The 57671-nt window shown below is 65.2% G+C and carries 57 protein-coding genes and 1 pseudogene (2 of these 58 cut by a window edge); 40 read left to right on the plus strand and 18 right to left on the minus strand.

The features are described 5' to 3' along the window. The 6 genes in view from CJ179_RS11830 to CJ179_RS11855 are tightly spaced (each overlapping or abutting the next) and all read left to right on the plus strand, a layout consistent with a single transcriptional unit that may run on beyond the window. Positions 1-587: the 3' portion of an acetyl/propionyl/methylcrotonyl-CoA carboxylase subunit alpha gene (locus tag CJ179_RS11830; protein ID WP_095861608.1), read on the plus strand. 823 nt of this gene lie to the left of the window's left edge; 587 of the gene's 1410 nt are visible here — the last part of the coding sequence; its start codon lies beyond the left edge, outside the window; it ends in the stop codon at positions 585-587. Further along, complete coding sequence (locus tag CJ179_RS11835) at positions 584-2086, plus strand: carboxyltransferase (protein WP_072946722.1); 1503 nt, start codon at positions 584-586, stop codon at positions 2084-2086. Before CJ179_RS11830 ends, CJ179_RS11835 begins: the two co-directional genes overlap by 4 nt. After that, positions 2083-2496 carry a Zn-ribbon domain-containing OB-fold protein gene (locus CJ179_RS11840; RefSeq protein WP_095861609.1) on the plus strand — a complete coding sequence of 138 codons (414 nt, stop codon included), beginning with the start codon at positions 2083-2085 and terminating at the stop codon, positions 2494-2496. Before CJ179_RS11835 ends, CJ179_RS11840 begins: the two co-directional genes overlap by 4 nt. Then, a complete protein-coding gene (locus CJ179_RS11845) occupies positions 2493-3632 on the plus strand; it encodes a thiolase family protein (RefSeq protein ID WP_095861610.1) in 1140 nt (379 codons plus the stop codon). The genes CJ179_RS11840 and CJ179_RS11845 overlap by 4 nt, the downstream gene beginning before the upstream one ends. Continuing rightward, complete coding sequence (locus tag CJ179_RS11850; RefSeq protein WP_095861611.1) at positions 3629-4405, plus strand: tyrosine-protein phosphatase; 777 nt, start codon at positions 3629-3631, stop codon at positions 4403-4405. The genes CJ179_RS11845 and CJ179_RS11850 overlap by 4 nt, the downstream gene beginning before the upstream one ends. Beyond that, entirely contained in the window at positions 4396-4827 is a 432-nt protein-coding gene (locus tag CJ179_RS11855; protein ID WP_095861612.1) for an SRPBCC family protein, read from the plus strand. Before CJ179_RS11850 ends, CJ179_RS11855 begins: the two co-directional genes overlap by 10 nt. A 76-nt stretch (positions 4828-4903) precedes the next feature. Here the strand turns inward: CJ179_RS11855 and CJ179_RS11860 are convergent, their stop codons facing one another. The 3 genes from CJ179_RS11860 to CJ179_RS11870 all read right to left on the minus strand — a co-directional run bounded on the left by CJ179_RS11860 (position 4904) and on the right by CJ179_RS11870 (position 7215). Then, positions 4904-5467 carry a pyridoxamine 5'-phosphate oxidase family protein gene (locus CJ179_RS11860; protein ID WP_095861613.1) on the minus strand — a complete coding sequence of 188 codons (564 nt, stop codon included), beginning with the start codon at positions 5465-5467 and terminating at the stop codon, positions 4904-4906. Between the two features lie 66 nt (positions 5468-5533). After that, the gene (locus CJ179_RS11865; RefSeq protein ID WP_095861614.1) at positions 5534-6535 is read right to left on the minus strand and encodes a MerR family transcriptional regulator; all 1002 of its coding nucleotides are present in this window, start codon (positions 6533-6535) and stop codon (positions 5534-5536) included. A 14-nt stretch (positions 6536-6549) separates the two neighbouring features. After that, positions 6550-7215 carry a HEAT repeat domain-containing protein gene (locus CJ179_RS11870; protein WP_095861615.1) on the minus strand — a complete coding sequence of 222 codons (666 nt, stop codon included), beginning with the start codon at positions 7213-7215 and terminating at the stop codon, positions 6550-6552. Between the two features lie 99 nt (positions 7216-7314). Here CJ179_RS11870 and CJ179_RS11875 point away from each other — a divergent pair, with 99 nt between their 5' ends. Then, entirely contained in the window at positions 7315-7830 is a 516-nt protein-coding gene (locus CJ179_RS11875) for a putative immunity protein (protein ID WP_072946729.1), read from the plus strand. A gap of 9 nt (positions 7831-7839) precedes the next feature. Here the strand turns inward: CJ179_RS11875 and CJ179_RS11880 are convergent, their stop codons facing one another. Both CJ179_RS11880 and CJ179_RS11885 read right to left on the minus strand, forming a co-directional pair. Continuing rightward, the gene (locus tag CJ179_RS11880) at positions 7840-8430 is read right to left on the minus strand and encodes a hypothetical protein (RefSeq protein ID WP_218834807.1); all 591 of its coding nucleotides are present in this window, start codon (positions 8428-8430) and stop codon (positions 7840-7842) included. A 16-nt stretch (positions 8431-8446) separates the two neighbouring features. After that, a complete protein-coding gene (locus CJ179_RS11885; protein WP_095861704.1) occupies positions 8447-9382 on the minus strand; it encodes an alpha/beta hydrolase in 936 nt (311 codons plus the stop codon). A 76-nt stretch (positions 9383-9458) separates the two neighbouring features. On the opposite strand from CJ179_RS11885, the gene pip reads away from it, so the two are divergent. Together pip and CJ179_RS11895 are read left to right on the plus strand one after the other, a co-directional pair. Next, positions 9459-10415: a prolyl aminopeptidase gene (gene pip, locus CJ179_RS11890; protein ID WP_095861705.1), complete on the plus strand. Its 957-nt coding sequence runs from the start codon at positions 9459-9461 to the stop codon at positions 10413-10415. A gap of 38 nt (positions 10416-10453) precedes the next feature. Then, a complete protein-coding gene (locus tag CJ179_RS11895) occupies positions 10454-11359 on the plus strand; it encodes an amidohydrolase (protein WP_095861617.1) in 906 nt (301 codons plus the stop codon). A gap of 26 nt (positions 11360-11385) precedes the next feature. On the opposite strand, the gene CJ179_RS11900 is transcribed toward CJ179_RS11895, so the two are convergent. Continuing rightward, entirely contained in the window at positions 11386-12555 is a 1170-nt protein-coding gene (locus tag CJ179_RS11900) for a serine hydrolase (RefSeq protein ID WP_095861618.1), read from the minus strand. Positions 12556-12834: 279 nt separating this feature from the next. Further along, on the minus strand, positions 12835-13884 hold the full coding sequence (locus CJ179_RS11905; protein WP_179377566.1) for a nitronate monooxygenase family protein: 1050 nt from the start codon (positions 13882-13884) through the stop codon (positions 12835-12837). 457 nt (positions 13885-14341) lie between these two features. Here CJ179_RS11905 and CJ179_RS11910 point away from each other — a divergent pair, with 457 nt between their 5' ends. Beyond that, positions 14342-14536, plus strand: a complete 195-nt coding sequence (locus CJ179_RS11910; RefSeq protein WP_005565087.1) for a hypothetical protein — start codon at positions 14342-14344, stop codon at positions 14534-14536. Between the two features lie 103 nt (positions 14537-14639). Here the strand turns inward: CJ179_RS11910 and CJ179_RS11915 are convergent, their stop codons facing one another. Then, positions 14640-14837, minus strand: coding sequence for a PAS domain-containing protein (locus CJ179_RS11915; RefSeq protein ID WP_095861619.1), 198 nt, complete (start codon positions 14835-14837; stop codon positions 14640-14642). Between the two features lie 203 nt (positions 14838-15040). Further along, complete coding sequence (locus CJ179_RS11920; protein ID WP_072946732.1) at positions 15041-15241, minus strand: hypothetical protein; 201 nt, start codon at positions 15239-15241, stop codon at positions 15041-15043. 250 nt (positions 15242-15491) lie between these two features. On the opposite strand from CJ179_RS11920, the gene CJ179_RS11925 reads away from it, so the two are divergent. After that, entirely contained in the window at positions 15492-15719 is a 228-nt protein-coding gene (locus tag CJ179_RS11925; protein WP_072946733.1) for a hypothetical protein, read from the plus strand. 192 nt (positions 15720-15911) lie between these two features. Here CJ179_RS11925 and CJ179_RS11930 read toward each other — a convergent pair whose 3' ends face one another. Further along, positions 15912-18269 (minus strand): arylsulfatase, encoded by a 2358-nt coding sequence (locus tag CJ179_RS11930; protein WP_095861620.1) that lies wholly within the window; start codon positions 18267-18269, stop codon positions 15912-15914. Positions 18270-18736: 467 nt separating this feature from the next. Here CJ179_RS11930 and CJ179_RS52150 point away from each other — a divergent pair, with 467 nt between their 5' ends. Next, positions 18737-19102, plus strand: a complete 366-nt coding sequence (locus tag CJ179_RS52150) for a hypothetical protein (RefSeq protein ID WP_072946735.1) — start codon at positions 18737-18739, stop codon at positions 19100-19102. 21 nt (positions 19103-19123) lie between these two features. Next, positions 19124-19585: a hypothetical protein gene (locus CJ179_RS11945; RefSeq protein WP_083395717.1), complete on the plus strand. Its 462-nt coding sequence runs from the start codon at positions 19124-19126 to the stop codon at positions 19583-19585. A 415-nt stretch (positions 19586-20000) separates the two neighbouring features. On the opposite strand, the pseudogene CJ179_RS50570 reads toward CJ179_RS11945, so the two are convergent. Next, positions 20001-20312: pseudogene (locus CJ179_RS50570) on the minus strand (nitronate monooxygenase); the annotation flags it as partial. Between the two features lie 226 nt (positions 20313-20538). On the opposite strand from CJ179_RS50570, the gene CJ179_RS11955 reads away from it, so the two are divergent. Continuing rightward, positions 20539-21105 (plus strand): TetR family transcriptional regulator, encoded by a 567-nt coding sequence (locus CJ179_RS11955; RefSeq protein ID WP_095861622.1) that lies wholly within the window; start codon positions 20539-20541, stop codon positions 21103-21105. Between the two features lie 212 nt (positions 21106-21317). Here CJ179_RS11955 and CJ179_RS11960 read toward each other — a convergent pair whose 3' ends face one another. After that, a complete protein-coding gene (locus tag CJ179_RS11960; protein ID WP_179377567.1) occupies positions 21318-22688 on the minus strand; it encodes an MFS transporter in 1371 nt (456 codons plus the stop codon). 540 nt (positions 22689-23228) lie between these two features. Here CJ179_RS11960 and CJ179_RS11965 point away from each other — a divergent pair. From CJ179_RS11965 to CJ179_RS12035, 15 genes are all read left to right on the plus strand, one after another. Continuing rightward, positions 23229-24092 (plus strand): oxaloacetate decarboxylase, encoded by an 864-nt coding sequence (locus tag CJ179_RS11965; protein WP_095861624.1) that lies wholly within the window; start codon positions 23229-23231, stop codon positions 24090-24092. Positions 24093-24194: 102 nt separating this feature from the next. Continuing rightward, entirely contained in the window at positions 24195-25484 is a 1290-nt protein-coding gene (locus tag CJ179_RS11970; RefSeq protein ID WP_095861625.1) for an aromatic ring-hydroxylating dioxygenase subunit alpha, read from the plus strand. A 68-nt stretch (positions 25485-25552) separates the two neighbouring features. Further along, a complete protein-coding gene (locus CJ179_RS52155; protein ID WP_164062506.1) occupies positions 25553-25717 on the plus strand; it encodes a hypothetical protein in 165 nt (54 codons plus the stop codon). Between the two features lie 79 nt (positions 25718-25796). Next, the gene (locus CJ179_RS11980) at positions 25797-26870 is read left to right on the plus strand and encodes an amidohydrolase family protein (RefSeq protein ID WP_095861627.1); all 1074 of its coding nucleotides are present in this window, start codon (positions 25797-25799) and stop codon (positions 26868-26870) included. Then, entirely contained in the window at positions 26867-28033 is a 1167-nt protein-coding gene (locus CJ179_RS11985; protein ID WP_179377568.1) for an acyl-CoA dehydrogenase family protein, read from the plus strand. The genes CJ179_RS11980 and CJ179_RS11985 overlap by 4 nt, the downstream gene beginning before the upstream one ends. A gap of 2 nt (positions 28034-28035) precedes the next feature. Continuing rightward, on the plus strand, positions 28036-30114 hold the full coding sequence (locus CJ179_RS11990; RefSeq protein ID WP_179377569.1) for an acetate--CoA ligase family protein: 2079 nt from the start codon (positions 28036-28038) through the stop codon (positions 30112-30114). Next, positions 30107-30874, plus strand: a complete 768-nt coding sequence (locus tag CJ179_RS11995) for a class II aldolase/adducin family protein (RefSeq protein WP_095861630.1) — start codon at positions 30107-30109, stop codon at positions 30872-30874. Before CJ179_RS11990 ends, CJ179_RS11995 begins: the two co-directional genes overlap by 8 nt. A gap of 34 nt (positions 30875-30908) precedes the next feature. Then, positions 30909-31880, plus strand: a complete 972-nt coding sequence (locus tag CJ179_RS12000; protein WP_095861631.1) for a hypothetical protein — start codon at positions 30909-30911, stop codon at positions 31878-31880. Then, the gene (locus CJ179_RS12005; RefSeq protein WP_206013880.1) at positions 31862-32536 is read left to right on the plus strand and encodes an RraA family protein; all 675 of its coding nucleotides are present in this window, start codon (positions 31862-31864) and stop codon (positions 32534-32536) included. Before CJ179_RS12000 ends, CJ179_RS12005 begins: the two co-directional genes overlap by 19 nt. Then, complete coding sequence (locus tag CJ179_RS12010; protein ID WP_095861632.1) at positions 32526-33221, plus strand: RraA family protein; 696 nt, start codon at positions 32526-32528, stop codon at positions 33219-33221. The genes CJ179_RS12005 and CJ179_RS12010 overlap by 11 nt, the downstream gene beginning before the upstream one ends. Beyond that, complete coding sequence (locus CJ179_RS12015; RefSeq protein ID WP_095861633.1) at positions 33218-33820, plus strand: RraA family protein; 603 nt, start codon at positions 33218-33220, stop codon at positions 33818-33820. The genes CJ179_RS12010 and CJ179_RS12015 overlap by 4 nt, the downstream gene beginning before the upstream one ends. A gap of 5 nt (positions 33821-33825) precedes the next feature. Beyond that, positions 33826-34830 carry a Gfo/Idh/MocA family protein gene (locus CJ179_RS12020; protein ID WP_095861634.1) on the plus strand — a complete coding sequence of 335 codons (1005 nt, stop codon included), beginning with the start codon at positions 33826-33828 and terminating at the stop codon, positions 34828-34830. Beyond that, the gene (locus tag CJ179_RS12025; protein WP_095861635.1) at positions 34827-35855 is read left to right on the plus strand and encodes an amidohydrolase family protein; all 1029 of its coding nucleotides are present in this window, start codon (positions 34827-34829) and stop codon (positions 35853-35855) included. Before CJ179_RS12020 ends, CJ179_RS12025 begins: the two co-directional genes overlap by 4 nt. 106 nt (positions 35856-35961) lie before the next feature. Beyond that, the gene (locus CJ179_RS12030; protein ID WP_095861636.1) at positions 35962-36240 is read left to right on the plus strand and encodes a hypothetical protein; all 279 of its coding nucleotides are present in this window, start codon (positions 35962-35964) and stop codon (positions 36238-36240) included. 191 nt (positions 36241-36431) lie between these two features. Further along, the gene (locus tag CJ179_RS12035) at positions 36432-37577 is read left to right on the plus strand and encodes a helix-turn-helix domain-containing protein (protein WP_143548892.1); all 1146 of its coding nucleotides are present in this window, start codon (positions 36432-36434) and stop codon (positions 37575-37577) included. Between the two features lie 65 nt (positions 37578-37642). Here CJ179_RS12035 and CJ179_RS12040 read toward each other — a convergent pair whose 3' ends face one another. Then, positions 37643-38938, minus strand: coding sequence for an MFS transporter (locus tag CJ179_RS12040; RefSeq protein ID WP_095861638.1), 1296 nt, complete (start codon positions 38936-38938; stop codon positions 37643-37645). Next, positions 38928-39803: a FadR/GntR family transcriptional regulator gene (locus tag CJ179_RS12045; RefSeq protein WP_143548893.1), complete on the minus strand. Its 876-nt coding sequence runs from the start codon at positions 39801-39803 to the stop codon at positions 38928-38930. Before CJ179_RS12045 ends, CJ179_RS12040 begins: the two co-directional genes overlap by 11 nt. 317 nt (positions 39804-40120) lie before the next feature. On the opposite strand from CJ179_RS12045, the gene CJ179_RS12050 reads away from it, so the two are divergent. From CJ179_RS12050 to CJ179_RS12075, 6 genes are all read left to right on the plus strand, one after another. Continuing rightward, positions 40121-41074, plus strand: a complete 954-nt coding sequence (locus CJ179_RS12050) for a PDR/VanB family oxidoreductase (protein WP_241031379.1) — start codon at positions 40121-40123, stop codon at positions 41072-41074. Positions 41075-41350: 276 nt separating this feature from the next. After that, a complete protein-coding gene (locus CJ179_RS12055) occupies positions 41351-42412 on the plus strand; it encodes an LLM class flavin-dependent oxidoreductase (RefSeq protein WP_179377570.1) in 1062 nt (353 codons plus the stop codon). A gap of 32 nt (positions 42413-42444) precedes the next feature. Further along, entirely contained in the window at positions 42445-42957 is a 513-nt protein-coding gene (locus CJ179_RS12060) for a flavin reductase family protein (RefSeq protein ID WP_095861641.1), read from the plus strand. Beyond that, complete coding sequence (locus tag CJ179_RS12065) at positions 42954-43706, plus strand: 3,4-dihydroxy-2-butanone-4-phosphate synthase (protein ID WP_095861642.1); 753 nt, start codon at positions 42954-42956, stop codon at positions 43704-43706. Before CJ179_RS12060 ends, CJ179_RS12065 begins: the two co-directional genes overlap by 4 nt. Continuing rightward, positions 43706-44755, plus strand: a complete 1050-nt coding sequence (locus tag CJ179_RS12070) for a TIGR03619 family F420-dependent LLM class oxidoreductase (protein WP_095861643.1) — start codon at positions 43706-43708, stop codon at positions 44753-44755. The genes CJ179_RS12065 and CJ179_RS12070 overlap by 1 nt, the downstream gene beginning before the upstream one ends. A 19-nt stretch (positions 44756-44774) precedes the next feature. Continuing rightward, the gene (locus tag CJ179_RS12075) at positions 44775-45701 is read left to right on the plus strand and encodes an SDR family NAD(P)-dependent oxidoreductase (RefSeq protein ID WP_095861709.1); all 927 of its coding nucleotides are present in this window, start codon (positions 44775-44777) and stop codon (positions 45699-45701) included. Between the two features lie 63 nt (positions 45702-45764). On the opposite strand, the gene CJ179_RS12080 is transcribed toward CJ179_RS12075, so the two are convergent. From CJ179_RS12080 to CJ179_RS12090, 3 genes are all read right to left on the minus strand, one after another. After that, positions 45765-47135 (minus strand): MFS transporter, encoded by a 1371-nt coding sequence (locus CJ179_RS12080; protein ID WP_218834809.1) that lies wholly within the window; start codon positions 47133-47135, stop codon positions 45765-45767. 32 nt (positions 47136-47167) lie between these two features. After that, entirely contained in the window at positions 47168-47785 is a 618-nt protein-coding gene (locus CJ179_RS12085) for a MarR family winged helix-turn-helix transcriptional regulator (protein ID WP_306454238.1), read from the minus strand. A 156-nt stretch (positions 47786-47941) separates the two neighbouring features. Next, positions 47942-48553, minus strand: coding sequence for a TetR/AcrR family transcriptional regulator (locus CJ179_RS12090; RefSeq protein WP_095861645.1), 612 nt, complete (start codon positions 48551-48553; stop codon positions 47942-47944). Positions 48554-48661: 108 nt separating this feature from the next. On the opposite strand from CJ179_RS12090, the gene CJ179_RS12095 reads away from it, so the two are divergent. The 5 genes from CJ179_RS12095 (at position 48662) to CJ179_RS12115 (ending at position 57286) form a co-directional block, all read left to right on the plus strand. Continuing rightward, positions 48662-49462: an SDR family NAD(P)-dependent oxidoreductase gene (locus CJ179_RS12095; RefSeq protein WP_095861646.1), complete on the plus strand. Its 801-nt coding sequence runs from the start codon at positions 48662-48664 to the stop codon at positions 49460-49462. A gap of 360 nt (positions 49463-49822) precedes the next feature. Beyond that, positions 49823-50656: an oxidoreductase gene (locus CJ179_RS12100; RefSeq protein WP_095861647.1), complete on the plus strand. Its 834-nt coding sequence runs from the start codon at positions 49823-49825 to the stop codon at positions 50654-50656. Positions 50657-50781: 125 nt separating this feature from the next. Further along, positions 50782-51582 carry an SDR family NAD(P)-dependent oxidoreductase gene (locus CJ179_RS12105; RefSeq protein ID WP_095861648.1) on the plus strand — a complete coding sequence of 267 codons (801 nt, stop codon included), beginning with the start codon at positions 50782-50784 and terminating at the stop codon, positions 51580-51582. Between the two features lie 389 nt (positions 51583-51971). Further along, positions 51972-55481, plus strand: coding sequence for a serine/threonine-protein kinase (locus tag CJ179_RS12110; protein WP_095861649.1), 3510 nt, complete (start codon positions 51972-51974; stop codon positions 55479-55481). A 311-nt stretch (positions 55482-55792) separates the two neighbouring features. Further along, entirely contained in the window at positions 55793-57286 is a 1494-nt protein-coding gene (locus CJ179_RS12115) for an MDR family MFS transporter (RefSeq protein WP_095861650.1), read from the plus strand. A gap of 148 nt (positions 57287-57434) precedes the next feature. Here CJ179_RS12115 and CJ179_RS12120 read toward each other — a convergent pair whose 3' ends face one another. Beyond that, positions 57435-57671, minus strand: partial view of a FadR/GntR family transcriptional regulator gene (locus tag CJ179_RS12120; protein WP_095861651.1) — the final stretch only. It continues 579 nt past the right edge of the window; 237 of the gene's 816 nt are visible here — the last part of the coding sequence; its start codon lies beyond the right edge, outside the window; it ends in the stop codon at positions 57435-57437.

A 57671-nucleotide genomic window follows, 5' to 3' on the forward strand; every position in this document is an offset into this window, starting at 1 on the left:
TGTTCGCCGAGGCGCTCGGGCTCGACAGCGCGGGAACCGTCGAATTCATCTACGACGCAGACTCCCACGAGTTCGCGTTCCTCGAGTTCAACGCCCGAATCCAGGTCGAACACCCGGTGACCGAGATGGTCACCGGCGTGGACCTCGTCGCCGAGCAGCTGCGCTCGGCGGCCGGCGAACCGCTCCGGTTCACCCAGGACGACATCGACCTGACCGGACACGCCATCGAAGTCCGCATCACCACCGAAGACCCGGCCCGCGGCTTCATCCCCAACCCCGGGACGGTGCACACCTGGGAACCGCCGGAGGGCGAGGGCATCCGCGTCGACAGCCACTGCGAACCTGGTTACGTCGTGACCCCCTACTACGACTCCCTGCTCGCCAAGATCGTGGCACACGGCCCCGACCGGGACGTCGCCGCGGACCGGATGGTCGCCGCCCTGGGCCGACTGGGGGTGACCGGAGTTCCCACCACCGCGGATTTCGCGCGGGTGGCTCTGGACCATGCGGACTTTCGCGCCGGCACCGTCACCACCGACTGGATTGCCTCTCGGGGCCTCCCCGACTACTTGGAGAAGATCTCATGAGTTTCCTCGACAGTGCCCCGCGCAACGCCGACGGCAGCAAGCGCAAGATCGACATCGTCGACCAGACCCTGCGCGACGGCCCCCAGAGCTGGTGGGGCATGCGGCTGCGCAAGGACATGGGCCTGCCCATGGCGTCCGAGCTGGACCGCACCGGCTTTCACACCATCGATCTCGCCGGCAGTTCGATCTTCGAGGTGCTCGTGCGGCACTGCAAGGAAGATCCGTGGGAGCAGTTGATCTCGCTGTCGAAGTCGATGCCCGAGACGACGGTCCGAGCAGGAACCCGCAGCAACGGGATCGTCACATTCGGCCTCACTGCCGACAGCGTGATGGACCTGTGGGTGCAGCGGCTCAGCGCTCACGGCGTCGGCAGCTTCTGGATCTACGACGGGCTGTTCAACATCGACAAGATCGGCCGCCTCGTCAAGACCGTGCAGGCCGAGGGTGGTCAGGCGCTGCCGTGCATCCTCTACGCCGACACGCCGTACCACACCGACGAGTACTACGCCGCCCGCACACGGGAGCTGGTCGCGACCGGTGCGGACGGTATCGAACTCGAGGATGCCGCCGGCCTGCTGACCCCCGAGCGCACCCGCTCGCTCATCGCGGCCATCAAAGGTGCGGCCGGAAACCTGCCGGTGGAGGTCCATTTTCACAGCAACAACGCGCTCGCGCCGCTGAACTACCTGGAAGCTGTCCTCGCCGGCGCTGATCGTGTGCACACGGCAAGCCGCCCGCTCGCGGCGGGAGTGTCGCTGCCCTCGACGGAGAACACGGTGGCGAACCTGCGCTACGCCGGCTTCGACGTCGACCTCGACGAATCCCGCTTCGCCGCAGTCGAACAGCACCTCCTGCGCGTCGCGGAGTACGAGGACCTGCCGGTCGGCCAGCCGGCCGAGTACTCCCTGTTCCAGTACCGGCACCAGCTTCCCGGCGGAATGGCGGGCACCTTCAAAGCGCAGCTGCGTGACCGCGGCATGGAAGATCGTTTCGAGGAGGTCCTCGACGAGATGTCCCGGGTGCGGGAAGAACTCGGCTACCCCGTCATGGCCACCCCGTTCTCGCAGCTGGTCGGTACGCAGGCGGTGCTGAACGTGGTGACGGGATCCCGGTATTCCGTGGTTCCGGACGAGGTGATGATCTATTCGCAAGGCTTCTACGGCAAACCCGTCGCCCCGATGGATCCGAACGTGTACGACACCATCATGAGTTCGCCCAAGGCGAAGAGCTACGAGAACTGGGAGCCTCCGCAGCCGAGCCTGGGCGACCTGCGGAAGAAGTTCGGCGAATCGATCAGCGACGACGAATTGCTCCTGCGACTGCTCGTCCCGGAGAACGACATCGACGTCATGCGCGCGACCCCGCAACGCAACCGCGACTTCGCCCCGACCAGCAAGCAGATGAAGTACATCCGTGAACTCGTCGAGACGTCCGTGGGTGCCTACCTGCACATCGAGGCCGAAGACTTCTCGCTGACCCTGGAAGGCGATCACCGATGAGCGAGCTGGGTGTGGGGCGGCCGACCAAGCGCCGTGCCGGCTCCGCCGTCGGGGGACTGCCCGTCGCCGACTCGCGGCCGGTCCTCGACGGCGATGCCGTGCTCGGCTCCCGGTGCACGGTGTGCCGGTACCCGACCGCGCAACAGCATCTGCCGTGGTGCCCGGTGTGCTACGCCTCCACCGAACCGGCCCGCTTCGCCCGCACAGGCAGGACCTGGTCATCCACCGTGGTCGCGATCCCCGTGGGCACCCGCCGGCCACCGTTCGGGCTGGCGTACGTCGACCTCGACGACGGCCCCCGGGTACTCGTTCACCTCGGCGAACCCGCGGTACTCGAGATCGGTACACGGCTCGAGATCGCCGGAGCAGACGACGGCGACCTCGTCGCCATTTCGGAGGTGCAGCGATGAACCAGGCCATGTTGTGGGGCGTCGGAACCTCGTTCTACGGCCGATTCCCCGACCAGCGAGTCGAGTCACTCGCCTGGACCGCAGTCGCCGAAGCGGTCCGGGACGCCGGTATCCGGCCCGACGCGATCGACGCCATCATCGTCGGATCCGTGTTCGGCCCGCCCGGGGTGGCCACCCGCATCCAACGCGGACTCGGCATTCCTTCCGTGCCGATGTGGACCGTCGAGAACGCCTGCGCCAGTGGCACCGCCGCCTATCACGAAGCGGTGGAGGCCGTGCGGCACGGGCGATTCGAGTGCGTGCTGGTTCTCGGGGTCGACCAGATGTCGACCCTGTTCTCCGGTGCCATCGTGCCGGAGGCGACGGACCCGGAAGGCGCTGCGTCGCTGCCGTTGCCGGGGCTCTACGCCCTGCAGGCGCAGCGGTACGTCGGCGAATTCGGTGTCACCCCGGAACAACTCGCGGCCATCGCGGTCAAGAACAAGACCAACGGGATGGACAACCCCCGCGCCCAACTACGCGACACGGTGCCCACGATTCGGGAGGTGCTCGACTCCCGCATGATCGCCGAACCGCTGACGTTCCTGCAGTGCTGCCCGACCAGCGACGGGGCCGGCGCCGCCATCGTCGGCGGCGACCGCGGCAACCGCACCGACCTGCGGATCGAGGCCTCCGCGATGGTCTCCGGTGCCCTGTGGGACCAGCGCAGCGAGGACGTCTGGGGATTTGCCAGCGTCGCCCGCGCCGCCGAGAAGGCCTTCGCGCAGGCCGATCGCACCCCGCAGGAGATCGACGTGCTCGAGGTGCACGACGCCTTTACCATCGGTGAGATCATCACCCTCGAGGCGCTCGGCATCGCACCCCGCGGCAAGGGTGCCGAACTCGCCCCCTCCGGCCACACCACCCGCGACGGTGCGCAACCGGTCAACCCGAGTGGAGGGCTGCTCTCGCGCGGGCACCCCCTCGGCGCAACCGGAATGGCGCAGCTCGCCGAAATCGCATGGCAACTGCGCGGACAGGCCGGACCGCGGCAGGTCGCCCGGCACCGGGTCGGGCTCGTCGAGACGATGGGTGGGGGAGCGGCCGGAATGGACGGCAACGCCTGCGTGGTCACCATCCTGTCCACACAGTCATGACCGCGACCTACGCAGGGCTTCTCGGGTTCCGCGACGTCGGCGGACTGCGAACTCGGGGCGGCGGGCACGTACGGTCTGGAGTGCTCTTCCGCAGCGGGACACCGCAATTCCTGGACGAGCAGTCGGCGCGGGCACTGATCGCAGACACCGGGATCCGGGCGACCATCGATCTGCGGCTGCCCCACGAGGTCGCGGTGGAAGGGCGAGGACCGCTCGACGAGTTGAGGGTTCGCCACTTCCGTCACCCGTTCAGCATCGGCGACCGCGTGGCCGAGGACTCGGCGGTTGCCCCGATGGACGGCGACGATCCGCTGGTCACCCGCTATCTCAAATACCTGGCCGAGGATGCCGCCGGGGTCGTCTCCCTGACCACACGGCTTCTCGAACCCGCCGTTCTCCCGGTCTTGGTGCACTGCACCGTCGGCAAGGACCGGACCGGGGTGGCGGTGGCACTGCTCCTCGACGCCATCGGGGTGCTCCGCGAGGACATCGCCGCCGACTACGCGGCCGCCCCCGACGACGTCGCCGTATCCATGCGGCGTCTGCGGCAGATGACGTCGTACGGCCCCGCCGCCGACCTCTACCCACCGGAGGCATGGACGGCGCCCGCGGATGCGATGGGACGGTTCCTCGGCAACGTCGACCGTCGGTACGGCGGGACCCGCAACCTGCTCCAGGACAACGGTATAGGGCCGGAGAAGATCCGCCGACTGACCGAACTGCTCCTCACCCACGACGACGCAACGAAGAAAGTGAGCGCCGCATGCGAGTAACTGAAACCTACGTCATCCGGGCAACACCCGATGCCGTGTGGAAAATCGGCGGAGACACCGCGAACGTCGCGGACTGGATCCCCGCGCTGGAAAAGTCCCACCAACACGGTGACCTGCGATACGCGACCTTCGCCAACGACGGAGGCGAAGCGACGGAGCGGATCGTCCACCACGACGATCCGCAGCGAAGCTACACCTACGAGTACGTCTCCGGGCCCCTGCCCCTGTCGTTCTATTCCTCGAACTTCACCGTCAACCCCCATCCCGAGGGCGCCGAAGTCGTGTGGAGTGCCGAGTTCGCATCCCCCTCCCCCGAGAGTGAACCCGAACTCGCAGCGGCGATCACAGACATCTACCGGGCCGCGTTGATCGAATTGGCCAACCACACAGAAGCGCAGCGCGGCCCGGTTTCCGTCGAGTAGCTCGTCCAGCCGGCCACGGAGATCGGCGGTCCACCCGTCGCGCTGTGGTTCCGGCGATCCCATGCAGGCATCGTCATCACACCGAGCGGTCGGTGGGATCGATCGAGGGTCGTGAATCCGACTGCGCGACAAGCTTCGCGAAATCCGCGGCGTAGACGGTCATCCAGTGCGGATGCAGCCGGTAGTAGACCACGTCGTTGTCCCAGTCGAAGGAGTCTTCGCCGTAGAAGCCTTTGAAGTAGTCGAGCAGGTCGGGCCAGTCCGCGGCCGGCTCGCCGTCCTGCGGGTTGAGGATCTCCACCGTGCCGTGCGTGAACACGCCCAGGTCTTCACCGCGCATGTGCGCGGCACTGGCGGCGGGCCGGGCGGCGAGGTGGCGGGCCTTGGCCGCGTCGCGCGCCGTGCCGAAGTGCCACTTCCCCCGCAGGAAGTGCCCGTCCACTCCACTGATCCGCGGTTCGCCCGTGGCTGTGACGGTGGACAACGCAAGCGTGCACATGCCGGTGACGACCTGGGTGAGCTGCTCCGCGGTCAGTGTTCTGTCGGTGTCGATGATCGAACGTAGATGTGCGGTCGAGCGGGACAGCGAGGCGTCGAGAAGTCGCTGGAGTTCGCTGAGCTCTTCGGGTGTTTCGCGCATGGAGGTCCTTGTCTGTCGATGGTGGAACCATGCTCGCACTGAGACCCTGACATCGTGTGTCAGGAATTATCCGCGATCCTGCGCCTGCATGATCGCTGCCGCGGTGGACGCGATCGTCCGGTCGCCGTCGTGGGTCAGCCGGGTGAGTGCCGTCCGTGCCGCGGTGCCGGGAATCTCGGCGAGGGCCTGCGTGATCCGCAACCGGGTGGGCGCGTCGTCGACGGTGTCGAGCGTGTCCTGCATGGCCCCGACGATGTCGTCGGCCGTCGGAGAGAGGGTCGTCAGCAGACCCAGCACCTCGGCGGCCTCGACGTCGAGCCGCCCCGTGACGACCATCTGGAGGAGGACGGGTATCGACTCGCTGTTCCCGCGAGAGCCGAGCGCCAGGGCCGCGTACCCGCGGACCGTGGCGTCCGAGTCGTCGAGGGCACGTCTCAGATGTACGGCGGCCTCCTCGGTGTGGATTGCCGCTATCGCGGTGGTGGCGCGACGCCGGACGTCGACCTCCGCCGCGTCCAGGCCGTTGGCGAGATCCGCGAGTCCTCGACCGGCGATCCTCGCCAACGACCACTGCAGCGCGCCGGCCACATTGAGGTCGTCCTCCGAGAGGGCAGCCTCGACCAACGCCTCGACGGGCAGCGACGCCTTCCCGTTCGCAGAGAGGATCGCCTGTTGACGCCGGGCGGCGGACTCCGATTCGAGCGCCCGCAACAGGGTGACGAGGTTCAGGACGTCGTCCCACTCCGCGGGGGAGGCAGCGTCGACGCTTTCGAGCCTGCCGAGCAGTTCCTCCTCGGCGGCGATCCGCCGGCGGGTGTGCCGAATGAGGTCTCCCACCAGATCGGCCGGTGCGAAATCGGGCTCGTCCAGTGCGCGCTTGGCCTCGTTCAACGACAGCCCCAACGTCCTCAGGCTCTCGACGTGGAAGAGCCGTCGGATGTCATCGGCGGAGTACTCGCGGTAGCCACCCGACGTGCGGCCGGTTGGCTCGACCAGTCCCAACCTGTCGTAGTGGCGCAACATCCGTGTACTGACACCGCACCGCCGCGAGACCTCGCCGATCAACATCCCCATCTCCTCCCTTACGTGTCCGGACCGGCGACCGCGACGCGCGTCGCCATCTCGAGTGAGAGGGCGAATCCGCTGTCGGGGTCGTGGCAGAGCTGCCTCGTCGCATCGGCATGCGCGCGAACGTGCGGATCGGGACTGGTCCCGGCTGCGTCGAGGACCGGTAGGGCAGCGTCCCCGAGTCCCACGAAGGCACGGCTCAGACTGAGGTGCATCTGATGGTCGCCGCGTCCGAGTTCGATCATCAGTTCGGCCGCGAGCGCAGCCTCGCCGCCGGGTGGGACGAGGACCACGGCCGCCCGCCACGCGCTGCGCGCGACCTCGTCGTGCTCGTCGTGCAGCAGTGCGGACACCGCGGGCCAGGCGAGCCGATCCCCGATCTTGGACAGGGTGTGCAGCGACTGACTGCGGGCCTGCGCGGAGCCGGACCCGAGCTCGTGGACCAGTCTCGGCACCGTGACCTCGGCGGGCAGGCGGCACAAAGCCCAGGTCAGCATGTCGCGGACGTAGAAGTCCGGTTCGACGGCACACCGATCGACGAGAGCGTCCGCGAATCGGGGATCGGGGTGCGTGCCCGCAGCGAGCGCCGCCCGCAGCCGGGCCGACGGGTCGGTCGCGGCCAGAGCGTCGACGAGGTGAGCATTCGGCCCACCCTGGTTGGTTGTGTTCACGACAACCACCTCCTTCGCCGACCATTCGAGTCCTTGTCACTGTGTCAGGGTCAAGCGCCGGTGTCCGGGAACGTCGGTTGGGTGGTGCACGTGTTGGAAGATCTAGCCATGATCCTCCCGAAGGTCCGAGACCCGCGCTTCGTGACGATCCGCCGCGGTGGCACCCTCACCGACGCGGATCACCAGCTTCTGGCCCTGTGGGCGGCATCGTGCGCGGAGCACGTGCTGAACCTGTTCGAGTCGGTTCGGCCCGACGACCCACGACCGCGTGACGCGATCGAGAACGCCCGCGCCTGGGTGCGTGGGGAGGTCAAGATGATGGAGGCCCGCGCCGCCGGCGGGCATGCCATGGGCGCGGCCAGAGACCTGCGTGGAGCCGCCCGGCACGCCGCCTATGCTGCGGGGCAGGCCGGGGCGGTCGCGCACGTCGCGGCGCACGAACTCGGTGCCGCCGCCTATGCGATCAAAGCCGCACGTGCTGCCGCGCCCGCGGGTGAGGGCGACGCAGCGGGACGACGTGAGTGCCGTTGGCAGCGTGACCAACTCCCCGAGGCGATTCGCGAACTCGTCCTCGACGACCAGCGGTTGCGGAACGACATCTGCTGGTCGGTGTTCGACTGCTGAGCGCGTCGGCTACCGGGCGTCACCCGTCCGGGCGGGGCGGCGTCCCCGTCCGAGCACCCAGCCGGCGTAACCGATGAACACGACCCCGGCCCCGGCACCGGCCGCCGCGCTCGGCGAGACGGCGCCGGCAAGCCCGAGACACGCGGCGGCCACCGCGACGAGCGCCGCGACGACACCGGTCAGGGCAAGGCCCCGGGCGTGAAAGACCCTGCCCAGCGGAATGAAGTGGACACCGACGACGAACAGCGTCCACGCCGCGTCGTACGCCTGATGCCCGACCGTGGCAAGGAGGAGGTTTCCGACCACGATCAAAACCACCTCCACCGCAACGGTGAGCCAGTAGCGGCGGCGGACTCGTGGGTCTGCCATCGGAGAGCCGGTCGTCGTCAGTCGGCGCACCAGCAGCATCACCAGCGCGACCAGGAGTAGCGCCGAGATCACCGACCCGGCGACCAGGTACGGGACCCACGGTGCGGGCGGGTCCTGCTGCGCCCAGCCGAACCAGGCGATCCCCGCGACCGCCAGCACCGCTGCGCCGATCACCTCGCCGCGATCCCAGAGCGCCGCGATCGGTGCTACCGGAACGGAATTATCGGACAACTGATTCGAACGGTACTCACTGATGCCGACCACCTCCTGCACTCTCGCGGCGGTGGCTGTTCAGCCACATCTGCATGTCGTCGTGGGCCGCCCGAGCCATCGGGGTCGGGTGGCCGGTGAATCCGTGGGGTGAGTCCGGGTAGATACGGAGATCGACGTCGACGCCCGAAGCGGACAGCCGTGCGGCCATGGCCAGGTTGTCGTGGAGCAGGATGTCGGCGTCCCCGACCACCATCAGGATCGGCGGCAGATCGGTGAGGTCGGCGTAGATCGGGGAGAGGTCGGGATGAGTGCGGTCCGACGCCGCGCCCGCGTAGGCGTCGAGGAAGTACTCGTCGGCGATCAGGCGTCCGGCGGGTGTCTGCGCGCTGAGGTCGTACGTTCCGAACTGCAGCACGGCGGAATCAATGGCGAATATCCCCCGATCGCGCAGCCGTAGAAGCGTGGTCATTGCGAGCGTTGCACCGGCCGAGAAGCCGCCGATGGAGAGCTTCGTCGTCCCGAAGCGGTCCGCGGCGTGCTCGACGAGCCAGAGTGCGGCGGCTTCGCAATCGTCGGGTGCGGCCGGCCACGGGTGTTCCGGAGCGAGCCGGTAGTCCACGCTGACGACCGCGACGCCGAGCGCGTCCGCGAGTCGGCGGTTGCGGACGTCACTGCCGGCAGCCGACCCCATGTAGAAGCCGCCGCCGTGGATCTCCAGGTAGACACCCGTCGCGGCCCGGCCGACGGGGGCGTGAATCCGCAGCGGGACTCGAAGACCACCGCTGACGACGACCTCCTCGACAGCCGGCGGTTGCGACGGGGCGGGGGCGGGGGCATCGGCTCGGACCGATCGAAGTTCCGCCCCGCTACTCGGACTCCGACCGGCGACGCGCTTCGCGTAGAACGCCCGCGACGCGTCGACGAGAGGCAGCAGGCGCGGGTCGATCAGATCAGTCAGTCCGAAGTGCATCGAGATCACAGTACGGACAGGACCCGCAATCCATCTCGTGACGCGCGGACGTCCGGCGTCGTGGCAGGGTGAGGCGGTGGGCGACGCACTGTATCCGGCGGTAGAGCCGTACGAGTCCGGACTCCTCGACGTCTCCGACGGTCACCGCGTGTACTGGGAGACCGTCGGGACCCCAACCGGGATCCCCGTCGTGTACCTGCACGGCGGACCGGGCTCGGGGAGTACCGCGGGAGCGCGACGCTATTTCGACCCGACCGCGTTCCGGGCGGTGCTGTTCGACCAGCGCGGGTGCGGTCGCAGCACGCCGTTGGCGGACGGCCCCGACTACGACCTGGGGTCGAACACGACCGCGCACCTGGTCGACGACATCGAGCGCCTGCGTGAGCATCTCGGGATCGAGCGGTGGATCGTCACCGGCGTCTCGTGGGGCGTCAGCCTGGGATTGGCATACGCACAGAAGTGCCCGGAGCAGGTGATTGCGGCGGTGTTCGGTGCGGTCACCACGGGTTCCCGGCGGGAGATCGACTGGATCACCCGCGCCATGGGGCGCGTGTTCCCGCAGCAGTGGGAACAGTTCGTCGCGGGTGTGCCGGATAGTGAACGGGCGGGGGACCTCCCGGCCGCCTACGCCCGCCTGCTGGCCGACCCGGACCCGGAGGTGCGCCGGACGGCGGCAATGAGGTGGTGTGCGTGGGAGGACACGCATGTTTCGCTGATGCCGGGGTGGCAGCCGAACCCGCGCTACGACGATCCCGCATTCCGGAGCGTGTTCGCGCGGTTGGTGACGCACTACTGGTCACACGACTGCTTCCTCGCCCCGAACGAGATCCTCGACGGGATGGGCGCCCTCGCCGGCATCCCGGCGATCCTGGTACACGGACGTTACGACGTGTCCGGGCCGTTGGACACCGCGTGGGAGATCGCGCGAGCCTGGCCCGGCAGCAAGTTGGTCGTGCTCGACGACGCCGGGCACGGGGGAGAAGGATTCGCCGCCGCAGTCACCGCCGCCGTGGATAGTTTCAACGCGAGTTGAGCTCAACCAAGTCTCGGCCGGTCGTGCAGAAGTGAAATATGCTGTGTGAGGTGGACATTGTCGATGCGCACCATCATTTCTTGAATCTGCCCGACCTCGCGTACCCGTGGATCGACAATCGCCCACCCGCGCTGACCGCGCTGCTGTCGAATTACTATGACGCGGCACGCCGATACCTGCCGCACGACTACCGGGCACAGGTCGACGGGATACCCGTCGCGGCCTCGGTCGCGTGTGAGTTCGGAGCAGCGGACGGTGTCGCGGAGGCCCTCTGGATTCAGCAGTGCGCCGATCGTGTCGGCGTTCCGAACGCCTTCATCGCGGCCGCGCAGCTCGAATCGGATGGTCTGGCAGATGTTCTCGCGCGATACCGGGATCTGCCGGTGGTCCAGGCGGTGCGTCAGCCGCTGTACTGGGCGGAAGACCCCGTCAAGCGTCTGGGTGCGCGGGGCGACTACCTGTCGGACCCGGCCTGGCTGCGCGGGTTCGAGAAGGTCGCCGACGCGGGGCTGGTGTGGGAGCTGCTCGTATACGACGAGCAGCTACCCGACATGCACGAACTCATTGCTGCGTTTCCCGACACCACCTTCGTGTTGGAGGCGGTCGGCTGGCCCGTCGACCTCACTGCCGACGGCTTCTCCCGGTGGGAAGAACGCCTCGGTGCGGTGAGTCAGTTTCCGAACGTCGTCCTCAAGTTTCAGGGAATCGCCCTCATCTTCGGAACTTCGCTGGACGCGATCGGGAGCTGGGTGCGGACGGCGCTCAGAATCTTCGGCGCCGGACGATGCATGTTCGCCTCCCATTACCCGATCGACCATCTGCTGTGGGACAGCGACACCATGGTGTCCACCGTGCAGGCAGCCCTCGACGACCTGTCGTCGGCGGAACAGGCTCTGTTCTTCGGCGAAACCGCGCGGCGGGTGTATCGTTTGCCGGCGCGTTAGGCTCACCGAACGCACCACAGCGGAGATCAGACGTTCGGGGGTCGGTCCGGGACGAGGAGAGCGCCGATGTCTTTGCCGATGGGGACGGCGTTGTTGTTGTCGGAGTTGGCTTTCGGTCCGAGGGTGCAGTAGACGACAATCGTCGTGTCGGTTTTCGTGTCGTAGAAGGCGACGCCGTTGTAGCCGCCGAACGCCGGGTTCATGTAGAGCCAGTCGTCGATGTGGACGACCCCGAACGCGAAGTATTTCTGCGCCGTCATGGGGCCGAGGCCGGCGGTGCTGGGGGCCATCATTTCCTTGAACTGCTCCTCGGAGAGCAACTTGCCTGCGGCGAGCGCACGCACCCACACGGAGACGTCGGCCAGGGTGGAGTTCATGTTGCCGCTGTTGAGGAATGCGGTGGGGTTCCAGAACGTGGAGTCCTCGAAGACGCCGCGTTCATTCGTGTAGCCGTGCAGCGTCGGCTCCGTCATCTGGGGTGTGAGGACGACGACGCTGTCGTTCATGCCCAGCGGGTCCAGGATGCGCTGCTGGATGAGGTCGTGGAGGGTCGTTCCGGTGGCCTTTTCGAGGACCACACCGAGCAGGCACAGATCGCTGTGGGCGTACGCCCAATTGGTGCCGGGTTCGAACAGCGGCGGCCGCGCGTTGGCGAGGTCGAAGATCTGCTGCGCAGTGAAGCCCGCCATCGGGTTGGCGTAGAACTGCTTCAGGAATTCGGGGTCGGTGACGTAGTCCGCGATGCCGGTGGTGCTATTGGCGAGCATCCGCGGGGTGATCTTGTCGGCGCGCGGGAAGTCGGGGACCCATTCGGCGATCGGCTTGTCGAGGGGGACGACGCCGTCCTTGTCGAGTTGCAGCAGCACCGTCGACAGCATCGGCTCCATCGGCTGACCCACCCGCAGCTGCATGTCGGGCGTCGCGGGGACGCCGATCGGGGATCCGCCCAGCGCGCCGACGGTGACCTGCTCGTCGCCGCGCCACACACCGAACACGGCGGACGAGAGGTCGAGTTCGGTCATCTTGCCTTGGACGATCTGTTCGATCTTGGCGGCGTCGGGCGATTCCGGGGCTGTCGACTCCGTCCCACCGCCGCTGGTGTCATCCGATCCGCAGGAGAGGGTGGCGAATCCGATGGCGACGGCAAGGGCGGCGGATGCACCGCGGCGCACCCACCGGTGAGTCGGCTTACTCATAACGGACGATCCCTTCGACGAGCGGGAATCTTGCGGGAGCAGCGATACGTGAATCTACCGTCGCCGACGCCGCGCGGGGAGCAAACGGCGGGTGCGCCCCGTCCGATCCGGTGATCGTGGTGCCTGCCGGCGTTCTCCCGAAGCCTGAGCAGCACATTTCTGATCGCGACCCGCCCAAGGGCATATGAAACACGGCGATGCCGGCTCTAACTCAGCGATGAAATACGGGGTGGCAACTGCTGTACACGACGGTGGCTCGGCGAGGACCCGACACTGAGGTCACGGCGGTGAGATCCGCTTCGCCGCAGCCTCGAGCGATACGCGGCACCCCTTGACCAGGCGCTGCACCACCTCGGCGGCGGGCCGATCCTTCGCGAGCTGGTAGGACTGCCCGGCCCAGAGATTCACCGCTTCGCCGTCTCCGCTCTCACGCGCGGCCTGGCGCAGCGGCGACGTCGCGTAGTGGATCTCCGGGTAGGCAGCGGGTGCGGTGGCGGTGTGTTCGTCGAGGAATCGGTTGCGGATGCCACGCGCCCACCGTCCGGTGAACGCACGAGTGAGCGCGGTCGGCCGGCCCCTGGTGAGTGCGTCGCGCACCACCGCCGAGGTACCCGCCTCCGGGCAGCGCATGAAGACCGATCCGAGCTGCGCGGCGGCTGCACCAGCTGCCAGCGCCGCTGCCAGCCCAGCGCCGGTGGTGATGCCGCCGCTGGCCACCAGGGGGACCGGGAAGACGGTGCCGCGCAACAACTGCATCAACGCGATCAGGCCGATCGGGTCGGTGAGATCGTCGCCCGGACGGGAGAGGAAGGTGGCACGATGACCGCCGGCTTCGGCTCCTTGCGCGATCAACACGTCCGCGCGCGCAGTCACGGCGACCTGCGCCTCGATGGTCGACGTCACGGTGACCCACACCTCGGACCCGACGGCGTGCAGTCGCTCGATCTCTGTCGGCGACGGGCAGCCGAACGTGAACGACACCACCGCAACGGGATCGGCGACGAGGAGGTCGAGCTTGGCGGACCAGTCGTCGTCGTCGAAACGCGGTTCGCCGACTTCGGCTCCGGTCGCGGCGAGCTCGTCGAGGTACGGCGCGATCTGCTCGACCGGTGTCGGCTTTCCCGGCGCGAACAGGTTCACCCCGAACCCCGCCGAGGTGAGCTGCTGCGTTTGTGAAATCCGTTGCGCCAGCACGTCGGCGCTCAGATATCCGGCCGCGAGGATGCCGAACCCGCCCGCCTCGGTGACGGCCGCGGTGAGTTCCGGCGTGGACGGTCCGCCGGCCATCGGGGCAAGAACGATGGGCGCACCGATGGCGTCGAGGATCACGCGGACTCCAATTCTTCGAGTACCAACCCGACGGCGCCGAGAATCAACACGATCCGCATCCCTCCAGTATTCCCCGGCCGTCGGGGTGGTCGCCGGTGAATCGAGATCCGGCCCGGCGGGGATGCCGCCGCGGGGACCGGGGTATCGGCGGAGCCATCTGCTGCGCGTTCGGCGAGACAGTGCAGCGGCTCGTCGTCGCTCTCACCGCACGACGTGAGCAAACCGGCGGACTGCGTCCTCGGTCATCTCCTGAGTTGTCGCGGAGCGTGATGCATGCCTGTGTCAACCTCGCGTACCGTTTTTCGATGCCTCTATTGACGGAAGTGCCAGGTCCAAGCGATGATTTAGGTATCCCACCTGCGGGTGGGGAGGGCCCGTCCCTCTGTTGGAGATCACTCATTGGGCAGCACCACAACGGTCGCTGTCGTCGCGTGTCCGCCAACAGACGGAGGTCCACATGGCCCAACCCGAAATTCTCGTCTCGATCGCCTTGGTGATTGCCGCGTGCTTTGTCTTCTTCGTGACCGCCTGCCTGGTCACCGCCATCCTCATTGTTATCCTCACCGGCAGCACCGCCGGTCTCCGCGACTTCGCGAAGGTGATCGTCGCCCTCGGCCGGGTGATCCGATTCTGGTTCCGGTTCGGTAACTGACGCGCGAGCCCTCAAACGCGAGGACAGTCCCCGGCCTCGGGTCGGGGACTGTCCTCACTTGGATTTCGCCTATCAGTGTTTCCGCATTGCCGTTCCGGGGCTCTCACAGTATGGGTGCGTTCTCATGTGCGTCGAACGGTCGCGGCGAGCCGATGGCGGTGTCATTCAGGTGGATCACCTGGTGGACGTGCAGGCCGGCGATCTCGGGCAGGTCGTATCCGAGCAGTGTCGCGAACGTCTGATTGACGTCGAGCAGGCGTGACTGGTCGTGCACGAGAATTGGAATAAGGCTGCGCGCCATCAGGCGCCGGACTCCTCGCCGCTCAGCGCCACCGCCGTGCGCCGGTGGCAATGTGTGCGGATGTTCGGGTTCCAAATCTCTGTGGTCCGCGGGATCGGTCGGGGTGCGCTCGTGCCCGGGCGGACGCCGCGCGTCTCGCGCGCTGACCCACCCTGCGGGGCGGTACCGTTGCTGGCCCCGCTGGTCGTGGTCGGCCGCGCGAGTCAGGTCGGCTCGGTGGTCGTCCCGCCGGTGATCGGTGCCGCCTGCGGGTCGGGACGGTCCATCCGCTCGAGATGGGCCTTGATCCACTCGGTGGTGTGTGTCCGTGCGGAACCTGGGGGCGTGTACTCGGCCGGTCCGTCGGTCATGGCGTCCTTTCGTGTGGAGTAGTAGCGGAGGGCGTTCGGGTGGCGTTGCGTCATCGGTAGTCGGTGCCTGAGTGGTTAGTGAGATCCGGGCAGTTTCGACGTGTCGGTGTCGTTCTCGTCGGTGGACGGTCCTCCGGGGGCGGCTGATGGCGAGTACTCATGGAAGAGAGCGTGCCCGCACGGATTGAACACGCGGTAAACACCGTCGTCGGTGGGAGCCTGTCGACCGACTCCCGCCGATCGACATCTTGCTCGCCCGGCGCTCCTACGCTGGGAGGACCACCACACCAGCGGGAGAAGGATCATGAGTTACGAAGCGATCTACGACGGGGTCCGTTATCCGCTCGCCGATGCGGCCGCCGCCCACGGCCTCGAGGACGCCATCAGGGGCATCTTCGAAGACCACGGCAACGGCGGATTCGTCGGTTTCGTCAGCCAGAACTCGACGGTTCGCCTCCTGATTACGCCGGCGACTCCGGTCGCGATTCGGGGCAGCGACGAGCCGAACCCGAGCGTCGTCTCTCGCTGGTAGCCTCGCGGGCCGCTGGCCGGCGAGGCGCGCAGCAGGCAATACCGTGACGGCCGATCAGGACGCTGACGCCCGCATCTCGGAGTTGGTGGGGCACAACAGGAATGCTGATCGGTGGACACGTTCGACGGAAAGCGCGGGCTCCACCGAGCACATCATGTCGGCAGAGCCCGACGCCTCGTCGTTTCGATCTTGCTATTCGCGGGAGAGCATGGCGGCGGCTGCGCGTTCGAGGTCGACGTAGGGTTCGCCGCTGACGTCGACGGCGACCCGGTTCAGGGTGCCGCCGGTGAACGCCCAGGGTGTGGTTCCGGGGTAGTCGTCGGTGACGGCTTCGGCGCCCCCGCGGCCGGCGGTGAGGCCCGCGCCGCCGAGACCGAACGGGCCGGGTTGGGTCCGGATCCGGCCCTCGCCGACCTTGCGGTCGCCGTAGTACAGCCTCAGCACGCCTTGGGCGGTGCCGGGCGGATCTTCACCGTCCTTGTCGAAGGAGGCGGCCAGGATCACGTTGTGACCGGTCGGCACGTCTTCGGTGGCGTCGATCCTCTGCTGTTCGCTGCCGAGGAAGTTGTAGACGTAGTGCAGCCGGTTGTCCCTGACGTACAGGGTGTGGCCGCCGAACCGGCCGCCGTGGGCGAACAGCACCCCGGACGCGCCCGGGTCGGGGATGTCGACGAGTGCCCCGATCGAATACGAGCGGTTGCGGACACTGACCGCGACCGACTCGGGCACCGGGGCGCCCCCCGGACGGTAGACGTAGCGGTTGCGCGGGGCCACCGGCTGCGGGCGTGGGGTGGTGAGGATCTCGACGGGCTGACGATCGTCGAGGGGCAGCGCCTGGTTGGCGCCGGCCTCGTGGAACCACAGCCCGACCAGCTCGGCCAGTCGGCCGGGCTCCTCGGCGGCGAGGTCGCGGAGCTCGGCGCGGTCCACATCGGTGTGGTAGAGCTCCCAGGTGTCGTCCGGGAAATGGCTCCAGCCGCTGATCGTGGGGTGGGTGGTGACGGCCTTCCAGCCGTCGTGCCAGATCCCCCGGCTACCGAGCATCGAGTAGAACTGGGTGTGCTTGGCGGTGGGGATGGTGCCGGTGTCGAAGCTGTACCGCATGCTCACCCCTTGCAGCGGGTGCTGGGCGTACCCCTTGATCGTGTCCGGGAGTTCGAGGCCGAGGCAGTCGAGCAGGGTCGGGACCAGGTCGATGGCGTGGTGGTACTGGTCGCGGGTCTCGCCGCGGGCGGTGATCCCGGCGGGCCAGGAGATCAGGCACGGGTCGCAGGTGCCGCCGTTGAAGGTGTAGCGCTTCCACATCTTGAACGGGGCATTGAAGGCCATCGCCCACCCGTTGGGGTAGTGGTTGTAAGTGTTGGTGCTGCCGAGTTCGTCGAGCATCATCAGGTTCTCGGCCAGGTCGTCGGGCACGCCGTTGAACATCTTGTTCTCGTTGACCGAGCCGTTGGGTCCGCCCTCGCCGCTCGCGCCGTTGTCGGAGACCAGCACGATGATGGTGTTGTCGAGTTGCTCGATGTCCTCGAGGTAGGCCAGCAGGCGGCCGATCTGGTCGTCGCAGTGCGACAGGAATCCCGCGTACACCTCGGCCATCCGGGCGAACAGGCGCTTCTCGTCGTCGGACAGGGTGTCCCAGGGGCGGGTGAAGTCCAGCGGCGGGAACGGCTGACCGTCGAGGCCGGTGCGGTTCTCGGGGGTGCCGACCGGGTTGAGCGGGGGCAGCTCGGTGTTCTGCGGGACCAGACCCATTTCCTTCTGCCGGGCCAGGATCTGCTCGCGCATCGCCTCGTACCCGGTATCGAACTTCCCGCGGTAGCGATCGGCCCATTCGCGGGGCACGTGGTGCGGGGCGTGCGCGCAGCCCGGCGCGTAGTACAGGAACACCGGGCGGTCCGGGGCGATCGCCTTGACGTCGTCGAGGTACTCGATGGCCCGGTCGGTGATGTCGACACCGAGGTGGTACCCCTGCTCCGGCGTGGTCGGAGCCTGAACCGGGTGGTTGTCGTGCACCAGGTCCGGGTACCACTGGTTGGTCTCCCCGCCGAGGAAGCCGTAGAAGCGTTCGAAGCCACGGCCGATCGGCCAGTTCCGTTTGGTGGACGCCGCGTTCATCTCGTCCTGGGCGCACAGGTGCCACTTTCCGACCATCGCGGTGGAATAGCCGTGCTCGACCAGAATCTCGGCGAGGGTGGCACATTCGGGTGGGATGTGCCCGTTCGCGCCTGGGAAACCGCTGGCGGCCTCGCTGATACAGCCCATCCCGTTGGTGGTGTGGTTGCGCCCGGTCAGCAGGCAAGAGCGGGTCGGGGAACACAGCGCGGTGGTGTGCCACTGCCCGTACCGCAGCCCGTTCGCGGCGATCTTGTCGATGTTCGGGGTCTCGATCGGGCCGCCGTAGCAGCCCAGAGCGCCGTAGCCGACGTCGTCGAGCACGATGTAGAGGACGTTCGGCGAACCGGGCGGCGCCTTCGGTTGCTCGTACGGACCCCAGTCCGGGATCGAATCACGAATATCGAGATTGACGACACCTCTGAACGGCTTGGCCATGACCGGCTCCTCGATCGATCGGGTCTGCCCCCCTTTCATCCACCAAAGCACTACCCACCCGGTCATCGCCAGAGGCTAATGGGGTAACAGTTCGACGGGACGACCCGCGTGACACCAAGCCCACTGCGCTGGTGGGGTTGCCCGAGCGCGCACGCGATCGCCGCTCGACATGGGCGTGGCTCCGTCGCCACGCAGGTCGCCCCCGGCGTCGTGAGCTCGGGGATGAGAGCTGCCGCTGACCTGCTGCCGGCCCCTCGGTTGGGGGTAGGGCCTCGCGGGGATCTCCGATTCGATCGCAGCTTCCTCGTCGTGATGTCGCAGGATGACGGCCCGAGCTGATCGCGTCGGTCGGTCACGGGATGCTCGACTTCACCATGCCGTATCTGCGCGAGTACCTGCGCGAGCACGCCGCCGAACGCGTCTGACGACGGTCGGCGTATTTCAGTTCCCCCGCTGTTCGTCCTTTCTTGCGGTGGGCCACCCGTATCGGCGTCGTCAGCACCCATCACGCAGCGGCGGCCCGCGCCCTCTGGGTACTCGCCGCGCTCGCCTTCGTGGGCACCTCCGCCTCGGAGGTCTCGGTGACCCTGGTCATCACTCTCGTGGTCGCGATCGCGGCAACAAGTGCCCTGGTCACGGTCACCCGGGAGCCGGCAAAGTCAGCGGCCGCGCGACGGGGCGCGCAGTCCGGGTATCCGGGTGTGCGGTGCGGCCACGCCGCGACAGCGATGGCTCCGATGAGACAGGTGAAATACGACGGTTCACCGATTCGGATCCTGGACGAATCTGATCAGCGGAGCCCCTGCCCATATCTTGCCGACCACACACTTTAAAAGTACATTGAAAGTATGTCTGTGGGTGAGGTGCCGTTCTCGGATATCCAGAACAAGGGGAAGGCGACACTGTCGGAATGGCAGCGGTCGGGAGCGCGGCCGCTGCGGGTGACGCGCCGCGACGATGAGGATCTGGTGTTGATGACGGCGGCGCGGGCGGATCAGGCACGGGAGGTGCTCGCGGCGGCGACGGCGATGGTCGACGCCCTGCTGCACTCGGATGACCGTGATCTGGTGCGCAAGGTAGTTGCGGCGGCGTTCCCGTGGGTGAGCTACCTCTCGGGTGAGGAGGTCGCCGACTTCGTCGACGAGCTGATCGCCTCGCTGCGGGCAGGCTCATCGCTGGATAATCCGGCTCCGCCGGCCCGCACGATCGAGACGTGGCGCCACACGGCGGAGGTGTATGCCGATCCGGAGCTGGCCCGGATCCTGTCGGCGTCGACTGAGGGTGACTTCGGGGCCGTGCCGGTGCCGGAGCTGTGAGCCCGAAGCGATCGCCGACCATGTTCTGTTCGGTCGCGACCCGGTAGAAGGTCCGCTCCGAACAACCGACCGTTCCCGCATCGAACGCCCGCCAATACGTCTGCACCACAGGTAATTCGGCGTACTCGTCGGATTCGAGCACAGCGATGATGGCGGTGCGTTCGACGGCGGTCAGCGCGGCCGGTTGCCGTCGGTTCTTCTGCGGTATCGGGTCGGCCACCGGCTGGTAATGCCGGTAGCGGCGGGTGAGCCGGTAGTAGGTCGAGCGTGGCAGCCCGACCCGCCCACACGCTGTGCGGACCCCGATCCCGGTTGCGGTGAGCTCGTCGACGAACGACCTTGTGTTTGAGTGCCGCATTCTCCTTGCGTAGTCGTGCCAGTTCGGCACGGTCGGCCTGCCCCTGGTGAGTGCGTCGCGCACCACCGCCGAGGTACCCGCCTCCGGGCAACGTATGAAGACCGATCCGAGCTGCGCGGCGGCTGCCTCATCTGTCAGCGCCGCGGCCAGCCCAGCGCCGGTGGTGATGCGCTGACCACCAGGGGGACCTGGAAGACGATGCCGCGCAACAAACTGCATCAACGCGATCAGGCCGATCGGGTCGGTGAGATCGCCGCCCGGACGGCAGGGGAAGGTGGCACGATGACCGCCGGCTTCGGCTCCTTGCGTGATCAACACGTTCGCGCGCGCACCATGATCCTGGCCGGGCCCGATCCCGGGTCCGTGCATGTATGTGGTGAGGGCGTCGGAGGCGAGTAGGTTGGCGGCGATCCGGTCGTGTCGGCGGTGCACCAGCGACGTCAGTGTTGGAGCACGGGTTTCCGGGACGAAGCTGTACGGCAAGCGCAGCCGGGGGTTCCGCCGGATCGGGGTTCCGTCGTGTCGGCATTTGTTGCAGGAGGCGGCGCTAGATACAAGCAATTCAAACTGACTAGTTAGTTGTTATGATGGCGGTATGGCACGGGACTCAGAAGCGACGAAGAAACGAATTCTGGACGCGGCCACAACTGAGTTTTCGAAGTTCGGGATCGCGGGAGCACGTGTCGACAGGATCGCTGCCGTAGCGCAGGCCAACAAGTCGCTGATCTACGCGTACTACGGGAACAAGGACGGCCTCTTCGACTCGGTCTTCAGCAGTCAGGTGGTGGCGTTCACCGACTCTGTCCAGTTCGATGCCACCGACCTGGCCGGCTATGTCGGCCGGGCTTTCGATCTTTACGAAGACAACCCGTCGACGCTGAGGCTGGCAACCTGGTATCAGCTCGAGCGGCCCGACGGGGAGCCACTGCAGTCCATCGCGGCATCGAATCAGTCCAAGCTCGAAAAGATCACTCAGGCACAGCAGGAAGGGCATCTGCCGGCTCAGTACACGGCCCACGAAATTCTTACCATTGTTCGCGCACTTGCCATGTCCTGGCATATCCAGACACCCGAGCTTGGCGCGGTCGCACCCCGGGACAGAGCGCGCCGACGCCAGGTAGTCGTCAGCGCGGTCGAGAACCTCCTTTCGGCCTGCGAGTGAACATCTCGGACTGCGCGCGTTCCGGTGCCTGGAGCCTCCGATGAGAACCCTGGAGAGTGGTGTGGTGGTCACTCACAGCGCAGGAGAGCGTCCTGCCGGACTGGGTATCGGCTCTGCCCTGCAACCGTCTGGAGGTCGACGGCCAAGCGTCGTGTCGGAACGGATCGATGGTTCGGTCCGACACGACGCCCGGAGCTAGAGGGAGTTGGGCGTCAGCCGACGGGGTCGACTGCGGGCTGGGCGGGGTGTTCTCTGTCAGTGTTGCGGGCGCTCAAGCTCTTGCCGCTCGATTCCCCCGTTGTCCAGACCATGGTTGCCCCGAGCACGGCAACGATCGCGACCATCACAGCTACCCACTGTGCGCCGCCGTCCGCGGCGGTGATCAGAGAGGTGGCGATGACCGGGGCGAGGCCGCCGAGGATGGCGCTGCCCTGGTATGAAATCGATACCGCCGTGTAGCGAGACTCGGTCGGGAACATTTCGGTCAGGAGCGCCGCGATCACCGCCTGCATGCCGATCGCGACCACCGCGAACACGACGATGAAGGCGAGGAACAACAGAGCCGTGTTCATGGTGTGGATGGCCCAGAAGAAGGGATAGGCGATCACGACGAGCGTGAGTGCGGCAGTGATGTATACGGTGCGTCGCCCGACACGATCGGACAGCGAACCGTAGAGGGGCATGGTCACAGTGGACAGAGCCCATCCGACTGCGAGTGCGGTAAGCACGATGGAGCGGCTGTGGCCGGCGCCTACCGCGTAGGAGACCGCGAAGCTGCCGAACAGCGACGACGACATCGTCGAGGGCAGGCTGGCGAAGAGTCCGCGCAGCAGTGCGCCGCGGTTATCGAGGAGTGATCGGCTCATCTTCACGGATTCGCCTCGTTCGGCGTACGCCACGAACAGGGGACTTTCGGTCACCTTCAGTCGCATGTAAAGACCGACGATGAGGAGTCCGAAGCTCAGCAGGAATGGTACGCGCCAGCCCCACGAGAACAACTGCTCATCCGGGAGCTGGGTCGTGAGCGCCATGACCAGGGTCGATGCCACGCCTCCCGAAGCCATTCCGGCCTGGCCGATCGCTGTGTAGAGGCCGCGGCGACCGTCCGGCGCGTGCTCGGCAGTCATCAGTGCGGCACCGCCCCATTCCCCGCCGACCGAAAAGCCCTGCAGAATACGAAGAAGAACGAGAAGGATCGGCGCGATTGCTCCGACCTGGTCGTATGTCGGAAGAAATCCGATCAGGCCACTACCGATCCCCATGATGGTCATAGTCATGAGAAGGGTGGACTTGCGTCCATAGCGGTCGCCGAGGTATCCGAAGACGACGCCGCCGAGGGGGCGCGCAACATAGCCGGTGGCGAGGATGGCGAAGGATGCCATGGTCCCGAGGGCGGGACTGAGGTTCGAGAAGAACAGTGGGCCGAACACCAAGGCGGCAGCCGAGGCGAAAAGTGTGTGGTCGTAGTACTCGATCGTGTTGCCGAGGTAACTGGAGATGGTTACGCGACGGACTTCCTGTTGGGAGACAACGGTGTTGCCGTGTGTCTGGGCCAGGGGAAGATTGGATGGGTCTCCACTCATTGCTGAATTCCTCTGATGGTTGGTATGCCGTGCGTCTGAAGCAGGTGAGCAGACAGGCGGCCTCGCGTCCCGGTGTGTGAGGTTGGTCCTATGATTACCCTCTATGTGACGTGCGTCAATACCGAATGTCGTACCCATTCCAATGGCGGAGTCCGGACCGACAAATGGCGGGTAGCAGACAGCGATTCGCTCACAAATGGCGGCTGAACTGCGACGAGGTATCGAATAGAGTGGTCGGCACCACACGTTTGCGACGCCGTGGAACCACTGAGAAAGTGTGAAAAATGTGGCACATATCGAATAATCATTGAACCAATGGTCTATCGTAGGGGCACACCGCATGGCTCCACCCCGAATCTTGCTTCTGATCGATGGCGGCGATTGCGAGTTCGACTGCGAGAAAACGAGTTACCGGTGCCATCAGCCGCTGAGCGAATCCGTTGTGCGAGCAGCGCAGTGGCGTAAAGGTGCTCGGTGGGTGAGCGGGCAGTCATAGCGGACATATCCCATCGATCTGATCCAGACAGGAAACGCGACCCGATGACTCGAATCGACAGAGCCAGCTTTCGACGCCGTCTCGAAGGCAAGGACCCGATTATCGTGCCGTACACGCCGGACGCGCTCACCGCGCGGTTGTGTACGCGCCTGGGCTTCGAGGCGGGGTATCTCGGCGGCGGAGGCCTGGGGTATTCGCTGGCGGTGTCCGAGGCGCTGCTGACCCTTACCGAGCTGGCCTCCGCCGTGGCTGCGGTGCGGCGGCGGTCCACCCTGCCGCTCATCGTCGACGGGGGAGTCGGATTCGGTGATGCCGTTCACCTGACCCGCACCGTGGCGGAACTGGAGACGGCGGGAGCACACGCGATCGAGATCGAAGACCAGGTCGCGCCGAAGCGGGTGAGCCATCACCGCCATATCGAGCACCTCATTCCGGCCGAGGAGATGGTCAAGAAGGTACGATTCGCCGTCCAGGCGCGCGAGGATCCTGACCTGCTGATCATCGCGCGAACCGGGGCGATCCAGAATGAGAGTTTCGATGACGCCATAGAACGCTGCAGGGCGTATCGCGATGCCGGCGCCGACGCTGTGATGTTGCTTCCGGAGGGGTCCGAACAACGGGCCCTGATTCCGGAGAAGCTCGACTGCCCGGTCGCCACGTTGACGTCATTGGATCTGCACACGCCCGACGAGTGGGCGGATATGGGTTACGCCCTGGTGATCGACCCCGTCACCGGCCAGACCGCCGCCTGGGCGGCGGTCACCGAGGTGTATCAGCGGCACGCGGAGGGCCGGTCCAGCGGCCGAAATCCCGCGGACGCCTTCCGGATCTGGGAGGAGTTCCAGGAGATGGCGGGGCTCGAGGAGTTGTATGCGATCGAGCGCGAAACCACCGAGCCGGGAACGTAGGTTCCGCCGAAATCTATTTGCTCTACCCTCTTGCTAGGAGGTTGGTCCTATGATTAGCCTAATTGATGAAACAACGTCCGTTTCGGAAAGTGCGAGGTCCTGATGCTTCAACCTGAACTCAACGAACGACTCAGCCGCGTCGGCAAGGGAACTCCCGCTGGAGAGCTCTACCGGAGGTATTGGCTGCCGGTCGCCGCCGCGACAGAGCTCGACGAGAACCCGGTCAAGCCGGTGCGAATCCTCGGTGAAGACCTGGTGCTCTACCGTTCGGAGGCGGGAGAATTGGGTCTGGTCACACGGAAGTGCCCGCACCGGGGTGCGTCGTTGGCGTACGGGTTCCCTGACGGGCCAGGGCTGCGATGTGCTTACCACGGGTGGCTCTTCGACGGCACGGGTAGTTGCCTCGAACAACCCAATCAGGAACCGGCCTCGCCGCGCCTGCGAGAGCGCGCCTCGATTACCGGCTATCCGGTGCGTGAACTCGCCGGCCTGATTTTCGCCTACCTCGGCGAAGGGCCGGCCCCGGCGCTGCCCCTGCTCGATCTGTTCACGCTCGAGGAAAACGGCACGCAATTTCGGGACATCGGATCGGCGATCATCCCCTGCAACTGGCTCCAGATCATGGAGAATTCGTTCGATCCCACCCACGTCGAGTGGTTGCACGGCAAGTACTTCAATTACACCCTCGAACGTGCCGGCGAGGAGCCGACCGAACTGGCCGGTCACCACATCAAGATCGGATTCGATCTCGTCGACTACGGCATCATCAAGCGTCGTCTTCGTGAAGGACAGACCGAGGAGTCCGAGGACTGGCGGACCGGACACCCCGTGTACTTCCCCCACATTCTCAAGGTGGGCGGATACGGACTGCAGTCGCTGCAGATTCGTGTTCCCGTCGACGACACGAACACCCTGCACTTCTGGTACTGCTGGTTCGACGTGGAGGAGAAGTTCTCCCATCTGGTCCAGCAGGTTCGACAGCTTCCTGACATCTACGACGTCAAGCTGCAGGACGACGACGGAACCTTCCGTATGGACACCATCGACTCGCAGGACGCGATGGTGTGGGTGACGCAAGGACCGATTGCGAGCCGCCACGACGAGAACCTCAGCTCCTCGGATCAGGGCATCGCTCTCTTCCGGACCCTGCTCCGCAAGCAGCTCGACTCGAACGAGGCGGGCGAACCGGTGATGAACGTGTACGACCCGGCCACCGAAGGCAATGTCATCGAGCTTCCCATGGAGCGTAAGGAACTCGGCTTCGGCGGCGCCTCCAAGGGCAACCCCGTCTCGGCGTTCCTGCGGACCCAGAGCCTGTACAGTCCTCGACTGACCGCGCTCTCGAAACTGATCGATGCCGAGGCAGAGCAAGCGAGCCGAGTTCCTTCATGAGAACCGATCTCATCGAGTTCGCCAGGAATTCCAATCCGAACCGCCAACCGTGCGAACACCCAGGGCACGTGAAAACCGGCAGTATCTGCGCGGTCTGTGGAGAGTGGCTCCCCACCGCAGTGTGCCGGGAACGCGATTGTGGGTGGATCGTGGCCATCGGTGAGGACACCATCATCGCGGCCGTCGAGCACTACCAACAGACCCGTCACCCGGTTCGGGTGTACACCGAATAGCCCCCGGGGCGACACGCCGGCAATCCCCCCCACCTATTCCCTCCATCTCAAAAAATCTTCAAATCAAGGAGAATTGTTCATGCCTCGCAAGGTAATTGACGTACACGGCCACATCGTGGCCCCGTCGGAGCTCTACAGCTACCGTGAGTTCCTCATCGGCACCCGCGGTCACTACGGCCGCCGCCTCAAGGGCTTCTCCGAGGCACGTGAGGGTATGAGCCACGGCCGGACCGGAGTCATCCCCCCGGAGGAACTCGAGCACTTCGCCCGCGAGCACATCTCCTGGCTCGACCACGTGGGTACAGACGTGCAGCTGGTGTCGGCGCGCCCGTACAGCCTCATGCACTCGGAGAAGCCGGCCCGCATCGTCCACTGGTGGGCACAGACGGTCAACGACGCCATCGCCACCCAGTCCGCCTTCTTCCCGGATCGCCTGCAGGGAATGGCCAACCTCCCGCTGGCATGGGGCGCCCCGATCGAAGACTGCTTCGACGAACTCGACCGTTGCATGAACGACCTGGGCTTCGTGGGTGTGCTCCTCAACCCCGATCCGAGCGAAGGCCGTGCACCGCAGGAGGTTCCGGGCTTAGGTGACGAGTACTGGTACCCGCTGTACGAGAAGCTCGTCGAGTACGAGGCACCGCTCCTCGTGCACTCCGCCGGCTGCGTGTCGCTGCGTGAGAACCAGAGCCTGCACTTCATCTCCGAAGAGAGCGTGGCCGTGATGTCGCTCGTCCAGTCCGAGGCTTTCGAGCTGTTCCCTGATCTCAAGGTCGTCGTCCCCCACGGGGGCGGCGCGATTCCCTACCAGCTCGGACGCTTCCGCGGCACCTATTGGGAGGGCACCGGCCGCACCGGCACCTTCGACGAGGCAGTCCGCAACTGCTACTACGACACCTCGCTCTACACCGAGGAGGCGCTGGACCTGCTCGTCAAGGCCATCGGCGCCGACCGGATCGTTCTGGGCACCGAGCGTCCCGGCGACGGCTCGCACAAAAAGACCACCACCGAAGGCTGGGCCGACGACATCGCGGCCGTGCTGCGTGGGCTGCCCGGCGCCGAGGAGAAGGGCCTGGATCAGATGCTCGGCGACACCGCCCTCGAAATCTTCCCGCGCCTGCGGAAGAACCTGGAAGCGGCAGGAGCGCTGTGACCAGCATCCTCGAACCGTCCGTCGACACCGCCGAACGTGACTCACTGATTCAGTTGGTCCGTGATTTCGCGCGCAGCGAGGTTGCCCCCCGGGTCCAGGCGTACGACGAGGCGGAGTCGATTCCCCTCGACCTTCTCCAGCAGATGGCAAGCCTCGGCTTCTTCGGCGGGGTGGTCCCCGTCGAATGGGGCGGTATGGGTCTCGATCACCTGACCTTCTCGATGATCATCGAGGAGATCTCGCGGGTCGATCACTGCCTGGGTGTCTTCATGAGCATGCCGTCCGCCCTCGTCGGCGGCGGCCTGCTCGCCTTCGGCACCGACGAGCAGAAGGAGCAGTGGCTGCGCCCACTCGCCGAGGGCCAGATCTTCGGCGGCGCCGGCGTGACCGAACCACGCTCGGGAAGTGACGTCGCCGGTACCGAGACACGGTACAAGCGGACCGGAGACGGCTTCGTACTCAATGGTGCGAAGGCATGGATCACCAACCTCGACAAAGCTTCCTTCTTCGTGACCTTCGCGACCAACGATCCCGCACTGGGTAAAAAGGGGCTCTCGGCATTCATCGTTCCCGCCGACACGCCCGGTGTCATCAAGAACCCGATGCGCAACAAACTCGGATTCCGGCCGCTGTGCAGCGGTGACCTGGTGCTCGACAATGTCCAACTCGGTCCCGACGCCCTCCTCGGCGAGGAAGGCGACGGCTTCACGGTCGCGATGACCGCCGTCGAACGCGGCAGACTCGCCGTCGCCTCACGTGCGGTGGGACTCGCCCAGTCCTGCCTGGACGCATCGGTGCAATACGCGAAGGAACGCATCGTCTTCGGAAAGCCGATCAGCAGCTTTCAGATGACCCAGCAGAAGATCGCCGATATGGCGGTCTCGATCGAGGCGGCCCGGCTGCTGACGAACAAGTGCGCGTCCGAGATGGAGACGGGAAGCCGCGCGCGGATCGAAGCCAGCATGGCGAAGATGTTTGCGAGCGACGCCGCACAGGCGGCGGCCACCGATGCGGTGCAGATCCACGGTGCCTACGGTGTTTCCGAGGAATACGGGGTCGCCCGGGCGTATCGCGATGCGAAGGTATTCCAGATCGTCGAGGGCACCAACGACATCCACCGTCTCCTCATCTCCCGCGATGCGCTCAACAGGGGAGGTCTGTGACCGTGACCGCAACAGTTCCCCGGACCGGCACGTGGGGTGAATCGAGCACACGCGACCTTCTCGCGTCGCTCGACTTGCCCTTCGTCACCAGTGTGCGGGTCACCCACAATGACGAAGCGGTCGAGACGGCTCTGCGTCTCGGCGGGACCGTCGTGCTCAAAGCTGTGTCCGACGAGGTGGTCCACAAGACGGACGCCGGGCTGGTGGAACTGAAGCTGTCCACCTCGGACGCGGTGCGCGGGGCGTATGAGCGGCTGGACCAGAAGATCTCGGAGCTCGGTCTCTCCGACGCCGGCATCGTCGTCCAGGAGATGGCGCCCCCGGGCACCGATCTTTTCGTCGGATGGAACCGGGACGCCACCTTCGGTCCGATTCTCATCGTCGGGCTCGGCGGTGTCACGGTCGAGTTGTTCCGCGACGTGGCCCGCCATCCGGCACCGGTCACGGCCGAACATGCTGCAAGGATGCTGGACTCCCTGGTGTCCTCGCGGCTACTCCAGGGATTCCGCGGGGCGCCTGCGGTCGACACCGCACAGTTCTGTGGACTCGTAGAGCGAGTGAGCAGGCTCGCCGTCGAGGCTCCGGAGATCGCGGAACTGGATTTGAACCCGGTTCGGATTCTTCCGGACGGCCGATGCCTGGTCCTCGATGCGAGCGCGGTCGTCTTGCCTGTGCAGGAGTCCACGCCCGCCGCCACCGGGCCCGACCTCACACCGCTGTTCCGGCCCCGATCGATCGCTGTCGTCGGCGCCTCCCGGGCTCCGGATAGGCCGGGCGGAAAGGTGATTCGGGCGCTGCAGCGCAACGGTTTCAGCGGACCACTGTACCCAGTCAACCCGGCAGGCGGAGAGATCGAGGGCCTCCCCGTGGTGCGGGGTATCGACGACATCGTCGATACCCCAGATCTGGTGTGCATCGCCCTACCGGCCTCAGCCAGCATCGCCGCGGTCCGCGAGTGCGTAGCACGGGGCGTTCGCGCAGTGATGGTATTCGCCTCCGGATTCGGGGAAGTCGGGGCAGAAGGTGCCGCTCTCGACGCCGAACTGCGTGACGCCGTTGCAGGGTCCGGCACGCTCCTGTGCGGCCCGAACACTATCGGGATCGTCAGCGTGCATCACAAGATGGCGGCGACGTTCTCGCAAGCAATCGACAAGTTCCCCGACACCCCGGCGGGAGTGTGCCTCGTCGCCCAGAGCGGCGCCGTCGCCGGCAGCCTCGTCTCACGCGAGATTTCCGATGGCTACAGCATCGGCGACTGGGTCACCGTCGGCAACCAAACCGATCTTGATGTGGCGGACTACATCAGCTACCTCGCCGGTCTCGACACCACGCGATCCATCGCGGTGTTTCTCGAGGGGGTCTCCGACGGTTCTGCATTCCGCCGGGCACTGCACACCGCACGAGATGCCGGCATCCCAGTCATCGTCTTCAAGACCGGTGTCACCGCTGCCGGCCAACGCGCGGTCGCCTCGCACTCCGGTGCCTTGGCCGGCAGTCAAGACGCCTACCGGGCGGTCCTGGAGGAAGCGGGCGCCATCCAGGTCGAGGAAATGAGCCAGCTCCTCGAAGTCGCATCCACTCTCGCGGACTACCCGATTCCACGAGGGCGGCGGGCCGCGGTCATCACGACATCCGGAGGAGCGGGCAGCGCCACCGCGGATCTGCTGGCGTTGAACGATCTGGACACAGCAGAATTCACCGAGGGCACCGCTCGAGCCCTCGCCGGTCTTCTGCCCAAGTTCGCCAGCGTCGCCAATCCTCTCGACATCACCGCCGAGGGAGCCTTCACACCCGGCCTGTTCACCGAGGTAATCGACGTCGTCGCCGTCGATCCGCACGTGGACGCGATCTGCATCGTCCTCACCAGCATCACCGGCAACGATGCCGTCCGGGTCGCCAACGAAATCGCAGCGGCGAAGTCACGTTCGGATGTACCGATCCTCGTCACCTGGCTCGTTGCCCGCCCACTGGCGGAGGCGGGCATGACCACTCTGGCGTCGTCCGGAATCCGGGTATTCACCGAGCCCGCCCGGATGGCCGCCGCCCTCCGCCATCTGACGAAAGGAACCTCACGTGTCTGACTCCGCCGATATCCAAGCCCTGAAGGAATCCGTCGCGCTGTCCTGCCGGATCCTCGCGGCGACTGGCTGCGTGCGGGAAATCACCGGGCACGTAAGCATGCGTGTCCCCGACAGCGACATGTTCCTCGTCCGGTGCCGCCCACCACACGATCCCGGCGTCCAGTTCACCATCGCCGATGACATCCACATCGTCGATCTGGAATCGACGAACACAGACCTCCCAGGCGGCTATGCGTTGCCCGGAGAATGGCCCATCCACACCGAGATCTACCGCAAACGGCCCGATGTGGGTGCGGTCGTCCACGGCCACCCGCGGTCGTCCCTGCTCGTCGGAATACTGGGATTGCCGCTCACTCCGACCATCGGGGCCTACGATCCCGGCGCAATGGAACTTGCGGTTCGCGGCGTGCCGATCTACGAACGGGCCGTCTTGATCGACCGCCCCGAGCGCGGCGGGGAGTTGGCCGCCGCGATGGACGACAAGGACGTGTGTCTTCTGCGAGGCCATGGCGTGGTCGCGGTCGGAGCGACACTGCAGGAAGCCACAGTGCGGGCGATCAAGCTCGAAACCCTGGCCGACCTGACGCTCTCGACCTACGCGATACCCGGCGCCGAACCGGCCGTGCTGACCCAAGCCGACGCCGAAGACGTTTTCGGCTTCGTCAACAGCCGTAAAGCCGCTCTGACCTACGCGGAGTGGACATGGGACTACTACCGTCACTCGCTCGGATCCGCCGCCGACGTGAGTGTCCGGCTGTAAGCCGGACAAATCAACAAGATTGGAAGGGATACACATGGCGTACATTGTCGGCGGCGCGGGAGTGTCACACAGCCCGCAGCTGTCAATCGAACCCGGCGGGTGGCGCGCACACGGTGACCTCGAGCAGCCGCACCTGAAGGAACTCAATCTTCCGTCGTCACCACGCACACCCGAGGAACTCGCTCGGGAGATCGAGATTCGGCAGATCGAGGCCCGCCACAAGGCATGCCAGGAAGCGCTCGAGCGCACGCGCGATGAACTGCTCGAGATGAAACCCGATGTCCTCCTGGTCGTTGGTGACGATCAGCGCGAACTCTTCCTAGACGACATCATGCCCGCGGTCGCGATCTTCCGAGGCGAGTCCCTCGACGATCGTCCCCCTGGAATGGAGGTCTATCCGAAAACCATGGAATCGGCGTACGAGTACTACCACGCCGATGTGGACGAGACCTACCGCACCGTTCCCGAATTGGGCCAGCATCTCGTCGAGCACCTCGTCGAAAACGGCTTCGACATCGCCCAGTTCAGCGAGCAGCCCACCGGCCGCAGCCTCGGGCACGCATTCACCTTCATCTACCGCCGGCTCTTCGAGGGATTGCCTCGCCTGCCGCTGGCCCCAATCATGCTCAACACCTACTATCCCCCGAACCAGCCCACACCGCGGCGGTGCGTCGAACTCGGGCAGGGACTCCGCGCCGCCATCGAAAGCTGGGACTCCGACCTGCGCGTCGCTCTCATTGCATCCGGTGGACTCACGCACCCCATCATCGACGAGGGCCTCGACCGGGGTCTTCTCAGCGCCCTCGAACGCCACGACCACGAGGCACTGGCGCAGATCCCGGTCGCCGGCCTGACCGAGGGAAGCTCGGAGATCCGTAACTGGATCGTCGTCGGTGCAGCGCTCGAGGACGCGACCGCCAAGGTCGTCGACTACATCCCCGCCTACCGGTCCACAGTTGGATCCGGCTGCGGCATGGGATTTTTGACGTGGACGAGATCGCTGTGAACAGCTACCGCGATCGCCTACTCGACCTCGACGCATGCGTAGTGTCCGATGCGCTCGACACGCTCGGGCTGACCGGTGGTGTCGCAGGGTTACGCCCGGTCTGGGAGGGCAGCCGCACGGCGGGCCGAGTAGTCACGATGCGCACGGTCCCCGCCGACGGACGAACGAGTAGTCGGCATCTAGGTACCGCGGCGATCGAGCGGGCCAACGCCGGCGAGGTCATCGTCGTCCAGCAAGAGCACGGAGGCACACCCACCGCCGGCTCGTGGGGCGGTCTGCTCGCGCAAGCCGCCGTCATCAAGGGCGTCGGCGGGGTCATCGTCGACGGCGCCTGCCGCGACGTAGACGAGATCCGCGAACTGAGACTGCCGGTGTCCGCGCTCACCACCGTGCCGTTCACCGCGCGTGGACGCTTCGTCGAGGACAGCGTCGGTGACCCCGTACAGATCCACGGCGTCACCGTCACCGACGGCGACTACGTCATCGCCGACGGCAGCGGCGTCACCTTTGTCAGCGCCTCGGACATCGGCAGGGTCCTCACTACGGCCGAACGGCTGGTGGCCAAGGAACGCCTCATGACCGAGGACCTGAGGCGAGGCCTGCTGCCATCACAGGTCATGGGACGCAACTACGAGGAGATGCTCAATGCCGGCTGACGAAACAACCACTTCGACCCTGCCCGACGTCACACTGCTCACCCGGGTCGGTGCAATCAGCACCTCGACCCTGTCGGATGCGTTGGACAAGCTCGGGCTGCCGGGTGCCGTCCCAGGCATCCAGCCGTTCGACCCGAGCTTCCGGCTCTGCGGGCCGGCGTTCACCGGCCAGTACGAACCGGTCGACGAGAATGGTGGCACTGTCGGCGACTTCATCGATGACGTCGCCCCCGGCGAGGTCGTCGTGCTCAACAACGAAGGCCGGCTCGACTGCACTGTCTGGGGAGACATCATGACCTACGTCGCCTCCTCCCGCGGAATCGCCGGAACGGTCATCGACGGTGTCTGCCGCGACGTCGCACCGAGCCTGGCACTGAAGTACCCGGTCTTCACCAGAGGCCGGAACATGCAGACCGGCAAGGACCGGGTGCGGCTGGCGGCAACCGGGGTACCGGTCGCCCTCGGAAACGTCATCGTGCACCCCGGTGACCTCGTCGTCGCGGACGCCGACGGAGTGGTCGTGTTGGCGACGGCCGAGGTCGAACGTGTCCTCGCCGTCGCCGAGGCCATCGAGAATGCCGAAGAACGCATCCGCCTTGCAGTCGCTGGCGGAGCGCGTCTCGATCAGGCCCGCGCGCAGGCGGGCTATCACCAGCTGCAAACCGCCGAAGAGGAAACGCGATGACCACTCTGTCTCCGGCCCTGCGGGAACTCGGTGCCGCCTCACTCCACGAGTCCGGCGCCACCCCGCTGCCCCCGCGGATCCGACCGCTCGATCCGGCATGGCGGATCTGCGGCCGCGCCTTCACTGTCGACCTCACACCGGGGCACAACATCTGGCTCCACCGCGCACTCTATGCCGCCCAGCCGGGGGACGTACTCGTCGCCGCTGCCGACACCGACATCGAGTACGGCTACTGGGGCGACATCCTGGCCCATGCCGCAGCCGAACGTGGACTTGCCGGCTTGGTGATCGACGGTTCGGTCCGAGACTCGACCGACCTCAAATCCATCGGATTCCCGGTGTTCGCCCGGGGACTGTGCGTTCGCGGAACCGGCAAAGATGCCACGTCGGGCGGCTTCGACGTCTCGATCCAGCTCGGCTCGACGACAGTGCACCCGGGCGACATCATCGTCGGTGACGCCGACGGTGTGGTTGCCATCGATGCCGGCCAGGTCAAGGCCGTCGTCGAGCGGGCACTGCAGCGGGAACGGTCCGAGGAGAAGATCCGTACCCGGATCGCGGCGGGCGAGACCACACTCGACATCTACGGGCTGAGCTGACCGACATGCGTTTCCACGCTCCTCGCAGACTCGGGATCGTCGGTGCCGGCGTTGCCGGCGCGTTGATGTCCCGCGCTGTCCTACGCAGCAACCGGTTCGTGCTCACCGGCCTCGCGGACCCCGATCCGGATGTTCGAAACCGAGTGTCGGCCGAATGGGGCTGCCCGGCCTTCATCGATGCCACCGAACTGGTCACCTCCGGAACAGTGGACGTGGTGTACGTCGCGGCGCCGACAGCGCACCACCTGGGCGCCGTCTCCGCCGCGGCCGCGGCCGGTGTGCACATCATCTGCGAGAAACCGTTGGCGACCACCGCCGCTGACGCACGGGAGGCTGTGGATTGCGCACGCCGTGCCGGGGTGAGCCTGCTCGTGGGCCCCACTGTGAGCTACGACCCCCGCTATCGGGTGCTGCGGCAGATCGTGACCGACCGTCGGCTCGGTGATCTGCTGTCGGTGCAGGCGACCTCGTTTACCGATTGGCATCGCCGCCGGACCCGTACGGCGCACGACCTCGATGCAGCAGTGGGCAACGGTCTGCTGCTTCGGCAAGGGGCCCATCAGATCGACATTGTGCGACTGATCTGCGGTGGAGATGTGCGCGCGGTTTCCGGAGCCCTCCACGGCGGTGCGGGAGGCGCCGAACAGGGATTCTCGACGCAGCTGAGTTTCGCCAACGGAGTACAGGCCAACGCCTACTACGACGGTTCCGGAGCTGTACCCGAGGCGGACGAGCTGTTCGCCACTTTCACCGGTGGCGGCGTTCGAGTCCACCCCGGTGGTCTGCACCTGTATTCCGACGGACAACTGACCGACCTGCCCGTCGACCCCGCAACCTCGGTCTGGGATCAGGCGCTTGTCGAGATGGACCAGACGCTCGACGGCCGGATCCCGATCCATGACGGGGAGTGGGGGCTGGGAACCCTTGCCACGTGTCTGGCCATTTATGAAGCGGCGGCGACCCACTCCATTGTTTTCACCCACCAATCGCTCTACCAGGAGAAGTCATGATCATCGACTCCCACGCCCATTTGAACGCGCCGCCGGAGCTGTACGCGTACCAGGCCGCGTTGCTATCCTCCCGAGGAGGCCAGGGCCGCAACGGTTCCGGTGTTACCGATGCGCAGCTCGAGGAGTACGGCGACCGCACGCTGGCGGTGATGGACAGCGTCGGCACCGACGTCCAACTCATCTCGCCGCGTCCATTCCAGGCATCGCATTCGGCGACCCCGTCCAAGGTCGTGCACTGGTGGACGGCGGAGGTGAACGAGGCGATCGCTCGCCAGGTCCAGCAGTTCCCCGGCCGCCTCGCCGGCGTCGCCGGACTGCCCCAGGCATACGGGGAAACACCCGAGAAGTGGGCGGGTGAACTGGAAAAGGCGATCAAAGATCTGGGGATGGTCGGCTGCCTGCTCAACCCGGACCCGTCCGAGGGAAGCGGCTACGTGCCCCCGTTGGGCGATCCTTGGTGGTACCCGCTGTACGAAAAGATGGTCGAACTCGATGTGCCGGCACTCATCCATTCCGCGAGCTGCCAGAACGGTCGTGAATCGTACAGCGAGCACTTCATCACCGAGGAAAGCATCGCTGTGCTCTCCCTGCTCAATTCGGAGGTGTTCCTACGCTTCCCGACGTTGAAGATTGTCGTCTCACACGGTGGCGGCTCGGTCCCCTACCAGATCGGGCGCTGGCGGGCGGCTCGACTGCACCCCAAGTTGCGGACCGGCCAGGTGCTGCAGGAGTCGTTCGACGAAAGTTTGCGGCGTCTCTGGTTCGACACCGTGTTGCATGCGCCGCTGGCGCTGGAACTGCTGGTCCGGACAGTAGGAGCGGACCGGTGTTTGTTCGGTACCGAAAAGCCAGGAAGCGGTAGTGCTCCGGATCCCACGACCGGGCGCGACCTCGACGATCTGAAGCCGGTCATCGAGGGCTTTGACTTCCTCGACACGGCCGAGAAGGACGCCATCTTCTACGGCAACGCTCTCTCGCTCTACTCCCTTCCGGCATTGGATGCCGCTGTCGGTGCTGCTCGCTGAAGGCAGTCAGCACTGATCGCCGTCGTGGCGGCCTGACCAGGCCGCCACGACGGCGCACTTGTTGTCACTGGTCGTCCTCGCCCTACAACCAAGGAGGTGGCGGAGCGTGAGCAAGAATCGTGGCAAGAGAAGGATCGAGTCCCGTCCGGACCACATCACCGAGATGATCGAACTCGCTGCGAAGTGGGTGGCCTTCGGCGACATCCCCGCGGAAGAGATCTGGGTGCGTTTCGGCCTCGACCGTGTCACCTTCGGCTTCCGCCTCCTTCGTGCTCTGGGTTCCAGCTTCGTCCGCTACCCCGATCGGTCGCGGATCGTCGCTTTGGCCGTACGTCTCGCCCGGCTCGACGACCGCCAGTACGAGGCCGCCGGACGGCGGGATTGAGCGGGCTCTTTGCGCACCAGTGGCGGGCGACACCCCGCCGAGTGGCGAATAGAGTGGCATAGATCACTATCGCTGGAGGTAGCGCGGATGTTCATAATCGACGACCGAAACCCACACGCCGCCGAGCCCCTATTCCGCACGTCGTCCCGCCGGCGGGCGGAACCGACCAGGATGGTCGACGGCGGGATCGCATGAGCAGCGATAAGGCCGCCACTGAGGAGCCACGCGCGGAAGTCGGCCGGATGCGTGAGTTGCTCGGCCGGGTTGATGGTATCGACACTGACGTCAACGAGACATTACGCATCATCACGCAATTCGATGGGCTGATTCGGAGACGAGTCGGCATTTCTGCGCTCATGCGCGCGGCAGCAAATCTCACCGGTTGCGCTGTGGGCGCGGTGTATCCCGCACATCGGTTGGTGCGACGCGTGGATTCACGCGGCACCCCGATCACGCAGATGCCCAGTGCCGAAGAACTGGCGTTGTGGACTCGGCGCCCATTGGGCGACCTGGACGGGGGCGTGGTGTGGGTGGAGCGGAACACCGAGACCAGTATCAACGACGAGACCGTCCTCGATCGGCTGGCCTCGTCGATTCAGATCACGATCGATCGCACCATGGGCACAGTCCCCGACCACGCTGGTGCACTCGAGGCGCTCCTCGACCGCGAAGCCGCTCTGGGAACCAAGTTGGCGATCGCCCGCCGCCTCGGCCTGGAGGCCGGCTCGAAAATCTATCTCATCGTAATGCCGGTCATCTCCACCGATCCGGCGCCGATCGGGGTGACACACATCGATGCGGTGGTCGGCACCCGGTTCGGAGGTGTTCGCGCGATCGTCGCGGGAGCGGACTGTCCGCAGCCAGTCACCGGAACCTGCGGGATCGGTGAGACCGTCACCGTCGAGCGACTCGCCGACTCTTTTGACCAGGCACTTGTCGCACTCCGGCTTTCGCGTGCCGGTGAGACGGTGACTTATCGGGACCTCGGTGCCCTCTCGCTGCTGGTGCGAGCGCACGACGCGAGCCCTGTGCCACACCCCGATGCGATTGCGATCGGCACAGCGACCGCGTCCTCGAACATCGCTCGCAGGGTACTCGAGGCGATGGAGCTGAACACGACGGTGCGGGCGGCCGCGCACGAGCTGGGACTACATCATTCGACCGTGCAGGCTCACTGCGATCGTCTGGAGAAAGAACTCGGCTACTCATTCCGAACTGCTCAGGGGCGGACCCGCTTGGCCCTCGCCCTTGCGTTGCACCGGCTGGGACGTGATGTCTTCGATGTCGAAACGTCCCCGGACGGCAGGGAAAGACGAGGACGGAGCGATGACGTGTAACGCCGGGTGCCTCACGGCGGCGAGGAGCTCGACTCGGAGTCCACCCGAGTGGCAAACCGGATCGACTACGGCGATGCTGGTTTGGTCCTTCGAGCCTCATTGTTTCCGCGGTCCTGCGGCGGTCTGCGCCGCCGGTTGACCCCCAACACGATCGCGGCCACCACGATCGCCCCGACGCCGCCGACCGTCATGGCCGCGGTCGGTCCGAAAAGGTCGGCGAGGGCTCCTACAAGGACGCCACTGACCCCTTGCATTCCGATGAAGAAGGCGGAAAACAGCGACATCACCCTCACCCGGTAGCGCGGATCCGACTGAATTTGCAATGTCGCGTTAGCCGTTGAGGAGAAGACCTGATCCGCAGCACCGAGCAAGACCAAGAGCATTCCCAGGACGGCCATACCTGAGGTGAAAGATGTAGCAGCGACCACGATTCCGTAACAGAGCGCGGACACTGCCACCACCCGCGTCCCCGTCGGCGCCAAGGCCGCCACCGTCAATGCGGAGAGCAGGCTGCCCGCGCTCAGTGCGCTGAACAACAAACCGGCCGAGGACGCTCCCGTGCTCATGCGTTCGTGTGCGAGCAGGGGAAGCAGAACGGGATAGTTCTGCAACAGCAGTGAGACCACCGCCGTCAGTATTAGCGGCCACCGAATCCGGGGGTCGCGTAGGGCGTAGCGAAACCCGTCCAGCACGGACGCGTGTGACGACGTCTCGGTTGTTTGTGCCCCGGCGACGGTTCGCTCGGTGTGCAGGTCCCGGGTTCGCATCAGGGAAAGTGCGCCGAGAATTACGAGGTAGGAGAGTGCGTTGGCGAGAAAGCACCAGGATAAACCCACCGTGGAGGCCAGCAGCCCCGCGATCGCCGGGCCGACCAGCCGCGACGCCGTCATCAGCGTCGAATTGAGCGCAACTGCATTTGCCACTCGTTCGCGGCCAACCATCTCGAACACGAAGCTTCGCCGGGCAGGGTTGTCTACTGGCTGTACGAGCCCGAAACAGGCAGCCACGGTCAACGCCAACGGAACTGTCAGAGTGCCGATCGCGGACATCGACCACAGGATCGCCGCCAGTGCCGCTTGTACCGCCTGGGACACGAGCAATACATTGCGGAGCGGCAACCGCTCGAGCGCTGCACCGATCCAGGGAGCCACCACCAGCAGCGGCAGATACATCAGTAAGGTCACCGTGCCGAGCGCGACACCGCTGCCGGATTCGTCGAGGACGAACAGGGCCAGTGCGAGGGTCTGCATCCACTGTCCGGTAGAGGAGACGAGTTGGCCCAGGAAGAACAGTCGGAAGTTGCGTACCCGCAGTGACGTGAAAGGGCGCCGGGCACCCGTTCGTAGGGTGTCAGTCGGCAATGTCGCGCCACCTCACGGGTTGCCGGTAGATATCGGGAAAATGAGTCCTGACGTACTTGTGGAACTCTTTGATGTGCTGGCGCATTGCCCAGCGGGCACCCTCCGCGTCGTGCGTACCAATCGCGTCGGCCACGGCCGAGTGCGCACGCAACACCGCTTCTCGGCGCTCGATGGGGTAGCTGATGCCGAGGGGCATCCCGTCGGTGATCGCGTGCAGCGACGAGACCAGCAACGCGAACATCTCGTTGTCGGCCGCAGCGGCGACGATGTCGTGGAATCGGTCGTTCTCGGCGATGAAATTCTCCTCGTCGGCAAGGAACGCTTCCATGCCCCGCACCGAATCGACGATTTCCTGTACGACATCCTCGGTTGCGAATTCCGCTGCTCGACCGGCCAGTTCGGGCTCGAGCAACTCGCGTGCGTCGACCAGTGCGCTGAACGGCATAGACCGAAGTTGGAAGAACAACCCGAGCATGCCGGCGAGGTCGTGGGCATTCGGCTCCGCGACGATGGGACCGCCCTGTGGTCCGGCCTTGACCATGATCACGCCACTCATCTCCAGGAAGCGCAGCGCCTCGCGCAGCGTACCGCGTCCCACGTTGAAGCGAACCAACATTTCGCGCTCGCGGTCGAGTCGGGTGCCCGGGCGCAACCTGCCGGTGGTGATGTCGTCGACGATGTGCTGGGCGATGGACAGGGCAGCCTTGTATGCGCGCCGTGTCGTCGGTCGCCTCCGTGGCTGCCGATCCGCTTCGGGGGGACTATCCAGTCCGTGGTCGTTCACTTCGGTGATCATGGCCACTCCATTCTCCAACACGGTCCTATCATTATGGTAGTTGCCTCCCGGAGCGGGCGAGCGGTTCACGGCCCGGGCTTCCCCTCTCCCGGTGCATGCAACGGCTGGGCACCGGGCGATAAATGCTGTGAACTGCGACGTTGCCTCCCCTGCGTCCTGCGGGTCGACTCCGCGCCAAGCTGCGGTGTCGACCAGCACTTATCCCGTCGCTTTGGCGATTGACCCCTTCGTATCCCATTATTAGGCTATTCATGAGACCAACGTGATGCCAACCACAGGTGACGCCATTCGTTACCTCCGGCACACGGCGGCTCGTCACCACGTTCGACCAGGAGGTCCAGGTGCTTATGGCAGGCGCTGCGACGGCTGAGCTCAACTTGGCCAAAGTGATTCAGATTCGTTGGGAAGCCGAGAAGGTCATTTCCCTGCAGTTGGTTCGCGACGACGGATCGGATCTGCCGGAATGGGCGCCGGGCGCGCACATCGAGGTCACGCTACCTTCGGGGCTAATTCGCCAGTACTCGCTGTGCGGCGACCCGTCGGACCGCAGTCAATACACCATCGCGGTGCTCCGCGACGATAGCGGCCGAGGTGGATCTGCCGAGATCCACGACTCGGTCATGGTGGGGCAGAAGCTGTGGATCCGGGGGCCTCGGAATCATTTTCCGCTCGAGCCTGCCGAGTCGTACGTCTTCATCGCCGGAGGCATCGGCGTGACGCCGATACTGAGCATGGTGCGGGAGGTTGCCGGCGGGCAGGTGCCCTGGTCCCTTCATTATGGCGGCAGGTCTTCGGAGACCATGGCGTTCACCCGAGACCTGACCGCGCTCGGTGCTCGGGCGGATTCGACGGTCCACGTGGTCCCCGAGGTCGATTCGGGACTGCTTCCCCTGCGGGCGATCCTCGAAGGCGTCGGCGTCGGTGGCGCGGTGTACAGCTGCGGACCGACGGCTCTGCTCGATGCGCTTCGTGCCCTTGCGGCCGAGATCAGGCCGGACGTGTCCGTTCACTTCGAGCTGTTCGGGGCTCCGGCCTCCGGAAGCGATGAGGACGTCGACGCGACCCGGCATGATCGTCCCTTCCGGGTCCGGCTGGCGCGCAGCGATCGCACCGTGGAAGTCGAGGACGGAACGACGCTGCTCCAAGCCGTTCAGGCTGTCCGACCCGAGGTTCCGTACTCCTGCGAGGAGGGATTCTGCGGAACGTGCATCACCAAGGTGTGCGGTGGTGTGCCTGTTCACCGAGACACCGTGCTGACCGAGCAGGAGCGTGCCGAAGGGGAGGCGATGATCATCTGCGTCGGCAGCTGCGCATCGGATGAACTCGTCCTCGATCTATGAACGGCTTGTAAAACGTTGTGCCACAACATATGGAATAAGGTGATGATCGACGCAGTGAGTGTGTGCCCGTAGCTGTGCGCTGCAGACGACCACCTCGGCCCACCACGTCTCGGCCGAGACGATTCGTCAGCATCCCGGCCGTGCCGCCGGACGCGTTTCACCTCACCATCTCTCGACCGGCAACGGTCGCCGACGAAGGACGAAATCATGACCACAACCCGTGCGGACTCCCTCCGGGAAGCCGGCAACCCCGTCTACAGCGACCGCAAGCTGCGGTTGGGCACGTTCTCGACAAACCTCCAGGGCGGCTGCGCCATCTCGACCATCGACGGGGTACTGCAAGCTGAGTGGCCCAACACCATCGAACTTGCAAAGCTGGCCGATGGCATGAATTTCGAGGCGGTCGTGCCGGTCGGAAGGTGGCGCGGATTCGGTGGTCCGTCCAACTTCAACGGGGCCGGTTTCGAATGCTTCACCTGGGCTGCGGGTGTGGGTACCGTTACCGAACGCACCGGTGTCTTCGCCACTTCTCACGTCTCCACCATCCATCCGGTGATGGCGGCGAAGCAGTCGGCCACGATCGATCACATCACCAATGGGCGTTTCGCGCTGAACATCGTCACCGGGTGGAACACGCCCGAGATCGAGATGTTCGGCGCCCCGCTGCTCGAGCACGACAGGCGATATGACCTGGCTGTCGAGTGGTTCCAGATCGTCAAAGCCCTGTGGACCAGCGAGGAGCCGGTCAATTTCGACGGCAAGTACTTCCGGGTGGTCGATGCGTCGATCGCACCTCACCCTATCCAGAAGCCGCACCCGGTGGTCATGAACGCCGGTGGTTCGGCTGCGGGACGTCACTTCGGCGCCAAGTATTGCGATGTCGTGTTCATCGCACCCAAATATGACATGGAGGAAATGGCAGAAGAGGTCGCCGCGTTCAAGCGGCTGGCACGTGAAGAGTACGGCCGGGAGATCATGGTGTGGACCAACTCATACGTGGTCCAAGACGAAACCGAAAAGGCTGCCCACACATTCCACGACTACTACGTCGATGTGAAGGGTGATTGGGAAGCGGCCGAGAACCTGGTGTCCACATTGGGTTTGAATTCGCAATCGATCCCACCGCAGGCTCTCGAGAAGATCAAGCGTCAGTTCATCGGAGGCTGGGCCGGCTTCCCGATTATCGGTACCAGCGAACAGGTCGTGGACACACTCAGCACGCTGACCGACTGCGGATTGGACGGTGTACTGATGTCCTTCCCTCGATACATCGAAGACATGACGCGATTCCGAAACGAAACCTATCCGCTCCTCGTAGAGGCCGGTCTGCGCGGATAACGTGCTGTATGAATGGCGATAGGGAGGTCGAGATGAGCACTACTGCCGTCGAGAAGCTAATCGACGAGAACCTCTTCCGGGAAGCGATGGGCAACATCTGCACCCCGGTAGCCGTGGGCACCACCCGTGACTACGCAGGTGAACCGTACGGGACCACCGTCAGCGCCTTCTGTTCCTTGTCCATGGCCCCGCCGATGATCCTGATTGCTCTCGACCGCGCATCCGGCCTCCTCGCAGCAGTGCGGGAGTTCGGCGCGTTCGGCGTGAACATCCTGTTGACCGAGGCCGAGGATGCCGGAAAGAAGTTCGCCAGGAAGGGAAAGGGAGACTTCACCTCCACTGACTGGCACTGGCACGACGGTGTTCCGCGGCTAGCGTCGAGCACATTCTTTCGGTGCACTACAGCCGATCTTCTCGATGGGGGTGACCATCTCATCGTCACCGGACTGGTCCATGCGGTCGGGCTCGGGGAGGGTGCCCCCCTGACCTACCACCGACGTACCTTCGGCACGCATGCCACGGTCAGCGGAACGCTGGGCCGATGACCCGGCTCAGGGTTGCTGGCCAGCGCGCTATCGCTGATCCAGCGACTTGGCTGGCCTGCGGTGGAGCGGTAGTCGTTCTCGATGCCCTCCGAAACGAGGGACTGATGGTGTTCGGTGCGGCATACGCCACCACCGACCTGATGGCATTCGCTGTTCGACACGGCACCGGGTATCTGCGAGTCGGGATCTCAGCGGACGTCGCGGACCGGCTGGGCCTGCCGCCCATGCACAATAGCTTCCGTCAGGCAGTCCAGGGTGGGTTCACGGTGTCAGTCGACGCGAGATACGGTGTAGGCACAGGAATTTCCGCGCACGACCGAGCCCGCACCGCACGTCTGATCGCGGACCCGAGCGCGCAGGCCGACGATTTCACACGACCGGGGCACCTGCTGCCGGTGGTAGCGGGACCGCGGGACGGCGACGGTGAGGCGATGGTCGCCCGTCAAGCTCTCGCACTCGTGGAGGCGGCGGGGCTGACCGCCGCCGCTGTCTACAGCGAGATCGTGTCTGTGCAGGATCCGACCACGATCATGGCTGCAGACGAAGCCGAAGTGTTTGCGCGCTCGGTAGGTGTCCCAGCCATTCGGATAGCGAATACTGCCCCGCAACACGCGGAAGCGAGGAATGGACGTAACAGGATGAACGATCGCCATGTCAGCGAGGACCCGGCACAAGTTATCGGTCGCAGTCCTTCAAGCAGCCACACGCAGTCCTCCCAACTCGCGGCCGTGGTGCCGATCCTCTCGTGATGTCGAGCCCCAGCACCGATCCCACCCGCGGAATGACCGCTGGCCACCTCGGGCGAACAGCATCCCGGCCTGGCGACCGGTCCTACCCTGCTCGGCTTGGCGAGACCCTGACGTCGAGCTTCGGCTTCTTCACACCGATCGTGCAGCCAATCAACCTCCAGCCCTGGGAAGATACGGCGGACCCCGAAGGCCTGGCCAGAATAGTGACCAAGGCCGAATCGCTGGGCTACAGCTACGTGACAGTCGGGGACCACGCCGCCATCGCCGCCGCGGAATCGGCCCTCTATGGGAGTCCACGCTTCTTCGATCCGATCGGCACCGTTGGTTACCTCGCAGCGCTGACCAGCCGCATCCGATTCGCCACGCACGTCTACCAGATTCCCCTACGTAGCCCACTGATCACCGCCAAGGCCTTCGCGACACTCGACGTCCTCTCCCGCGGCAGGATCATCGCGGGCTTCGGGGTAGGTCGGCGAGAGTACGAATCCCACGCCGCTCGCGTCCCGTTCGAGCATCGTGGTGACATCGCCGACGACTATCTCAGAGCAGTCCTCGCGTTGTGGGATGGCGACCCCACGACCCAACACAGCCAATTCGTCGACATCGATGACCTGGTGTGTCTTCCCAGACCCGTGCAGAGACCCCGCCCGCCAGTATGGATCGGCGGCGATCGCCTCGTCGGCCTGCGCCGTGCGGTGCGCTTCGGCGATGCCTGGACACCGTGGGCCCTCACACCCGACCAGGTCACCGCGACGGTGGCGCGACTAGCCGCTGCCCGCGAAGAACAGTTGCCACCGGGATTCCGAATCATCGTTCCTTTGGCTCCGCTCGGAGGGCGCGCGCCCCGAGGGCAACCGTCAGCCCCCAGCGTTGAACCCGGTCGTGAAGCCAGTGAGAAGTGCATCGAACAGATGGCGCGCTGGCGCGAGGCCGGCGCCACGGAGTTCCTCATCGATCTTCCCAGCCCGAGCCTCGAAGCGCTCGAAGACGCGATGGCGTGGTTCGCCGCCGAATTCATCGACCTCCCAGCCGGAGTACCGGCACCGTAACAACGAAAGCAGGATGATTGTGAGTACAGACGGACCGCTCGTCGGAAGAGTGGCAATCGTGACCGGCGCGGGCCGCGGCGTCGGGAGAAGTGAAGCACTGGCTCTGGCAGCGGCGGGGGCCAAAGTAGTCGTCAATGACGTCGGCGTAGACAGTGACGGCGTCGGGTCCACACACGGACCCGCCGATGAAGTGGTTGACACGATCCGCAGCACCGGTGGAGAGGCGGTCGCCAGTTACGAATCAGTCGCCGACTGGGCGGGTGCGGGCCGGGTGGTCGACACCGCGGTCGATGAGTTCGGCAGGCTCGACATCGTGGTGAACAACGCCGGCATCGTTCGGCAACAGATGATCGAAGACATCACCGAAGAGGACTTCGACGCGACCATCGCGGTCAACCTCAAGGGCACGTTCGCCATCTGCCGCCATGCTATTCCCGTCCTGCGACGATCCGGGTACGGGCGCATCATCAACACCACGTCGAACCAGTGGGCGGCACCGCTGGGAAACGCACATTACGCCGCCTCGAAGGGCGGTGTCACCAGCCTCACCTACGACCTGGCCTGGGAACTTCAGCACGACAAGATCACGGTCAACGCCATCGCACCGTTCGCGGCCACTCGTATGACACAGGATGCGAGCGAGCGGGACGCCGCTCTCATCCAGCAGGGAGTGATGAGCGCCAAGCGAGCCAAAGCGAAAGAGGCGCGCACAGATCCGGAACTGACCACTCCCATCGTCCTCTACCTCGCATCCGAAGCCGCGTCGGAGGTCACCGGCTGCGTTTTCCGTACCGGCGGCGGCAAGGTCGGTCTGTACACCCATCCGGTCGAGACACGGACGATCTTCCGTGACGAGAACACGGGCCCGTGGCCGTATGACGACCTCGTGGACCTGCTGCCCCGGAGCGTCCTGTCTGCCGGTTCGAAGGCTCCGCACATTCAGTGATCGCCTGAAACAACCCTGATGGGCGGTACCGCAAACGCGGTACCGCCCATCGGATTTGGTCAGCTAGCTGGGAGGGGAGAAGTTGCCTAGACGACGTAGACCTGTCGCGGTGAGCACCGCAAGCACGAGTGCGAGTGCGATCAGGGCGATGACAATCGAATGCAATCCCGCATCGGTGGCGTTGTCACCGAACGAGACACTGATCAAACCGGACGACAAGATCGCACCGAGATACATGAATGTGCGCATCAGGCCGGCGGCCACTCCGACATTCTCGGCCGGGGCCTGACGGTACAGTGCGGCCTGATTGCCGATCATGCCGAGGCCAGACATGATGCCGAAGATCGTGGGAACGACGACCAGTACCCACATCGGTGTATTCGTCGTGAAGGTCAGCAGACTTGTCGTACCCACGATCGCCGCGATCGCCGTCACCACGAGTGACGACCTGATCAGGTTCCGCCGGGCGAATGGCATCGAGATCACGATCGCGATCACCGACATCGGCAGCATCACGAGTCCAGTCTGTCCTGCCGACAGCGCTCGGCTTTCCACAAGCCACTGGGTCAGTCCGAACAAGATCGTGTAGTTCAACAAGAACGTCACCGCCACCCGAACGTATGTGCCGGTCAGGGCGCGGTTACGTGCGATCAATCCGACGTCGATGAATGGCTTGCCTACCCACAGTTCCCACAGGACGAAGCAAATGAGCATTACACCACAAAGGCTGACGACAACCCAGTTCGGGTGCTCGAGGTTGCCCAGCACGTACAGCAAGCTGGCGATCGTTCCGGCGAACAGGATCAACCCGCCCGGATCGAGATCCCGAACGAGCGATGCCCATCGCGTCCTCCCCGTTCTCGGATCCCGCGGCACCCACACGAGGGTCAAGATCAACCCGATGGCCGCCAACGGCAGGTTCATCACGTACGTCACTCGCCAGCCGCCGATGGCAATAAGAAGCCCTCCCAGCGGTAGTCCCACCGCCGCGGTCACCTGACCTGCGATAGCCAGGGCCCCGAGGGCGCCTCCTGTCCGGCCGGCCGGTCGTTCCTGCGACCACGCCCGGATGATCATCATCGCCGTGGGGTATCCGGCGGAGGTCCCGACTCCGAGCACCACGCGGGCGGCAACGAGCATCGGCATATTCACTGCGACGGTACCGAGCACCCCGCCCAGCGCCACGAGCACGAGCCCGCCGAGAAACACCCGTCGTGGTCCGAACACTTCGGCGAGTTTTCCCATGGCGGGTTGGCCGATTGCGCTCGCAAGGTAGAGCGCCGCAACCAAACTCGCCGTAGCAGCCGACCCGACGCCGAAAGCGCTTCCTACCGCCACGAGGGTGGTCGCGATGACCGAACTGTTGATCGGGTTCAACGCCGAGCCCAACAGCAACGGAGTGATCAGACGCCAACTCGGCGTCTCAGCCTGCATGGGTTTGGGCTGCTGGGTATGCACGGCCGGGCTCACAGAAGGGCCACCCTGGAGCGACCGGCGCGGCGAGCGACCGGTGGGACCTCGCAGTCGGCGAGCCGGTTGAGGATATCGACCAGCACCGGAAGTGCGTCGTACTCTTCCGGGCGTAACACATGATCCACGGCGGCGGTCAACCACGCATTGCGCAGTTCGAGTACCGACTGCAGCACTTCGCGGCCCGTTTCGGTAGCTGCGATCAGCATGCGGCGGCCGTCCTCGGGGTCCCGGTGCCGGACCACGAGGCCCTCCTGTTCCATCGGGCCCAGTACCGCGGCCATCGATTGTGGACGCATGGATTCCGCCGCGGCGAGATCACTCGCGGTACTCGGCGGGCCGTGCACGATCCGGTCCAGAGCAGATAGCTGGCTCCGACTCCACGGAGAGTTGTCGAGCCCCGACTCTGACCGAATGCGACCGCGTAGTCGCTGGATGGCTAGATCGAGATCAACGGCCGCTGACGAACGGCTCGAACCGGATTTCATAAGCAAAACTATACAGTTAATCTGAACAGATTTGGAGACAGATTTATCACATCGGCCTAGTTCGGTTCGAGGCTGCACGGATTCAGGACAAACCGAATAAGCTGCAGTGCAATAAAATTGAGACATATACGCTGCTGTCGCTAGGGGGCCACTGCGTGTGACGGGCCCGATGCGCCCACATCGCGGGCCCGCGAATTGCTGGCGCGAAGATGTCGGTGAGAAGGGGATGCCTCGGCCGGCGAATCTCGAGTGGACGTCGGTGGTGGTTGAACGACGATCTGGTCACTTCTCTCTGGAAGGGGAGAGGGCGATCACCAGCAGCGCTTCGAGTCGGCGGGTGAGTTCGTCCGGATCGGCGGTAACGAGTGCGGTGCTGCCCAGCATCTTTCGCATGAGCCAGAACCCCGCAATGACCGAATGCGCCAGCATCGCGCGCTCGTCCGCATCCGGACCCTCGAGCAATTCGCTCAAGTACCGTCCGGCGTGCCTTTCCACCCCTGCCCGCACGATCTCCGCCGCCCGGGGGTTCGAGGCGGAGCGAAGCATCAGCAGAAAGGGGTCGAGATGCTCGGATTCTGGTGCCGTGCGCTCGACCAGGCGTGCGGCTACATCACCGGCAAGCGTTGCTGGGTTGTCCGACAACACTGTTCGTGGGGCGAAAGCGGTATCGACCGCCTCGGTGAAGAGCTGTTCCTTCGAGCCGAAATAACGGTTGACCAACATCGCAGTGACTCCGGCCGACTGCGCGATCTCACGCACGCCCACGCCGTCGTATCCGTGCCGCGTGAAAGCGATAACCGCCGAGCGCAGAATCGCCTCCCGGGTAGCGGCGGCGTTGCGTACTCGCTTGGGTGGGGTGCTGCTCCGGGCGAGGTCCGCCCCGTCGTGGCTCATACAAGCAGTCTACCGCTGAAGTATACGGATGTAGACATTCGGTTCGGCTAAGTATACGGTTGTAGATATCGAGCCGTTCAGGCGCTGCCTCAAGGAAGACCATCGAAAATGGAACTGAAACTCACTGGTAAACGCGCTTTGGTCACCGGATCAAGTACGGGTCTGGGAGAGGCCACCGCGAAGTTGCTCGCCGCCGAAGGCGCTAGCGTCGTGGTGCACGGACGCAACGAATTTCGTGCGCAGGCGGTTGCGGAGGAAATTCGCTCCGCTGACGGCGTGGCGAGTGTCGCGGTCGGAGATCTTGCTACCGACGACGGAGCTGACGCGGTCGCCGCCGTCGCTCTCGCCGACGGACCGATCGACATCCTCGTTAATAACGCCGGTGCCTATGACCAGGTCGGCTGGGCGGAGGCCACCGCGGCGATCTGGGCGCAGACCTACAACGTCAACGTGATATCGGGGGTCCGAATGATCCAGAGGCTCGTTCCCGGCATGCGTGAACGGGGGTGGGGTCGGGTGGTCCAGATCGGCGGTGGTCTCGGCCTCCAGCCGATGGCCGTGCAACCCCACTACAACGCCACCCTCGCAGCCCGGCACAACCTGGCCGTATCTTTGGCGCGCGACCTCGAGGGCACGGGAGTCACCTCAAACACAGTGGCGCCCGGGGCCATCCTTGTGGACACGGTGCAGGAGCTCGTCACCAGCATCGCACCCGCACACGGATGGGGCGGATCATGGGACGAGATCGAACGCGCCGCGGCGAGCGAATGGGTGCCGAACGACGTCGGCCGCTTCGGTCGCCCCGACGAGATTGCCGCGGCGGTCGCCTACCTCTGCAGCGACTACGCCGAATACATCAGCGGTGCCACGATCCGCGTCGACGGTGGCACGATCCGATCGGCGTTCTGATTCGTCGTGTTGTGCGGGCGCGTCATGTACGCCAATCGGAAAGACGCAGTGTTCCTGTCCGAGTCTCGATATCGGCACTCGGGTCTCAACCAGGCGCAGGCGAGTGCTTCCCGCTCCGCCCTGTCGCGTTCCCGCGACGGGCGATCACGATCCCGGTCCGATGTCCGGTCGAACACTCCTTTCCCGGACATCGGACCGTATCCACCTCTCGTTCTGCGGCCCGGCAGTCGCGCCGGTTTTCTCTGCCGACCAGCTGTCGGCGAGGGTCGACGGGCAGTCGGGAGTGGCCCGCCTGGTAGGCGGGTGTGTGATGGAAAGGCATAACCAACTAGTCAGTTACTAAAGGTGGAGGAGAGAACTATGGCGAAGACTTGGCTTATCACCGGAGCTTCACGCGGATTCGGCCGCGACCTCGCAAAGGCTGTCCTCGATCGAGGGGACAACCTAGTCGCAACAGCGCGCCGCCCGGCGGATCTGACCTTTGTCGGTGACAACGACCGTGGGCGGATCTTCCAGCTCGACGTCACCGACGCCGCGGCGGCGCGCGCTGCCGTCCAATTCGCTGTCGTCGAGTTCGGCGCGCTCGATGTGGTGGTCAACAACGCGGGATACGCCAACAGTGCTCCGATAGAGGAGATGGATGACACGGATTTCCGGAACCAGCTCGAAACCAACTTCTTCGGTGTGGTCAATGTGACCCGCGCCGCCCTTCCGGTCCTACGGAAGCAACGCGGAGGTTTCTTCGTGCAGTTCTCCTCCGTCGGCGGACGTGTTGGTGGAACTCCCGGTCTGGGCGCGTACCAATCGGCGAAGTTTGCCGTGGAAGGATTCTCCGAGGTACTGGCCAACGAAGTGCAGCCATTCGGTGTCAAGGTGCTCATCGTCGAACCAGGAGCGTTTCGCACCGACTGGCAGGGGTCGTCGATGCAATTACCCTCTGTCGGAGCCGATTACGAGCACACCGTTGGCGCGGTCAACAGTTACCGGCGCGAGAACGATGGAACCCAACCCGGCGATCCAGCACGAGCAGCGAAAGTGATCATCGATGTCGTCGAATCCGACGATCCCCCGAGAAGGCTGTTGCTCGGAGCCGGCGCCGTCGAGATGGCACACAAATCGTCCGTCGAACGCGCCGCAGAGGCCGACAAGTGGGCAGCATTGAGTCGGGCAGCAGACTTTCCCACTGGTCCGTAGCCGTCACCCACTTGTGCTTCATTGCACCCATCTCCGGCGACGAGCACCGAAACTCCGAGGACCACACCCTGAGCGCCATCTCCCTGGTCGGCGCACCGATTACGACCCACTCAACAGGAGGAAACATGGAACTGAATCTCACCGGAAAGCGCGCCCTGGTCACCGGCTCGAGCGCCGGCTTAGGAGAGGCGACCGCCAAGCTTCTGGCGGCAGAGGGCGCCACCGTCATCGTTCACGGCCGTGACGAGGCCCGCACCAATAGGGTCGCCGACACAATTCGTGACGCCGGCGGCGCTGCCGTGGTAGCGCTCGGGGATCTCGCCACCGACCCCGGTGCGGACGCGGTCGCACAGACGGCTCTCGCCGGCGGTCCGATCGATATCCTGGTCAACAATGCAGGCTTCTACCGACACCTGTCGTGGGCGGACGCGACACCGGACGAATGGGCGTTCACCTACAACACCAATGTGATTTCCGGTGTGCGGATGATCCAGCGTCTCGTGCCGCAGATGCGTGAACAGAACTGGGGACGCGTCATCACGATTGGCGGTGGTCTCGCCCTGCAGCCGATGAACACGCACCCGCAGTACAACGCGACGCTCGCAGCACGACACAACCTGGCGGTCTCACTCGCACGCGAACTCGAGGACACCAGGGTCACGTCGAACATCGTCTCGCCCGGCGCGATCCTGGTGGAGGCAACACAGGAATTGGTGACCAGCATTGGGCCTGCTCGCGGCTGGGGGCAGACGTGGGAAGAAATCGAACCCAACGCGGTCAACTCGCTCATCCCCAACGATCGGGGTCGTTTTGGTTACCCCGACGAGATCGCCGGTGCAGTGGCCTACCTCTGCAGCGACTACGCAGAGTACGTCAGCGGCGCCACGATCCGCGTCGACGGTGGCCTCATCAAGGGTGCCTTCTAGAGGCCCGGACGAATCAACGGTCTGACGGGTAGGCCTGCTCATCACCGGGTCGAGTCGCGGCCAGGGGGAAGCACCGTGGCCTCTCTCGCCGCCGAGAGAACAGCAGTGCAAACCACGGCCGCAACGAAACTCGCGCATTCCAGGCCGCTGACACCAGCGCTGTCGAGGCCGGGTGAGTGTTTGCCGTAGGCGACGCGCCGTGCGGGTAAAGCGAGACTCGTACGGCTCAACCCCGCCGTGGGGTCTGATCCTTCTCGGCCGGCGGCGATGGCAGCACAGCGCGGACCCATCGGAACCGGAACTTATCGGAACTATGCTGAGAAAACTGGCGAGAGGTGACGAGATGGCTACACAGATGTGCACGGTTCACGTTCGCGCCGAGGACGACGATGGCTGGCTCAGAACCACTGGCGACGACACAGCGTGACCCGATCCCTGGCATCGTCGCCGAACTTGCTGCGGTCGGACTCACCGACGCCACGGAAATCGGGCGCGGGGGATTCGGCATCGTGTACCGCTGCCAGCAGTCGGCCCTCAACCGCACCGTCGCCGTCAAGGTACTGACCGCCGACTTCTGCGCCGCGGATCGCGAACGGTTCGTCCGTGAACAGCTCGCCATGGGCCAACTGTCCGGTCACCCTCACATCGTCGATATCCACGAGGTCGGGACGACAGCGAGTGATCGCCCCTATCTGGTCATGCAGTACCGGGCGCTCGGCTCCTTGGACACCCGAATCCGCCGCGGCGGCCCCCTCGGATGGGCACAGGCGCTGCGCCTGGGCGTCAAGCTCGCCGGGGCGCTCGAAACGGCACACCGCCTCGGTGTACTGCACCGTGACGTCAAACCAGGGAATGTTCTGCTCACCGACTACAACGAACCACAGCTGACCGATTTCGGCATCGCGCGGATCAGCGGTGGATTCCAGACCGCGGCCGGCACCATCACCGGGTCGCCAGCCTTCACCGCCCCCGAGGTGCTGCACGGGCAACCACCCTCCCCGGTCTCGGATCTGTACAGCCTCGGCGCGACCCTCTTCTGCGCCATCACCGGCCATGCTGCTTTCGAACGGCGTAGCGGCGAACAACTCGTCGCCCAATTCCTGCGAATCACCACCCAACCCGTACCCGACCTGCGCGGGGGAGGGATACCCGACGACGTAAGCAGTGCCATCGAACACGCGATGGCGGGCGATCCTGATCAACGCCCCCCGACGGCATCGACCTTCGGAAACGAACTACGGGAAATCCAGGCCCACCACCACCTCCCCGTCGACGAAATGGCTCTGCCGACTCATCTCCGCACACCCGAGGAGATACCTGCCGAACACGGCGACCGGGCAGCGCGAGTCGCCCAGCTGACTCCACCTACCCCGGCAACCCGGTTCCGCCCGCCCAACACTCCTCACGAGTTGGTCCCACGCACCCGACTCATCGACACCCTGCGCGCCGGCCAACCGCGGCGACTGACCGTCATTCATGCACCCACAGGATTCGGCAAGAGCACTCTCGCCTCCCAATGGAGCGAGAATCTGGCCGACGACGGCGTGGCTGGCGCATGGCTGACCGTCAACCGCGATGACAACAATGTGGTGTGGTTCCTGTCTCATCTCATCGAGGCAATACGGCGAGTGCGGCCGGCCCTCGCCCGGGAGATGGGTTTAACCCTGGAAGAGCACGGAGACCAGGCGGAACATTACATTCTCACATCCTTGATCAACGAGATTCACCAGGCCGAAGGGACTATCGCCCTGGTCATCGATGATTGGCACAGAGTCACGAACCCGGACACCGTCGCCGCCCTGGCCTTCCTGATCGACAACGGTTGCCACCACCTGCAGATCATCGTGATCACCCGAACCCAGATGGGGCTTCCACTCAGCCGTATGCGTGTGCTCGATGAATTGACCGAGATAGATGCCAGCCAATTGCGTTTCAGCCCTGACGAGTCGAGAGCCTTTCTCGCCGAATCTGGATTGAAACTCCCTGATATGGCGATCACCGAACTATCGGCGAACACCGAAGGGTGGGCGGCCGCACTCCAATTGGCCTTGCTCTCGCTGCGCAAGACCACCGATCCCGGCGAGCTGATCGGACACCTGTCCGGCCGGCATCACTCCATCGGAGAGTTCCTCGCGGACAACGTGCTCGACACCCTCGAACCGCAGACGCTCGACTACCTGATGGCGACCTCGGTCACCGAGCGGATCAGCGGCTCACTGGCATCCGTCCTGACCCGATCCCACCGAGGCCAAGCCATACTCGAAGACATCGAGGAACGAGACCTTTTCCTGCACAGGCTCGACGATGAAGGACAGTGGTTCCGATACCACCACATGTTCGCGGAATTTCTCCAGAAAAGGCTCGAAAGAGATCAACCCGACCGCGTCGTCACCCTGCATGAAATCGCCGCCGAATGGTTCGGCACCCGGGGGCTACTCAGTGAGGCGGTTGATCATGCATTGGCGGCCGGAAAACAAGCCACAGCCGTCCGCCTGCTCGAACGCGACGGCATGTCCATGCTCGAACACGCCCAGATGGCGAGCTTTTTGGCGTTGATCGCCAAACTGCCCCCAGGGTTGGTCGAGCACAGTCCCCGACTGCAACTGACCACCGCGTGGGCCGAGTGCACCATGGTCCAGCCGCACCGTGCACGCGCAGCACTCGCCCGCGTCTACCGGTTGCTCGAGACGAACCAGGGCACCGACCACGACACCGCCGAATTGCGCTCAGAAGCTGACGTCGTCCAAGGACACATCGCGATCGAATCGGATCGCATAGGCGGCGTCGACGACCTGATGTCCCGATGCCTGAGGGATCCAGGGAGACTGCCCCCATGGGTCGTCTCCGCCGCCGCCGACATCGCGACTTTTGTCGACATCCATCAGTTCCGATTCGACACCGCGATCGATCGTCAAGTCTGGGCGGGTCCGTACCACGATCGCACAACGGGCCCCTTCAGCGTGATGTTCGGGCATTGCTTCGCTGGTCTCGCGCACCGTGAAAAACTCGCCCTCGCCGAAGCAGAGGCCGAGTTTCGCGAAGCGCTCCGTTTGGGTGCCACCCTGGGCGGAACCCAATCCCGGGCTGCGCGACTTGCCAGCGCGCTCCTCGCCGAACTGCTCTACGAACAAGGTCACATCACCGAAGCGGAACCGCTGCTTTATGAGAGCAACGAAATCCGTGACCAAGGCGGGGTCGTGGATTTCATGCTGGCCCGCTATGCCACCGGGGCACGGATCAAGGCCTTGCGCAACGACAGCGAATCTGCGAAACGGTACCTCGACGAAGGCACACGCATCGCCATCACCCGAGGACTCCCACGACTACAGGCGCGGATGGACTACGAACGAATCCTCCTCCATCCAATGACCGGAGAACGACTCGACGGCATCGTAGCTACGCCCTATTCCCATCGCCGAACTCCCGTCGACAGCCTCGACGAAACCACCGTCCAGCTCGAGGAAGCAACCGCGATCCAGCTCCTCCTTTTCGAGCCCAACGCGACACCGCAGACGCTCGCACTCGCCTGCGATTGGGCCGGCCAATGGGTGCAGACGCTCGAGGGGCGAGGCCGGCCACGCGCTGCACTTGACGCGCAGCGACTCCTCGTGGAGGCCTTCGCCGCCGCAGGACGCACCGAGCAAGCCAAACACCTCCTCACAGCAGTCGTGGCGAAATGTGCCCGCATCGGCCTGAGGCAGTACCTGCTCGACGGTGGACCACACGTCCCCCCACTCGTCCGTGAGCTGAGACAAGACGTCGAAAACGGCCACTGGCAGAGCAATTGGGAACCGGTGCCGTCCACCTTCCTCGATGACGTCCTGGTCGGCTCCGAACATCCCGCACCGGAACGCAACCAGGCTTCCGGCTCGACGGAGCGACCGCAAGACCCGCGTTGATCCACGCCAACACGGTGTGTCCGAGTCTCTAGCATTTCTCCGTGGCCGGTCGGTGATCGTGGACGGGCTGTGTGCGAAAGACCACATTTGATAACTAACCGGTTGGTTGTAAGGATGCTATTCTGGCAAACAACCAGTTAGTTAGAAACGTTTGGGGAACGCCTGCGTCCCTCCGGGAGACGGACTTGGTCAGGCAGGTGCCCTAGGCCCTTCATTGCAGATCCGAGGTAATCATGCCTACTCCGTCGTCCACGGAACCCGCACAGAACTCTGCCGAGCACGCCGGAACAGTGCCATCGGCAGGTCTTGCCATGAGCGCGCTGATAATGGCAGTTTTGCTCGCAGCCCTCGACCAGACGATCGTCTCAACCGCGCTGCCTGCGATCGCCTCCGACGTGGGCGGGTTCGCGTACATCGCCTGGGTCAGCGCCTCCTACCTCCTCGCGACAACGGCATCGACACCGCTGTGGGGAAAGCTCGGCGACATGTTCGGCCGCAGACGCCTTTATCTGGTTGCCATGGCCGTGTTCCTCGTCGCATCCGGATTGTGCGGATTGGCCCAGGACATGATTCAGCTCGTAGCGGCACGCTCCCTACAGGGCTTGGGCGGCGGCGGAATGCTGGTCCTCACGTTTGCACTGGTGGGGGATGTGGCCGGTCCGGAGGACCGGAGCCGATACCAAGGTATGTTCGGTGGCGTCTACGGCGTAGCCAGCATTCTCGGTCCTGTATTGGGAGGCGTATTCACCGACCAACTCTCCTGGCGCTGGGCCTTTTTGATCAACCTCCCCATCGGCCTGGTCGGTTTGCTACTCGCTTCGCGGAACCTACCCGCGGGCGCCAAGCGCCGGACTGGTCCCATCGACTACCTCGGAGCGACGATTCTCGCGGCCCTATCGGTCTGCCTGGTGCTGATCGTCTCCTTTGGTGATCAGTGGGGCTGGATCTCCCCCCGCACCATTGCCCTTGCGGCGGCGGCCGTGGTCTTGCTCCTCGTCCTCCTTCCGGCCGAACGCCGGGCACCCGAACCGGTATTGCCACTGCCCATGTTGACGACCACAACGGTATCCATTGCCGCACTCGTCGGCTTCATCGCCAATTTCGCGATGTTTTGTGTGCTGGTCTACCTGCCCACCTATCTGCAGGTAGTGCACGGCGTTTCCGCAACACTCTCGGGCGTACATATGCTCCCGCTTGTCCTCGGCCTCGTCATCAGCCAAGCGCTCGCCGGCCGATGGACCGGACGTACCGGTAAGTGGCAACTCTGCCTCGTTGCGGGCATGGCACTGAACATTGTCGGACTGCTTCTGCTGGCCACCCTCAGCGCCCACACCAGCGCTTGGGTACTAGGCCTCTACTTCGCTGTGGTCGGTATCGGCATCGGAATGGTGCCGATGGTCATCATGGCTGCCGTCCAAAACGCCGTCGACCCCGCCGACCTGGGCGCGGTCAGCGCCATGGTCACATACTCTCGCTCGATGGGAGCAGCTTTCGGTGTCGCAGCGTTCGGGGCTGCGTTCAACCACGCCTTCAACCCGCGACTGACCACTGCGCTGAACCATTCGGCCCTGCCGGCCGAGTTCGATCTCACCAAGACCGATACCATCGCATCTCTATCGCCCGCGGTGAAGATTCCAGTCCTGGAAGCGTTCTCGGACACCGTCGCCGGCACCTTCCTCGCGACCGTCCCGCTGCTTGTCCTCGGTTTCGTTCTCACCCTCTTCCTCGCGACGAGACGCAGCGCGGTACCCCGCCGCGCGGAGGTGAAACGAAACCGCGCGAGGCCGTATTCGCTGAAGGGGTAGTCCGCGGCCTGCCTGCCATCGACCGCAGTCTCGCGAGGATGCAGCAGCTCAGGCGTCAATTTGGCCCTCGTCATTCGTCTACAACACCGAGAATTCACGCGAACACACGGATCACGCCAGTTCGCGATGCGGCAACGAGACCCGCGTTCTACTGCGCAACGTCACGCCACTTCACGGGCCGCTCGTAGGCCTCCGGATACCGCCGTTTTACGAACTCATGAAACTCGCGCATATGCCGGCGCATCGCCCACCGGGCGCCTTCGGGGTCGCCAGCACGGATCGCGTCAGCGATAGTGACGTGTGCCTTGAGCACAGCGGCGCGATTCTCGATCGAGTAGCTGACACCCAACGGCATGCCATCGGTGATCTGGTGAAGCGACACGAT

It is taken from the genome of Rhodococcus sp. ACS1, from assembly GCF_002300155.1.
In the GTDB taxonomy this organism is placed as follows: domain Bacteria; phylum Actinomycetota; class Actinomycetes; order Mycobacteriales; family Mycobacteriaceae; genus Rhodococcus_F; species Rhodococcus_F koreensis.

Excerpts from the sequence above, each read along its gene's own strand:
- CJ179_RS11835 (WP_072946722.1), top strand. The coding sequence starts at position 584 with ATGAGTTTCCTCGACAGTGCCCCGCGCAACGCCGACGGCAGCAAGCGC.
- CJ179_RS12080 (WP_218834809.1), bottom strand. The coding sequence starts at position 47,135 with ATGCAGGCTGAGACGCCGAGTTGGCGTCTGATCACTCCGTTGCTGTTG.
- CJ179_RS11925 (WP_072946733.1), top strand. The coding sequence starts at position 15,492 with ATGAGTTACGAAGCGATCTACGACGGGGTCCGTTATCCGCTCGCCGAT.
- CJ179_RS12035 (WP_143548892.1), top strand. The coding sequence starts at position 36,432 with ATGAGCAGCGATAAGGCCGCCACTGAGGAGCCACGCGCGGAAGTCGGC.
- CJ179_RS12010 (WP_095861632.1), top strand. The coding sequence starts at position 32,526 with ATGCCGGCTGACGAAACAACCACTTCGACCCTGCCCGACGTCACACTG.
- CJ179_RS11955 (WP_095861622.1), top strand. The coding sequence starts at position 20,539 with ATGGCACGGGACTCAGAAGCGACGAAGAAACGAATTCTGGACGCGGCC.
- CJ179_RS12065 (WP_095861642.1), top strand. The coding sequence starts at position 42,954 with ATGACCCGGCTCAGGGTTGCTGGCCAGCGCGCTATCGCTGATCCAGCG.
- CJ179_RS12020 (WP_095861634.1), top strand. The coding sequence starts at position 33,826 with ATGCGTTTCCACGCTCCTCGCAGACTCGGGATCGTCGGTGCCGGCGTT.
- CJ179_RS11865 (WP_095861614.1), bottom strand. The coding sequence starts at position 6,535 with ATGTTGATCGGCGAGGTCTCGCGGCGGTGCGGTGTCAGTACACGGATG.
- CJ179_RS12110 (WP_095861649.1), top strand. The coding sequence starts at position 51,972 with ATGGCTGGCTCAGAACCACTGGCGACGACACAGCGTGACCCGATCCCT.
- CJ179_RS12095 (WP_095861646.1), top strand. The coding sequence starts at position 48,662 with ATGGAACTGAAACTCACTGGTAAACGCGCTTTGGTCACCGGATCAAGT.
- CJ179_RS11965 (WP_095861624.1), top strand. The coding sequence starts at position 23,229 with ATGACTCGAATCGACAGAGCCAGCTTTCGACGCCGTCTCGAAGGCAAG.
- CJ179_RS11850 (WP_095861611.1), top strand. The coding sequence starts at position 3,629 with ATGACCGCGACCTACGCAGGGCTTCTCGGGTTCCGCGACGTCGGCGGA.
- CJ179_RS11920 (WP_072946732.1), bottom strand. The coding sequence starts at position 15,241 with ATGACGCAACGCCACCCGAACGCCCTCCGCTACTACTCCACACGAAAG.
- CJ179_RS11980 (WP_095861627.1), top strand. The coding sequence starts at position 25,797 with ATGCCTCGCAAGGTAATTGACGTACACGGCCACATCGTGGCCCCGTCG.
- CJ179_RS11855 (WP_095861612.1), top strand. The coding sequence starts at position 4,396 with ATGCGAGTAACTGAAACCTACGTCATCCGGGCAACACCCGATGCCGTG.
- CJ179_RS12090 (WP_095861645.1), bottom strand. The coding sequence starts at position 48,553 with ATGAGCCACGACGGGGCGGACCTCGCCCGGAGCAGCACCCCACCCAAG.
- CJ179_RS11885 (WP_095861704.1), bottom strand. The coding sequence starts at position 9,382 with ATGCACTTCGGACTGACTGATCTGATCGACCCGCGCCTGCTGCCTCTC.
- CJ179_RS12070 (WP_095861643.1), top strand. The coding sequence starts at position 43,706 with ATGTCGAGCCCCAGCACCGATCCCACCCGCGGAATGACCGCTGGCCAC.
- CJ179_RS11910 (WP_005565087.1), top strand. The coding sequence starts at position 14,342 with ATGGCCCAACCCGAAATTCTCGTCTCGATCGCCTTGGTGATTGCCGCG.
- CJ179_RS11930 (WP_095861620.1), bottom strand. The coding sequence starts at position 18,269 with ATGGCCAAGCCGTTCAGAGGTGTCGTCAATCTCGATATTCGTGATTCG.
- CJ179_RS11895 (WP_095861617.1), top strand. The coding sequence starts at position 10,454 with ATGCTGTGTGAGGTGGACATTGTCGATGCGCACCATCATTTCTTGAAT.
- CJ179_RS12015 (WP_095861633.1), top strand. The coding sequence starts at position 33,218 with ATGACCACTCTGTCTCCGGCCCTGCGGGAACTCGGTGCCGCCTCACTC.
- CJ179_RS12100 (WP_095861647.1), top strand. The coding sequence starts at position 49,823 with ATGGCGAAGACTTGGCTTATCACCGGAGCTTCACGCGGATTCGGCCGC.
- CJ179_RS11845 (WP_095861610.1), top strand. The coding sequence starts at position 2,493 with ATGAACCAGGCCATGTTGTGGGGCGTCGGAACCTCGTTCTACGGCCGA.
- CJ179_RS12000 (WP_095861631.1), top strand. The coding sequence starts at position 30,909 with ATGGCGTACATTGTCGGCGGCGCGGGAGTGTCACACAGCCCGCAGCTG.
- CJ179_RS12115 (WP_095861650.1), top strand. The coding sequence starts at position 55,793 with ATGAGCGCGCTGATAATGGCAGTTTTGCTCGCAGCCCTCGACCAGACG.
- CJ179_RS12085 (WP_306454238.1), bottom strand. The coding sequence starts at position 47,785 with ATGTCTCAATTTTATTGCACTGCAGCTTATTCGGTTTGTCCTGAATCC.
- CJ179_RS12105 (WP_095861648.1), top strand. The coding sequence starts at position 50,782 with ATGGAACTGAATCTCACCGGAAAGCGCGCCCTGGTCACCGGCTCGAGC.
- CJ179_RS12025 (WP_095861635.1), top strand. The coding sequence starts at position 34,827 with ATGATCATCGACTCCCACGCCCATTTGAACGCGCCGCCGGAGCTGTAC.
- CJ179_RS11875 (WP_072946729.1), top strand. The coding sequence starts at position 7,315 with ATGATCCTCCCGAAGGTCCGAGACCCGCGCTTCGTGACGATCCGCCGC.
- CJ179_RS12060 (WP_095861641.1), top strand. The coding sequence starts at position 42,445 with ATGAGCACTACTGCCGTCGAGAAGCTAATCGACGAGAACCTCTTCCGG.
- CJ179_RS11840 (WP_095861609.1), top strand. The coding sequence starts at position 2,083 with ATGAGCGAGCTGGGTGTGGGGCGGCCGACCAAGCGCCGTGCCGGCTCC.
- CJ179_RS11970 (WP_095861625.1), top strand. The coding sequence starts at position 24,195 with ATGCTTCAACCTGAACTCAACGAACGACTCAGCCGCGTCGGCAAGGGA.
- CJ179_RS11900 (WP_095861618.1), bottom strand. The coding sequence starts at position 12,555 with ATGAGTAAGCCGACTCACCGGTGGGTGCGCCGCGGTGCATCCGCCGCC.
- CJ179_RS11915 (WP_095861619.1), bottom strand. The coding sequence starts at position 14,837 with ATGGCGCGCAGCCTTATTCCAATTCTCGTGCACGACCAGTCACGCCTG.
- CJ179_RS11860 (WP_095861613.1), bottom strand. The coding sequence starts at position 5,467 with ATGCGCGAAACACCCGAAGAGCTCAGCGAACTCCAGCGACTTCTCGAC.
- CJ179_RS11960 (WP_179377567.1), bottom strand. The coding sequence starts at position 22,688 with ATGAGTGGAGACCCATCCAATCTTCCCCTGGCCCAGACACACGGCAAC.